Annotated in this window: 45 protein-coding genes, 1 other RNA gene and 3 pseudogenes (1 of these 49 running past the window's edge); 34 read left to right on the forward strand and 15 right to left on the reverse strand. The window is 58.6% G+C overall.

The window, feature by feature from the left end:
• Positions 1–363: 363 nt before the first annotated feature.
• The 8 genes from TRP66_RS19460 (at position 364) to TRP66_RS19495 (ending at position 9,328) form a co-directional block, all read left to right on the forward strand.
• Positions 364–1,317, forward strand: a complete 954-nt coding sequence (locus TRP66_RS19460; RefSeq protein WP_333406057.1) for an ABC transporter permease — start codon at positions 364–366, stop codon at positions 1,315–1,317.
• A 2-nt stretch (positions 1,318–1,319) separates the two neighbouring features.
• Entirely contained in the window at positions 1,320–2,213 is an 894-nt protein-coding gene (locus TRP66_RS19465) for an ABC transporter permease (RefSeq protein WP_333406059.1), read from the forward strand.
• A 2-nt stretch (positions 2,214–2,215) separates the two neighbouring features.
• Positions 2,216–3,259, forward strand: coding sequence for an ABC transporter ATP-binding protein (locus TRP66_RS19470; protein WP_333406061.1), 1,044 nt, complete (start codon positions 2,216–2,218; stop codon positions 3,257–3,259).
• A complete protein-coding gene (locus TRP66_RS19475) occupies positions 3,256–4,263 on the forward strand; it encodes an ABC transporter ATP-binding protein (RefSeq protein ID WP_333406063.1) in 1,008 nt (335 codons plus the stop codon). Before TRP66_RS19470 ends, TRP66_RS19475 begins: the two co-directional genes overlap by 4 nt.
• Entirely contained in the window at positions 4,260–5,441 is a 1,182-nt protein-coding gene (locus TRP66_RS19480; protein WP_333406065.1) for an amidase, read from the forward strand. The genes TRP66_RS19475 and TRP66_RS19480 overlap by 4 nt, the downstream gene beginning before the upstream one ends.
• A gap of 122 nt (positions 5,442–5,563) precedes the next feature.
• A complete protein-coding gene (locus TRP66_RS19485; RefSeq protein WP_333406067.1) occupies positions 5,564–6,856 on the forward strand; it encodes a Zn-dependent hydrolase in 1,293 nt (430 codons plus the stop codon).
• Between the two features lie 148 nt (positions 6,857–7,004).
• Positions 7,005–8,633: a methyl-accepting chemotaxis protein gene (locus TRP66_RS19490; protein WP_333406069.1), complete on the forward strand. Its 1,629-nt coding sequence runs from the start codon at positions 7,005–7,007 to the stop codon at positions 8,631–8,633.
• Between the two features lie 335 nt (positions 8,634–8,968).
• Positions 8,969–9,328, forward strand: coding sequence for a hypothetical protein (locus TRP66_RS19495; protein ID WP_333406071.1), 360 nt, complete (start codon positions 8,969–8,971; stop codon positions 9,326–9,328).
• A gap of 131 nt (positions 9,329–9,459) precedes the next feature.
• On the opposite strand, the gene TRP66_RS19500 is transcribed toward TRP66_RS19495, so the two are convergent.
• The gene (locus tag TRP66_RS19500; RefSeq protein ID WP_333406336.1) at positions 9,460–10,335 is read right to left on the reverse strand and encodes a WYL domain-containing protein; all 876 of its coding nucleotides are present in this window, start codon (positions 10,333–10,335) and stop codon (positions 9,460–9,462) included.
• Between the two features lie 409 nt (positions 10,336–10,744).
• Here TRP66_RS19500 and TRP66_RS19505 point away from each other — a divergent pair, with 409 nt between their 5' ends.
• The 14 genes from TRP66_RS19505 to TRP66_RS19570 all read left to right on the forward strand — a co-directional run bounded on the left by TRP66_RS19505 (position 10,745) and on the right by TRP66_RS19570 (position 30,007).
• The gene (locus TRP66_RS19505) at positions 10,745–11,002 is read left to right on the forward strand and encodes a hypothetical protein (protein ID WP_333406073.1); all 258 of its coding nucleotides are present in this window, start codon (positions 10,745–10,747) and stop codon (positions 11,000–11,002) included.
• Between the two features lie 10 nt (positions 11,003–11,012).
• Positions 11,013–12,065 carry an ADP-ribosylglycohydrolase family protein gene (locus TRP66_RS19510; protein WP_333406075.1) on the forward strand — a complete coding sequence of 351 codons (1,053 nt, stop codon included), beginning with the start codon at positions 11,013–11,015 and terminating at the stop codon, positions 12,063–12,065.
• Between the two features lie 145 nt (positions 12,066–12,210).
• Positions 12,211–14,328, forward strand: coding sequence for a hypothetical protein (locus TRP66_RS19515; protein WP_333406077.1), 2,118 nt, complete (start codon positions 12,211–12,213; stop codon positions 14,326–14,328).
• On the forward strand, positions 14,303–16,171 hold the full coding sequence (locus tag TRP66_RS19520) for a dynamin family protein (RefSeq protein WP_333406079.1): 1,869 nt from the start codon (positions 14,303–14,305) through the stop codon (positions 16,169–16,171). Before TRP66_RS19515 ends, TRP66_RS19520 begins: the two co-directional genes overlap by 26 nt.
• Entirely contained in the window at positions 16,171–16,806 is a 636-nt protein-coding gene (locus tag TRP66_RS19525) for a hypothetical protein (RefSeq protein WP_333406081.1), read from the forward strand. The genes TRP66_RS19520 and TRP66_RS19525 overlap by 1 nt, the downstream gene beginning before the upstream one ends.
• A 730-nt stretch (positions 16,807–17,536) precedes the next feature.
• A complete protein-coding gene (locus tag TRP66_RS19530) occupies positions 17,537–18,184 on the forward strand; it encodes a hypothetical protein (protein ID WP_333406083.1) in 648 nt (215 codons plus the stop codon).
• A 23-nt stretch (positions 18,185–18,207) separates the two neighbouring features.
• The gene (locus TRP66_RS19535) at positions 18,208–18,882 is read left to right on the forward strand and encodes a hypothetical protein (RefSeq protein ID WP_333406085.1); all 675 of its coding nucleotides are present in this window, start codon (positions 18,208–18,210) and stop codon (positions 18,880–18,882) included.
• Between the two features lie 322 nt (positions 18,883–19,204).
• Positions 19,205–20,686, forward strand: a complete 1,482-nt coding sequence (locus TRP66_RS19540; protein WP_333406087.1) for a sigma-54 interaction domain-containing protein — start codon at positions 19,205–19,207, stop codon at positions 20,684–20,686.
• A 49-nt stretch (positions 20,687–20,735) separates the two neighbouring features.
• A complete protein-coding gene (locus TRP66_RS19545; RefSeq protein WP_333406338.1) occupies positions 20,736–24,122 on the forward strand; it encodes a type I restriction endonuclease subunit R in 3,387 nt (1,128 codons plus the stop codon).
• Positions 24,123–24,277: 155 nt separating this feature from the next.
• On the forward strand, positions 24,278–25,882 hold the full coding sequence (locus TRP66_RS19550) for a type I restriction-modification system subunit M (protein WP_333406089.1): 1,605 nt from the start codon (positions 24,278–24,280) through the stop codon (positions 25,880–25,882).
• On the forward strand, positions 25,879–27,024 hold the full coding sequence (locus tag TRP66_RS19555; protein WP_333406092.1) for a restriction endonuclease subunit S: 1,146 nt from the start codon (positions 25,879–25,881) through the stop codon (positions 27,022–27,024). Before TRP66_RS19550 ends, TRP66_RS19555 begins: the two co-directional genes overlap by 4 nt.
• A 74-nt stretch (positions 27,025–27,098) precedes the next feature.
• Positions 27,099–28,718, forward strand: a complete 1,620-nt coding sequence (locus TRP66_RS19560; protein ID WP_333406094.1) for an AAA family ATPase — start codon at positions 27,099–27,101, stop codon at positions 28,716–28,718.
• Entirely contained in the window at positions 28,718–29,590 is an 873-nt protein-coding gene (locus TRP66_RS19565; protein ID WP_333406096.1) for a hypothetical protein, read from the forward strand. Before TRP66_RS19560 ends, TRP66_RS19565 begins: the two co-directional genes overlap by 1 nt.
• A gap of 51 nt (positions 29,591–29,641) precedes the next feature.
• Positions 29,642–30,007: a hypothetical protein gene (locus TRP66_RS19570; protein WP_333406099.1), complete on the forward strand. Its 366-nt coding sequence runs from the start codon at positions 29,642–29,644 to the stop codon at positions 30,005–30,007.
• Here the strand turns inward: TRP66_RS19570 and TRP66_RS19575 are convergent.
• The 10 genes and pseudogenes from TRP66_RS19575 to TRP66_RS19620 all read right to left on the reverse strand — a co-directional run.
• Positions 29,949–30,119: pseudogene (locus TRP66_RS19575) on the reverse strand (integrase domain-containing protein); the annotation flags it as partial. The gene TRP66_RS19570 and the pseudogene TRP66_RS19575 overlap by 59 nt on opposite strands.
• Positions 30,097–30,456, reverse strand: a complete 360-nt coding sequence (locus TRP66_RS19580) for a hypothetical protein (RefSeq protein ID WP_333406101.1) — start codon at positions 30,454–30,456, stop codon at positions 30,097–30,099. The pseudogene TRP66_RS19575 and the gene TRP66_RS19580, both read right to left, overlap by 23 nt.
• Positions 30,440–31,836: pseudogene (locus TRP66_RS19585) on the reverse strand (YfjI family protein). The gene TRP66_RS19580 and the pseudogene TRP66_RS19585 overlap by 17 nt, the downstream one beginning before the upstream one ends.
• A gap of 961 nt (positions 31,837–32,797) precedes the next feature.
• Positions 32,798–34,054 (reverse strand): annotated as a pseudogene (locus TRP66_RS19590) (integrase domain-containing protein).
• Positions 34,055–34,241: 187 nt separating this feature from the next.
• Positions 34,242–34,633, reverse strand: a transfer-messenger RNA (tmRNA) gene (gene ssrA / locus TRP66_RS19595).
• Positions 34,634–34,739: 106 nt separating this feature from the next.
• The gene (locus TRP66_RS19600; RefSeq protein ID WP_333406103.1) at positions 34,740–35,027 is read right to left on the reverse strand and encodes a hypothetical protein; all 288 of its coding nucleotides are present in this window, start codon (positions 35,025–35,027) and stop codon (positions 34,740–34,742) included.
• Positions 35,028–35,270: 243 nt separating this feature from the next.
• Entirely contained in the window at positions 35,271–35,942 is a 672-nt protein-coding gene (locus tag TRP66_RS19605) for a LutC/YkgG family protein (protein ID WP_333406105.1), read from the reverse strand.
• Positions 35,939–37,402, reverse strand: coding sequence for a LutB/LldF family L-lactate oxidation iron-sulfur protein (locus TRP66_RS19610; RefSeq protein WP_333406107.1), 1,464 nt, complete (start codon positions 37,400–37,402; stop codon positions 35,939–35,941). The genes TRP66_RS19605 and TRP66_RS19610 overlap by 4 nt, the downstream gene beginning before the upstream one ends.
• On the reverse strand, positions 37,399–38,223 hold the full coding sequence (locus TRP66_RS19615; protein ID WP_333406109.1) for a (Fe-S)-binding protein: 825 nt from the start codon (positions 38,221–38,223) through the stop codon (positions 37,399–37,401). The genes TRP66_RS19610 and TRP66_RS19615 overlap by 4 nt, the downstream gene beginning before the upstream one ends.
• 101 nt (positions 38,224–38,324) lie before the next feature.
• Positions 38,325–40,025 (reverse strand): lactate permease LctP family transporter, encoded by a 1,701-nt coding sequence (locus tag TRP66_RS19620; protein WP_333406111.1) that lies wholly within the window; start codon positions 40,023–40,025, stop codon positions 38,325–38,327.
• Positions 40,026–40,420: 395 nt separating this feature from the next.
• On the opposite strand from TRP66_RS19620, the gene TRP66_RS19625 reads away from it, so the two are divergent.
• Positions 40,421–41,188, forward strand: a complete 768-nt coding sequence (locus tag TRP66_RS19625) for an FCD domain-containing protein (protein WP_333406113.1) — start codon at positions 40,421–40,423, stop codon at positions 41,186–41,188.
• A 418-nt stretch (positions 41,189–41,606) separates the two neighbouring features.
• Here TRP66_RS19625 and smpB read toward each other — a convergent pair whose 3' ends face one another.
• The gene (gene smpB / locus TRP66_RS19630; RefSeq protein ID WP_333406115.1) at positions 41,607–42,089 is read right to left on the reverse strand and encodes an SsrA-binding protein SmpB; all 483 of its coding nucleotides are present in this window, start codon (positions 42,087–42,089) and stop codon (positions 41,607–41,609) included.
• A gap of 113 nt (positions 42,090–42,202) precedes the next feature.
• Here smpB and TRP66_RS19635 point away from each other — a divergent pair, with 113 nt between their 5' ends.
• The 3 genes from TRP66_RS19635 to TRP66_RS19645 are packed head-to-tail and all read left to right on the forward strand — an operon-like array spanning position 42,203 to position 44,349.
• Positions 42,203–43,606 carry a sodium-dependent transporter gene (locus TRP66_RS19635; protein WP_333406117.1) on the forward strand — a complete coding sequence of 468 codons (1,404 nt, stop codon included), beginning with the start codon at positions 42,203–42,205 and terminating at the stop codon, positions 43,604–43,606.
• 7 nt (positions 43,607–43,613) lie between these two features.
• Positions 43,614–44,048: a type II toxin-antitoxin system RatA family toxin gene (locus TRP66_RS19640; protein ID WP_333406119.1), complete on the forward strand. Its 435-nt coding sequence runs from the start codon at positions 43,614–43,616 to the stop codon at positions 44,046–44,048.
• Positions 44,041–44,349 (forward strand): RnfH family protein, encoded by a 309-nt coding sequence (locus TRP66_RS19645; RefSeq protein WP_333406121.1) that lies wholly within the window; start codon positions 44,041–44,043, stop codon positions 44,347–44,349. The genes TRP66_RS19640 and TRP66_RS19645 overlap by 8 nt, the downstream gene beginning before the upstream one ends.
• A 52-nt stretch (positions 44,350–44,401) precedes the next feature.
• Here the strand turns inward: TRP66_RS19645 and TRP66_RS19650 are convergent, their stop codons facing one another.
• Positions 44,402–44,917: an outer membrane protein assembly factor BamE gene (locus tag TRP66_RS19650; RefSeq protein WP_333406123.1), complete on the reverse strand. Its 516-nt coding sequence runs from the start codon at positions 44,915–44,917 to the stop codon at positions 44,402–44,404.
• 98 nt (positions 44,918–45,015) lie between these two features.
• Here TRP66_RS19650 and fur point away from each other — a divergent pair, with 98 nt between their 5' ends.
• A complete protein-coding gene (gene fur, locus TRP66_RS19655; protein WP_333406125.1) occupies positions 45,016–45,423 on the forward strand; it encodes a ferric iron uptake transcriptional regulator in 408 nt (135 codons plus the stop codon).
• 51 nt (positions 45,424–45,474) lie between these two features.
• Here the strand turns inward: fur and recN are convergent, their stop codons facing one another.
• On the reverse strand, positions 45,475–47,148 hold the full coding sequence (gene recN / locus TRP66_RS19660; protein ID WP_333406127.1) for a DNA repair protein RecN: 1,674 nt from the start codon (positions 47,146–47,148) through the stop codon (positions 45,475–45,477).
• A 268-nt stretch (positions 47,149–47,416) separates the two neighbouring features.
• Here recN and grpE point away from each other — a divergent pair, with 268 nt between their 5' ends.
• From grpE to greA, 7 genes are all read left to right on the forward strand, one after another.
• Positions 47,417–47,980: a nucleotide exchange factor GrpE gene (grpE, locus tag TRP66_RS19665; protein WP_333406129.1), complete on the forward strand. Its 564-nt coding sequence runs from the start codon at positions 47,417–47,419 to the stop codon at positions 47,978–47,980.
• 65 nt (positions 47,981–48,045) lie between these two features.
• The gene (gene dnaK / locus TRP66_RS19670) at positions 48,046–49,998 is read left to right on the forward strand and encodes a molecular chaperone DnaK (protein ID WP_333406131.1); all 1,953 of its coding nucleotides are present in this window, start codon (positions 48,046–48,048) and stop codon (positions 49,996–49,998) included.
• Between the two features lie 322 nt (positions 49,999–50,320).
• Entirely contained in the window at positions 50,321–51,460 is a 1,140-nt protein-coding gene (gene dnaJ, locus TRP66_RS19675) for a molecular chaperone DnaJ (RefSeq protein ID WP_333406133.1), read from the forward strand.
• A 21-nt stretch (positions 51,461–51,481) separates the two neighbouring features.
• The gene (gene dapB, locus TRP66_RS19680) at positions 51,482–52,285 is read left to right on the forward strand and encodes a 4-hydroxy-tetrahydrodipicolinate reductase (protein ID WP_333406135.1); all 804 of its coding nucleotides are present in this window, start codon (positions 51,482–51,484) and stop codon (positions 52,283–52,285) included.
• A 222-nt stretch (positions 52,286–52,507) separates the two neighbouring features.
• Entirely contained in the window at positions 52,508–53,644 is a 1,137-nt protein-coding gene (gene carA / locus TRP66_RS19685) for a glutamine-hydrolyzing carbamoyl-phosphate synthase small subunit (RefSeq protein WP_333406137.1), read from the forward strand.
• A 139-nt stretch (positions 53,645–53,783) separates the two neighbouring features.
• Complete coding sequence (carB, locus tag TRP66_RS19690) at positions 53,784–57,005, forward strand: carbamoyl-phosphate synthase large subunit (protein WP_333406140.1); 3,222 nt, start codon at positions 53,784–53,786, stop codon at positions 57,003–57,005.
• Positions 57,002–57,478, forward strand: coding sequence for a transcription elongation factor GreA (gene greA / locus TRP66_RS19695; protein WP_333406142.1), 477 nt, complete (start codon positions 57,002–57,004; stop codon positions 57,476–57,478). The genes carB and greA overlap by 4 nt, the downstream gene beginning before the upstream one ends.
• Before the next feature lie 100 nt (positions 57,479–57,578).
• Here the strand turns inward: greA and TRP66_RS19700 are convergent, their stop codons facing one another.
• Positions 57,579–57,671: the end of a YhbY family RNA-binding protein gene (locus TRP66_RS19700; protein WP_333406144.1), read on the reverse strand. Its footprint extends 219 nt past the window's final position; 93 of the gene's 312 nt are visible here — the last part of the coding sequence; the start codon falls outside the window, past its right edge; its stop codon occupies positions 57,579–57,581.

A 57,671-nucleotide genomic window follows, 5' to 3' on the forward strand; every position in this document is an offset into this window, starting at 1 on the left:
CCGGACGTAATAACTGTGGGAGCCAGCTTGCTGGCGATCGCCGCACCGCGGAGTCTCTGACGGACCGCGTTGCCTGCGTCGCGAGCTTCGCTCCCTCCCACATGGACGTGTTGCCGGACGTAATAACTGTGGGAGCCAGCTTGCTGGCGATCGCCGCACCGCGGAGTCTCTGACGGACCGCGTTGCCTGCGTCGCGAGCTTCGCTCCCTCCCACATGGACGTGTTGCCGGACGTAATAACCGTGGGAGCCAGCTTGCTGGCGAAGGGGCCGGTACATCCGGCACGGCTTTGGCGGTTGAACACTTGCTTTCGCCAGCAAGCTGGCTCCCACAGGCATGGCTAAGCCCCGTATGAGGAACCCTTATGCTCTCTTACATCCTGCGTCGCATTCTGCTGGCGACGCCCATTCTACTGGGCGTGGCGCTGGTGTGTTTCATGCTCGTGCAGATGGCGCCCGGCGACCCGCTGGTTTCGGTGATGCCCCCCGATGCATCCGAAGCGCTGCGCGAGCAACTGATCCAGGCCTACGGTTTCGATAAACCGCTGCCGGTGCAATTCGCGTTATGGCTCTGGCATGCCGTGCAGGGCGATCTGGGCATGTCCATCGCCAGCGGCCGGCCCGTCACGGTCGAGGTCATGGGCGCGGTGGGCTATTCGCTGCGTCTGGCGTTGCTGGCAACCCTGATCGGCTTCGTGCTCGGCAGCCTGTTCGGCTTCGTCGGCGGCTACTTCCAGGACAGCTGGCTGGACCGGGTGGCGTCGGCCATTTCCGCAATCGGCGTCAGCGTGCCGCATTACTGGCTCGGCATGCTGATGGTCATCATCTTCTCGTCGCAACTGGGCTGGCTGCCGGCCACCGGCGGCGGGCCGCTGGGGCAGGCGGCATGGGCGTGGGACTGGGCGCATCTGCAATTCATGATCCTGCCGGCGATCACCCTATCGGTGATTCCCACCGGCATCATCGCCCGCACCGTTCGCGCCCAGGTGGCCGAGACGCTTTCCCAGGAATTCATCATCGGCCTGCGCGCCAAGGGGTTGAGCGAGTGGGGACTGTTTCGCCACGTGGTGAAGAACGCCGCGCCCACCGCGATGGCGGTGATGGGCTTGCAGATCGGTTACCTGATGGGCGGCTCGATTCTGGTGGAAACCGTATTCGCCTGGCCCGGCACCGGACTGCTCCTGAACTCGGCGATCTTTCAGCGTGACCTGCCGCTGCTGCAAGGCACGATCTGGGTGCTGGCCCTGTTCTTCGTGACCTTGAATCTGCTGGTGGACATCCTGCAGACGCTGCTCGATCCACGAATCAAAAGGGGCTGAGCATGAACATGTCGATAACCCCACCGGCCGCACCGGTCGTCACCGCCATCGAAAGCTCGCCCGGCTACTGGAGCGAAGTGTTCGGTCGCTTCCGTCGCGACCCTGTGGCGCTGCTGGTGGGCAGCGTCATTTTCGTCCTGCTGTTGCTGGCGGTGCTCGGGCCATGGATCGTTCCGGGCGATGCCTTCACCACCTCCATGTTCAAACGCCTCAAACCGATCGGCACCGAAGGCTTTCCGCTGGGCACCGACGAACTGGGGCGCGATCTGTTGTCACGCCTGATGCTGGGCGCGCGGCTGTCGCTGTTCATGGGCATCACGCCGGTAATCTTTGCCTTCTTCATCGGCGGCGCCATCGGGATCGTCGCCGGCTATTTCGGCGGCTGGCTGAACAGCCTGATCATGCGCACCGTGGACGTGTTCTATGCCTTCCCGTCGGTGCTGCTGGCCATCGCCTTTTCCGGCGCGCTGGGGGCCGGAGTCAACAATGCCTTGCTATCGCTGACCCTGGTGTTCGTGCCGCAGGTGGCGCGGATCGCCGAGAGCGTCACCACCCAGGTGCGCAACCGCGACTACATCGAAGCGGCGCGTGCCTCGGGGGCGAGTTCCTTCACCATCATCCGCACTCAGGTGCTGGGCAATGTGCTGGGGCCGATCTTCGTGTTCACCACCGGACTGATTTCGGTGTCGATGATCCTCGCCTCCGGCCTGTCGTTCCTGGGACTGGGCGTCACGCCGCCGGAGCCGGAGTGGGGCCTGATGCTCAACACCCTGCGCACCGCGATCTACACCCAGCCGCTGGTGTCGGCGTTGCCCGGCGCAATGATCTTCATCACCTCGATCTCTTTCAACGTACTGGCCGATCGCTTGCGGGCGGCCATGGCTATCAGGAGCTGACCATGACCCAGCGCGATATCGGCGGTCCAGCGCAGCCACTGCTGAAAGTGGAAAAACTGGTCAAGCATTTCCCGGTCAAGGGCGCACTGGGCAAACGCAACGTGGTGCGGGCGGTGGACGGCATCGACTTCGTGGTGCGCAAGGGTGAGACCCTTGGCGTGGTCGGCGAGTCGGGTTGCGGCAAGTCCACCACCGCCAGACTGTTGATGCAATTGATGGATCACGACAGCGGCGAACTCATCTTCGATGCCATGACGGTAGGCGGCCATCAGTTGCCGTTGCGCGACTACCGGCGTCAGGTGCAGATGGTGTTTCAGGACAGCTACTCGTCTCTCAACCCGCGCATGACCATGGAGCAGTCGGTGGCCTTCGGCCCGTCGGTGCATGGGGTGAGTCGGCGTGACGCCTTGCAGCGCGCTCGGGATCTGCTCGGGCGGGTAGGGCTGGAGCCCTCGCGTTTCGCCGGCCGGTATGCCCATGAGCTGTCCGGCGGCCAGCGCCAGCGGGTGAATATCGCTCGCGCCCTGGCGGTCGAGCCACGCCTGGTGATCCTCGACGAAGCGGTATCGGCCCTGGACAAATCCGTGGAAGCCCAGGTCCTGAACCTGTTGCTGGACCTCAAGGACAGCCTGCGCCTGACCTACGTGTTCATCAGCCATGACCTGCATGTGGTGCGTTATCTGTCCGACCGGATCATGGTCATGTACCTGGGTGAAATCGTCGAAATCGGCCCGTCGGAAGCGCTGTTCTCCGACGCGCAACACCCTTACACCCAAGCGTTGCTCACCTCGATGCCGTCCATGGACCCGGCCCGCCGCACGCTGGATTCGCCACTCTCGGGCGACCCGCCCAGTCCGATCGATCCGCCCTCGGGCTGCCGTTTTCACACACGCTGTCCCCACGCCGAAGCCATTTGCGCACGCAGTGCGCCGGTGCTGACGGAAACCGGGGAAGGCCATCAGGCGGCCTGTCTGATGGTCCAGCCCGGCGCAGGGCACAGCCGCAGTCCACAGGCTGAACTGATTCACGGAGGAGCGCTGGCATGAGCGAACAACCCATGGTCGCGGTGCGCGACCTCAAGGTGCGGTTCAAGCGGGGCGGCCAGACGCTGTCGGCGGTCAACGGTGTCAGCCTGCAAGTGGCGCGGGGCGAAGTGCTGGCGCTGATCGGCGAGTCCGGTTCAGGCAAGAGCGTGACCTTGCGCGCGCTGATGCGCCTGCATCCGGAGCGTTCGACCCGCATCGAAGGGCAGATCCACATCGCCGGGCAGGACCTGATGACCCTGTCGCGCAGCCAGCTTCAGGCGGTGCGCGGGCCGGTCACCTCGATGATCTTTCAAGAGCCGCTGCTGGCGCTCGATCCGGTTTACACCATCGGCCAGCAGATCGTCGAAGCGCTTCGCCGGCATCGACCCATGTCCAAGGCCCAGGCACGCGCCGAAGCGCTGGAAGCCTTGCGCAGCGTACGAATCCCCAGCCCCGAACAACGTCTGGATGCCTACCCCCATGAAATGTCCGGCGGCATGCGCCAACGGGCAATGATCGCCTTGGCCCTGGCCTGCAAGCCGCAGATTCTGCTAGCCGACGAACCGACCACAGCGCTGGACGCCACGGTGCAGATTCAGATTCTGATTCTGCTGCGCGAACTCCAGCAGGCGCTCGGCCTGTCGATCATTTTCGTGACCCATGACATTGGCGCGGCGGTGGAAGTCGCCGACCGCGTGGCGGTCATGTACGGCGGGCGTATCGTGGAACAGGCCGCACTGGCCGAACTGCTCGCGAACCCTCGGCATCCCTATACCCAGGTGCTGCTGGGCACCCGTCCCAAGGACGGCCTGCGCAAGGGCGAACGGCTGACCAGCATTCCCGGTGCGCCACCGGACCTGGCCAACCTGCCCGCCGGCTGCGCGTTCGCGGCCCGTTGTCCGCGCGCCAGCGAAATCTGTCGCAGCGAAGTGCCCGCCGTCGACGAATTGCAGGGCAACCACAGCGTCAGTTGCCATCACTGGAAGCAAGTCCCCGTTCATTCCCACTGCGAGACTTTGTCATGACCGATTCTGCATTCGCGCTTATGCCGTACCCCCACATCGACGTGCCCCGTGCCGCCGAAGGACCTCTCGCCGGTTACACCTTCGCCGCCAAGGACCTGTTCGACGTCGCGGGTTATCCCACCGGTGGCGGCAGCCCCCATGTGCTGGCCATGTCCGGCATCAAGACAGTGACCGCGCCGGCCATTCAATGCTTGCTGGATGCGGGCGCCGAACTCATTGGCAAGGCCCACACCAACGAAATGGCCTTCTCCATGAGCGGCAAGAATGCCCACTTCGGCACCCCGCGCAACGGCGCGGCCCATGACCGGATTCCGGGCGGCTCGTCGTCGGGCTCGGCCTCGGCGGTTTCCAACGGGCTCTGCGATTTCTCCATGGGCAGCGATACCGGCGGCTCGGTGCGCACGCCCGCCAGTTATTGCGGATTGTTCGGCCTACGCCCCAGCCACGGGCGGGTGTCGCTGGCAAACACCCAGCCGCTGTGCGAAACCATGGACACCGCCGGCTACTTCGCTCGTGACGCCAAAGTGTTCGGCCTGGTGGGCGAATGCCTGCTCGGCGAGGATTCGGCACCCTTGCCCGACTCACCGCAACTGGTGAGCAGCGAAGCGCTGTTCGGGCTACTGCCGCCCGCGTCCCTCGACGCCCTGGCGCCCGCCATCGCCCGGATCACCGCCTGCTGCGGGCCGCTGGAAAAGCTCGAAGCCGAGCTGCCCTCCCTGACCGATGCCTATTGGGCGTTCCGCTATATCCAGGGCCGCGAAGCCTGGCAGGCTCAAGGCGATTTCATCGAGCGCCAAGGCCTGGTGCTGGGACCGGACGTGGCAGCCCGTTTCGCCTGGTGCAAAGCCGTCACCGACGAGCAATACAACGACGCCTGCGCCTTGCGCGAACGCTTCGCCGCCGCCTGGAAGGAAATCCTCGGCCATCGCGTACTGGTCCTGCCCACCGTGCCTGACATCGCACCGCTGCTCAGCGCCAGAGACGAAGAGATAGAAGAAACCCGACGCATCTCCCACCACCTGCTGGCCATCGCCGTGCTCTGCCGCACGCCGCAATTGACCATGCCGCTGGCCAGCAAAGACGGCGCCCCGTTGGGCATCTCCCTCATGGGCCCGGCCGGCAGCGATCTCAGCCTCGTAAAACTCGCCGTAAAAATCGCCGAGTCAAAACCCGCATAAACCCGGCTAACAACTCGTAGGAGCCAGCTTGCTGGCGATCCGCCTTACTGGCGATCCGTCTTGCTGACGATTGCCTCGCGAGCAAGCTCCCTCCCACAGAACACTTGCAGGAATCCACCACCATGAACACCGCCTTCACCCCGCAAACCGTGCTCAGCTCCAACGCCCCGCTCATCAACACCCAGCGCCTCTGGCAATCCCTAATGGACCTGGCGCAGATCGGCGCCACACCCAAGGGCGGTGTTTGCCGGCTGGCCCTGACCGACCTCGACAAACAGGCCCGCGACCTTTTCATCCAGTGGTGCGAAGCCGCCGGCTGCACAGTGTCCGTCGATGCCATCGGCAACATCTTCGCCCGCCGTCCCGGCCGCGACCCGCAGCGCACACCGGTCATGACCGGCAGCCACATCGACACCCAGCCCACGGGCGGCAAATTCGATGGCTGCTTCGGCGTAATGGCCGGCCTCGAAGTCATCCGCACCCTCAACGACCTGAAGCTGGAAACCGACGCGCCCATCGAAGTGGTGGTCTGGACCAACGAAGAAGGCTCACGCTTCCCGCCGTGCATGATGGGATCGGGCGTGTTCGCCGGCAAACTCGACCTCGCCGAAACCCTCGCCAAGCGGGACGAACAGGGCCTGATAGTCGGCGAAGAACTGCAACGCATCGGCTACGCCGGCAACAGGTCAGTGCTCGGGCATCCGGTCGGCGCCTATTTCGAAGCCCACATCGAACAAGGCCCGATTCTCGAAGACCAACAGAAAACCATCGGCGTGGTCATGGGCTGCCTCGGCCAGAAATGGTTCGACCTGACCCTGAGAGGCGTCGAAGCCCACGCCGGCCCGACGCCCATGCACCTGCGCAAGGACGCCCTGGTCGGCGCCGCCCAGGTCGTCAGCGCTGTCAACCGCATCGCCCGCGACAGCCAGCCCTACGCCTGCGGCACCGTAGGCTGCCTCAACGTTCACCCAGGCTCGCGCAACGTCATCCCCGGCGAAGTGAAACTGACCATCGACTTCCGCCATCTGCACGCCGACAAACTGCAGGCCATGGTCGATCAGCTGCAACAGGCCATCGACAACGCCTGCCAGCAACACGGCCTGACGTATCAACTGACGCCCACCGCCGACTTCCCGCCTCTGGACTTCGCCCCCGAATGCGTCGACGCCGTACGCCAAGGCGCGGCCCAGTTAGGGCTGAGCCACATGGACATCGTGAGCGGGGCAGGGCACGACGCGATCTTCATCGCCGAACTCGGCCCGGCGGGCATGATCTTCGTGCCGTGCGAAGGCGGGATCAGTCACAACGAAATCGAGAGCGCGACTCCGGAGGATCTGGGGGCAGGGTGTGCGGTGTTGTTGAAGGCGATGGTGAGTGCAGCGATGGCGCGCGGTGACGCTTTGGCCTTGAGCTGAAGATCGGTGAAGCGGCCTCGCTGCCGCTGGCTCGGAAATGAACTGGGCAAGCAAGCCGTCCCGACGAGCGGCTATGCGCGCGCCGATGGACGGAATCAAGAAAGGATCGGGAGCCGCGATACACGAGAACAATGTGAGGAACCCTGCAATGATTCTCCGAAAACTCAATCTCGCTGCTCGCTCCGTCGTTTGCTTCGGCTTCTTCTGTCTCGTCATTATCGTCACGGGCGGCCTGTCGCTGAGGCAGGCCAATGTCCTGAACGAGGCCGAAAAATTCGTCGAAACCAACGTTTTGCCCAGCCTGACCTTGCTCGGCCAACTGGACAAGGAATTCGTTTCCATTCGCGGCAACAATGCGCGTCTGCGCAACCCGCTCGAACCCCAGAACCGCAAGGACAAGGCACTCTCGGACGTCAGAGAGTCTCGGGGACTGATCGATAAGCACGCCCAGTCCCTCAGCGCACTTATCGTGACGCCCGCCGGACGCCAGGCGTTCGACGTTTTTACCCAGGCGCAGAATGCTTACGTTCAAGTGCAGGACGAGTATCTGGGCCTGATCGCGGCGGGGCAGCTTGAGGCCGCGGTGGAGTTTTCGAGCGGCAAGATGAAGGACGCTGCCGACCTGGTGGCGTCGTCATTGCAGAACCTCATCGAAGTAAACCAGGGCAAGGCGAAACGAGCGGGTGACAGTGCCGAAGCAGCGTTCGAGCAGACGCTGTACATCGTGATCAGCCTTGTGGCCGTTGGCATCATCGCGTCGCTGTTGCTCGCCTGGCTGTACACGCGCAGCCTGACCGTTCCGATCGGCGAGTCGCTGAAAATCGCGGAGCTGATTGCCGCGAATGACTTGAGCAAAGACATCAAGGTCGAAGGCACGGACGAAGCGGCGCGGCTGATCGCGGCGCTGGCGACCATGCGCACCAACCTGCGCGGCGCCCTGACGCTGATTGGCGACTCGTCGACTCAACTGGCGGCCACTTCGGAAGAAATGCATGCCGTGACGGAAGGCGCGTCCCGCACCATTCAGCGTCAGAGCCATGAGATCGAAATGGCCGCGACTGCTGTCACCGAAATGACCGCCGCGGTCGAAGAAGTCGCCAGCAACGCTGCCTCGACGTCCGAACTGACCTCTGACTCCAGCGCGGCGGCGATTGCCGGTCGCGCTCAGGTGGATGAGACGATTGCGGCCATCAACCTCATGGTGTCGAACGTGCAGACCAGCTCGACGGAAGTGCAGGACCTCGCCGTCATGGCCACCGACATCAGCAAGGTGCTGGACGTGATCCGCGCCATCGCCGAACAGACCAACCTGCTGGCGCTGAACGCCGCCATCGAAGCCGCGCGGGCGGGCGAAGCGGGTCGTGGGTTTGCCGTAGTGGCTGACGAAGTCCGGGCGCTGGCGCACCGCACGCAACAGTCCACCCAGGAAATTGAGCAGATGGTCGGCGCGATCCAGTCGGGCACGTCCAACGCAGTCCAGTCGATGAAGCAGACCAGCTCGCAAGCGCAAAACACCTTGCAGATGGCTCATGGCGCGGGCGATGTGCTTGAAAAGATCACCAGCTCGCTCGGCCAGATCAACGAGCGCAACCTGATGATCGCGACCGCAGCTGAAGAACAGGCACAAGTCGCGCGCGAGGTCGACCGTAACCTGATCAGCATTCGCGACCTGTCGAGCGAAACCTCGGAAGGCTCCAACCAGACCGCCATCGCGACGTCCGAACTGTCCAGCCTGGCAACCGACCTGAGCCGGCTGACCAAGCAGTTCAGGGTCTAAAAACCAGGCGTCTGATCTGAACGACCCATTGCCCATTCAGGCAGTGGGTCGTGACTCGGTCTGGGCGCAACAGGCTTAATCGACCTTCTTGTATTCCATGCCCGGGCCGGTCAGATGGCCGGTGGACCTGTCGATGACCAGATTGATGGTCAGTTGGCCGTTGACCTGCAACATGCAGAGTACGGTTTCGCGCTTGGTATCCTGCCATTGCCCAAGGTATTCACGGCCCCCAGCCAGGAAGAATGACGGTCTGAGGTAATAGCGAACGAACGGGGAATTCGCTTTGTGATGATGGCTAACTGATATACCATCGCGCTCTTTTTCCGGAGGGATACATGAAAAAAATCGCACTGGCTATCCTGTTGGGCGCCACGCTTGTCTCGGGCTGCACCGTTCGCGTCGCCGACATGACTGTCGCCAGCACCAAGAACTACAACATTAACGCTTCGAAATTCGTCAAAGGCAAGCGCGTCACCGGTGAAGACAACTACCCGGTCATCCTCTTCCCACTGGGCATTCCGAACATGAAAACCGCGATGGATCATGCCATCGAACAGGACAACTGCGCGGTGGGCCTGACCGACGTTGTCATGAGCCAGCTGAACCACTCCTTCATCGTCGGGATGATCGGCTTCCGGGTCGAGGGCGACCTGGTTATTGATACAAGCCGACAAGGCTGCGCTAACCGGGCCTGAGGCTACGGTGAAAGCTTGATCTGCAATCACACCAGCCCCGGCGCTCGCCGGGGCTTTTGTTTCCAGACCTCAAGCTATCTGCGACGAAGAAATCCGGGGAAGGCTGGAGCGATGACTTTGATGAAAGAGCCTCAATCGTGCATCAGCCAAGGACGCAGCTCTTTGAGATTAGTGACCACGATCTGTTGCGCCTCTGGGTTGGTGGCTTGATTTCTCGGGTCGATCTGATAGCGCTGCAATACATATTTCACCAGTGCCCTGCGACTGGGCACTACTAGCTGGCCGTCGACCATGCCGAAGTCCGTTTCGATGATCGATTTCTGCGCCGCATTCAATCGACCGTCGGCTGCGAAAACGACCGGTATCTCCGTGTTCCAGTCTTCATCCAACTCACGCGTATTCGGCGATTCGTCAAGCAAGTCTGGCTGACCTCGCAGGCGGCTAAGTACAAAGTCGCGGTATTGACCGTTCTTTTCGCAGTAAGCCCGCACATGCCAGCGCATTCCTGTGTAGACGAGCGTGTGAGGGGCGATGAGACGAATCTCCAGGCTCGGCGTGTTGAGCGATACATACTCGGTTTCCAGTCGCAGACCGTCACGACAGGCCTTGAGTAACGGGCGCAGCACTTCTGGCCGAATCGGGCGGTCCGGCACTTCCAGCACCTTGGTGTGAGTGTAAGCCAGAGCGAGACCATCGATATGAGGGGCGCGTTCGTTGTTCTGATACAGCAGATGCAGATAAGCGCTGGCGCTGTCGTCGATGAACAGCGGCATGAAGTGCTTGCCCGGCACATAGCCTTTCAACTGCTTGTCATAAACAAGATTCTTAGGCGCGTGTTCGGTGATGTAGGTATTGATGTCCTTGGACGCCTGCTGCCGGCTGATCCCGAAACTCTGGATCAAATGCCCGGTGGTCAGACGGCCTTCCCACCACACCACCGTCTCTATGAGCCGATAGCGCAGCGCCAGGTCCCAGCGGACCTGTTCGACGGATTGCTTGCGTTTCATGACCTGTCCCTGAATGCGATTGCCCGGATCGCGCCACTCTACAATAAAGACGTGTCGTTGCAGACGACATATCGGGAAAAAATCCTCGCCACGGCTCGCATCGCGGGCTCTACGTGTAAAGTTTCGAGACATACGCAGCTCTTGAAGGACCTTCCGGTCTTTGCTTCGCCCGATCCTATACGCAACGCCTGACTCGCCAGTCAGGCCGCTGCGTGCAGGACAAACCATCGTTTCGATCACGACAAAAGCTGTTTCGATGTTGGGATTCGTCGCCAGCCAACGCGGCATTTTGCGGCCTCCAACCTGCTTGATTTCTTTACCTGTATAAGTCTACATTCTAGACCTGTCGCTTATTGCTACATATCGTGTTGCTGTCTCTTATGAACAGACGTCACGAAAGGAAGTGGACATGGATATGGCGGAAGCGGTATCGACGGGCGCATTGGTGATAATGGCGGCAATCCTGCTGGTGCTTCTGCATCAGGGACTGAAACTGCGCGATCTGTGGCAGATGGCGCTTGCCTGTCGCAAAGACGCCCGCTGGGCGCGGATCTGGGAAGCGGAAAACCGGGAGTTGCGCTCCGCGCTGCGTGCTGAAAAAGCGCACATCGAACAGCTGCAGCGGAAAGTGGTGATTTTGCAGGGACTGATCCCGGTTGAAGGATAAGGAGAGGGACATGAACAGACTGGAACGAATCAAAGGCTGCCTGCTGGGCGGAGCCGTAGGCGATGCGCTCGGCGCCCCGGTGGAGTTTCTGGAGTGGCCGGCCATCGAAGCCAGATTCGGCGAGCGAGGCATCATCGACTTTGCCCCGGCTTACGGCGTCACCGGCGCCATCACCGACGACACGCAGATGATGCTGTTCACCGCCGAAGGCCTGTTGCGGGCCTACGTACGCGGCAGCTCCCGGGGAATCTGCCACGTCCCGAGCGTCATCCACCACGCCTTGCTGCGCTGGCTGACGACACAGGATTACCAGGCGGCAATCCCGGTCAGTCGAGACGGCTGGCTGATCCGCCAGGCACCGCTCTGGTCTCGCCGCGCGCCGGGCGCAACCTGCCTCGCCGCACTCAAGGCCAGCCCGCACCTCGGCGCGAATGCCGAAAACAACAGCAAAGGCTGCGGCGCCGTCATGCGCGTCGCGCCCTGCGCCTTCTTCGCCAACGCCTTCGACTACGCCGCGCAGTCCGGCCGCCTGACCCACGGACACCCCACCGGCTACCTGTCCGCCGGCCTGTTCGCCGACATCCTCCAACGCATGGTCGACCGGCAAGACAGCCTCGAACACGCAATCACCCAGAGCCTGGCCCAATACGGACAACTCCCAGGCATGGAAGAAACCCGCGCCCTGATCGAACGCGTCCTGTTCTTCTTCTACGAAGGCTACAAACCAACACCGCAACGCATCGAAGAATTCGGCGGCGGCTGGATCGCCGAAGAAGCCCTGGCGATCGGACTCTGGTGCGCCCTGGCCGCTCACTCCTATGAACAAGGCGTGATCATGGCCGTAAACCATAGCGGCGATAGCGACAGCACTGGATTGATTACTGGGCACTTGTTGGGTGTTAAGTACGGCGCGGCGGCGATTCCTGCGCGGTGGTATGAGCAGTTGGAGTTGCGGGAGGTGATTGTGAGGGTTGCTGAGGATATTGAGAGAGTGCCGCGGGATTATTGTGGGTATGGAGGGGAGTTTGATGATGGGATTGAAGGGGATTATCCGGGGGGGTGAGAGGCCGGATATGCCTAACCTATCTGGAGCTCAATACCAATTGAACTCGGGTCTTTTATATTGCGGCCTTTTATATCATCAAGATATTTCATCCGTAGCCGATTACCTCAGCTAGACATTGCGCAAGCTTCAACAGGAGTAGTTGATGAAAGCCCCTCTGATCAAAGACATGGAAAACGCTGTAGTCGGTGTGCTCAATATCTCAGCCGAGCTGAAGACCCGAAGCAACCCCAGGCCAGCCTTGGTCTCGATCCTTCGCAAACTTCGCATCGCTCGAGAGCTGACCTCGGTTTACTACATCTGCGTAGCCGGCAGCCAAAGCGCCGGCAAGACCCGCCTGGTCCGCGAACTGTATGACCTCGATGAAGGCTGGCTGGCAGACAATCAGGGTCGCGGCGAGCGCATCCCGGTGTTCATCCTTGAGAAGGAATGCGATGCTCCCTACGCTGTAGTCGTCAAATACGACGCCCAAGGCAACGAACAGGAGGAGGAGATCAGCCAGGACGTGTTCCGAGCATTGATCAGCGGCTACGACAACTCCGGCGATCTGGACTGCCTGTTCCCCAAACTCTATGTGCCACGCCGTTATTTCAATGGCCAGCGTTGCGGCTTTGTGTTGCTTCCAGGCTACGAAATGCTGAACCCGGACAACGTCGAATGGCAGGGCCTCATGCGCCATACGCTGGTGCATTCCTTAGGCAGCATCTTGGTTACGGACCGCACCCGCGTCGCCGACAACAGCCAGAAGCAAATCCTCAATGATCTGGTCGCGCGCTACTTCCCTGATCGGAAACCCGCCATCGCAGTCACTAAGACCGAAACGCTCACAGCAGCACAGATAGATGAACTCGCAGAAACCGTGGCCGAAGTTTTCCAGATCCGCTCCGATGAGCAGGACCGTGTGATCTTCACCGGCGTCGGTGACGAAGTTTATCGCTCCGCCTGGACCAGTCAACTTATCCAGATTATTAACAAATATGCACTGTCCGCTGGGGGCTCGGATGCGGGGCGTTTGCAAGAACTGGAAAAGCTGCTTGATACTGAACTGGCAACGATCAAGGCATCTCTGGAAAGTGAACTGGACGCACAAAGCATCAGCGAGCACCTGACCGAGCGCCAGGCCGAGCGGATGCGGGAAGTATTCGCCAAGGCATCGGAACGCTATCGGAACCGTTATGCCAAAAGACTGCGCGAGCACACCAATAATTATCTTGGCCAAGTCCGGGACGTAGCTGAGAAAAAATACAACGAAGAAGAAGAGGGTTTTACCAACAAGCTCCGGCATGCGGCGAATTTTCTCACGCTGCAGTCTGGCGAAAACGAGACACGCTTCAGGTCGCGAATCGTCGACTGCTGGTGCAACGGCACTGACACCCTGCAGTCTCCGCTGGAAAGTGATTATCTGGCCATTTCGGACATGTCCGCGAAAGAACTCGGCATTCAGGAGATCAAATCAACGGAGCTTACTGCGATCAAGCATCAGGGCCTCGATAAACTGTTGGGCTACGAGGGTGCATCTCTCGATGTTCCTGCGGTTGGTACCCAAGAGTTGCAGCATGACTTGCGTTTACTGCTTTCTAAAGGCGTTGCCAAAACACAGGACGCCCCGCGTTTCAAAGAGCCTCATGTAGAAAACGTGTTGAAAGCGCTACCCGCAATGACCATGGAGTATTTCCGCCTTAACCAGGCAGTTGCCATTCGCGCGCCTGAGTTGGCCCGCACTGAACCGGAGGCATTTGACTTCGGCAAGCTTGCCTCTTCTATTCAGCAAGATTTGCCCAAGGTCACCGACACAGCCAAGCCGCTGCTTAATACCTTGGCAGCAATCCTGGCTGTGGACGTAGTCATCGATGGCTCGATTGACACTATCCCGGCGATCGCTGGCACCTTGACTGGCGGCCAGACGGCTGCAGCGTCCCTAGGAGCATCGTTGTCCATGGCGGCTGCCGGCGCGATCACCTTGGGCTTCATCGCCTACCGCGGTGCCACTGAGGTGCAGCGCTACGACGCTGCGCGCAGGGGATTTATTGCTGAGAGTCTGAACCAGTTTGCTGAGGCCCATATTAAGAAAGGCCTCGAGCTCTACGACGACTTGATGGAAACACTTGAAGAGCGACTAGTGCGCAACCTGCGGGTGGCGTATGGCTTAGGCGCCGATCTTACGGTCAAGGACGCACTGGCGCGCGGGTTGACTCGCCTTGAGCATGCTCGGGTGAGTCTGGTCAAAGCCATTGACGATGCGCACAGCCGCCATGTGGTTTGAAAAGTACGCCAACCGCTATCGCTGGGCTTATGAAGCGTATCAGCGCTTCATCGACGAGGTGGACCCAAGCCTGGGCGGAGACTTCAACCGCTCCAGCCACGTGACTGTCGCCGTCTATGGTGCAACCCAGGTCGGCAAGACCACACTGATTCTTGACTTGTTGGGGGTGACCGGTGAGGCGTTAGAGCGCGCGTCTAATGTATTGCGGGGCGAGCAACGCATGGGCAAGTCCTCGACAGCCTGCGCTATCCGTTACGGCCGCTCGAAGGACGATCACTGGTACATTGGCGATGACGGTGAAGCGCTTAACGACGACGCTGCGAGGGTACGGTTCTCGGCGATACGGACAGAGCTGGAAGAAGGGCGGGCAGAGTCGGTGGATGTGTTGTCGGTCCGGTTTCCCTCGATGTTCTTCGAGGAAGGAAGGGCGGACGCGCTGAGCCTGGATCTGCGCATTCTCGATATCCCGGGCATCAACGCGGTTAACGAGGCGGAACAAGCGCAGGTTGCGCGCGTGGCTGAGAAATATGTGGCCACGGCTGATCTGATCCTGTTGGTCGGGCGTGCAGATGACTTGGGCTTCCTTCACCCTAATAAGCTGAAGTTAGCCGCGCTGGGAGACTGGATGCTACAGCCCAATCGATATCGGGTCGTGCTCTCGTATACCTTCTCGCCTGCCAGCTTCAAGACTTGGTTCGGTCAGGACAAGCGAACGCTGGAGCAGGTCAGGGCGAAGCTTTACCAAGAGCTGGGCACTCATGACTACAAGCCCCCGAAGTCAGTTGAGGCAATGTTGTATCCGCTGGAGTTCGGTGACTCGCTGCGTAGCCTCGGTGCAACGCCTGAGTATCATCAGGCGGCCATCACACTGATCCGGCAACTGCGAGGCGAGCTTTTGGCGAGCATTACCGAATCGGCCAGTCCATACGGCCGTCTCGCCTCCGCGTTCAAGATGAAAACTTTGATTGATGCCAGGCTTGAGCGAGAACAGGTGTATTACGAAGCGCACAAGAGGGCGCTGGAAAGCGATCTTCAGTTTGCGCAGGATGCAATGAACCAAGTCGATGACTTGCTTACCGATTGCCTGATAGAAGGCGGCCCGCTCAATCATCAAAAGCGCCGCTTGCTCCGTTACGCCAAGCTGTATCAGGGTAGCGATGTTCGTGGCTACTTCGCCGAGCCGCTGCCGAGCACCCCGGAATCTGTCAGCGCTCTGAAATCGGTTGCCGTGTGTTTCGAGCAGGGCATTCAGGCGAAGTGGAAAGAGATATGTGAACGCCACGCCCACCGACAGGGTAATTTTCGGCTGGCTGAGCTTGCGCCACCGGATACCCGCGAGCTGAACAGCTTCTATCAAAAAATGAATGGGTACATGACCGACGGCTACTGGTGGTCCAGCGAGAACTTCCGTTCTGACCGCAGCATGCTCCATCGGGCCGCTGAGAAGATCGTCGACGCATACAGCGAAGCTGCAAATGTTGAAATCCGGAAGTATCTGGACCAACAAGTGAGTGCCCTAAGGCGCAAGCGTTTGGACTTTGAACGGCGACTGACTGTTATGAGAGCGGCTGTAGCGGAGCGTCAACAGGCAGTTCTGGACGTGGAAGGCAAGCATAACAAGCTCGAGCAGGATCACGAGCATTTCAAAGCGCGGATGCAGTACAGCACCGAGCACTCGTCCAAATTCGAGCAATACATCCTTGAGGCTTTCCACGCTGAACTCAACCGCGTCAGGAATGCTATCCGCTGTCCGGCTAATGCAACAGAACAGGTCTACGATGTGTTCTATCTTCATGTGCTGCTGGGCGAACTCGACAAAATGCTAGAAGGAAAGAAGTTCTAATGGAACGATCCGATTTGGACGCCGAAATCGCCGCCGCTGATCAAGAATTGTCAGCGCTGCTGGAAAAGCACATCAATGTACCGATGAAACGAAGCATTGAGGAGGTGAGCGGTGGTCTGTCGCTCACTCTAAAAGGGGACTTCGAGTCCAGCGTACTTAACCTGCGCTCGGAATTGAAGAAGCTGAACAGCGCGTTCGAGGACTTGGGCGACGACCTTGGTAATATCCGCCAGGTATCCAAGCGAATCGAGACGATGGTTCAGCAAGCTGATAGTGCGCAGGACGGTCGGTTCGAGAAGGCAAGCGCGCAGATTACGGAAAGCGGTCGTCAGATTACCGAAGAGATTGGCGGCGTCGAGGAGCGACTGAGTAAACTTGGCGCTGCTCAGCTGCACCACCTGAATTCTGCGCTAAAAGTGTTAGCTACAGACGTCCAAGCTCACCGTGTTGAAAGCTGCGATGTTCAAGAGAGAGTTTTGGCGAAACTGGACGAGGTCGCGTCTGCGGTTGCAGAGCAGAAAGCCCAAGCACAGACGGCAGAACAGTTGACCAAGCGGCGCTTTATTTGGATGTGTACGGTACTTGGTGTGAACCTTGGTGCGCTTGTAGTTCTGCTAGTCAATACTTTCATCTAGGGTTTTGTCCGTGCCGGACAATGGAACGGATGCTGCGTTGTGAGCATGTGTGCGCAGCATACGGGATGATCGGGAGGTCGGTCGGTTACTGTTCTCCGTTTAAAGTCGACAATTGAGGTGCCCGAATTTTGCGTGAGAATTTGAGGCCTGGGAGTAGGTTGATTTTTCAATCCGCGCTAATAAGTAATAGGCTATTACATCGTTCAGGACATACTACGTGTTTCGAAGGTTGGCGGGTTTGAATTTTAGGTCCGAAAAGCGGCTGCCCTAGGAGCATATGGGATATCCCTCGAGCGGGTCTGACATTTAAAAATTTTCGGCGGATGGCTTGGGTTAGCATATTGCATGCCTGGTTTTTCAGATCTGCAGTGCTCTGCCGAATCTACTGGCTAAAAACACGTATATGCTGAATTTCAGCCATGGAAAATTACTCAAGGGCCGCGGTGAGCTAAAAATATGCCGTAGATAGCTGCTTTTTCAAGCTAATTACTAATCAGATTAAATGCTTGGAATACCATCTGAAATGGGATGCGTTCTGGCTTTCGACGGATGGCCTGGTTCAGTTATCCCCCAGTTCAGGACAGTTGTGTGAACCCTCCCGTTCGTTGGCGCAACGGCGTTGCTTAACATGCGTGGCAATCCTAACGCTAAAGGAGCTAGATATCTCGCCGATGCAGAGATTTCAGAGGGCTCCCCAGTATGTAGCCTTCCCTGCACAAAGGCTAAAACCATGGACGAGCGACAAGCGGAGCTACACGCGGCAATGGCACACGCGAACGAGATTGCCGAGCGGTACGAACAGGCCGTTCGAGTATTTGGTCAGCTATACAAGGTGCAGCGTTCTCTGCTCACCGGGACTACTCTGGGTCACTATCTGGGACGCTTGGACGATAGCGTAAGAGAGGCAGTTGGTCTAAACATCGATGCAGGATGGTTGCCTGAAGGCAAGGCATTTACCCAGCAGGAGTACTTGCATGCGCTTATACGCCGCGACAGCCTAGGTCGGCGTTTTCCAACCGTCGAGCACCTTCCTGTCCCGCTCTGGGGCGACGATGATGAGCCTGATGATGGAAGTGACTATCAAGCACTTGCTGACGAACTTCGTGAAGTGTGCCGTGATGCCTATTCTTCAATGCAAGAACTGCGCGAAATTATGGACGACGAGCCAACCGGTGAAGGTCTGCTCGATGCCCTGTATGCGTGGCCAACTGAAACCCACGAACCTGAAGGGCTGGTCGCAGAAGCATATGCGCTGCAAGACAATCTCTACCATGGCTGGCAGCGTTGCAAAGCTGCGGGTTTAGGCTTGCTCTGTATGGCGAACCAGTTGGGTGAGAAAGATTTGGATCATGATGCCGCCATTGCTTTGATGGAATGAAACAACACGTTAGGAAACGATGAATGAACGTAATGAACGTAATGCCCAGCTTGTCACTGTCCCCAGTTGGGCCGGTGAATGATGCTGGAGACGAAGTGCACTGCCGCCAAGGTGACCTTGACGGTGCCTGTGGCCCGTACAGCCTGATCATGGGCTTGATAGCAGCCGGAATTATTCGTAAAGAGGAAGTCGGTTACGGTTGTCTCAGCGATGGCCGTACCCGATTAGGGAAGTTTCAAAACCGGCTGCGCGAGTTTGGCGGTTTGATCACAGAGGGGACCGACGAGTTTGACTTGGACTGGTTGCACGAGTGCTTTACACGCCAGATCTCGGTGAGCACGGTAAAGGGAACCACGCGGCAGATTGTGGATAGCGTTGTCGAGGCTATAGATAGCAATCAGTCCGCGATAGTGGGGGTCGATTTCACAGGTGGTGGCGGCCACTGGGTATTGGTGGTGGGGTACCAGGGCCAGCAGGTGACAGACGAGCACGGAGAGGCGCGTGGAGCCACCACTCATCTGCTTTGTCTCGATCCGTTCCTGGAGGCTCCGCGCGTATCGCTGTGGAACGCGGTGCTTGAGGTTCAAACCGCAGACGGGGCAGTTGTGAATGCGGGGCGGTATCCAACCAATCACTGGGGGGGAATTGAACAGGTGAAGGTTCGGATGAGTGCGGGGATTTTGATTGGGCGACGGTGATGGGATATGAGTCGGCCAGCCGCTAGCTGACTGTACGTTGGTGGCTGAGATCAGTGTGCCGGGGTGATTTGAATAGGCATCCTATCTCTCGAAAAATGCTAAATAAAGTCTGGCGTGAGATTTTTGTGGAATACCATTTGGAATACCTCGTCCATCTGCCCGTCCTGGGATGGACTGTGTTTTAGTGATTGCGAATGCCGTTCACGCCCTCGAAAGCCCACCGTAAACCGGGCTCCTATTACAAGGGTGGGCATCCTGCATGTCAGCCGGTCTGGCTAAATGCTAGTATTCGCATCGAGATTTAGCCGGAGGAACAGGGATAGTGTCGAGTAAGCAGCGGGTCTTGATTTGCTGGGTTGGCGGCAACGATCTGAAAGCAGTAGGCGGTGGCGAGATTGGAGCGATCATGTCGACGTTATCGGCAGAAAAGTTTGATCGAGTTGATCTGCTTTGTTCGTATCCACCGGATCGTGTTGAGCCCTATCTTGCATGGCTCCGCAAGCGTGTTGATCTTCCCGTCCAGGCATACCATGAGACTTTGAGCTCTCCAGTTCATTTTGGAGATATCTATCAGTCCGCGAGCAAGCATTTGCAGCGTTTGTTTGCTGCTCGCATGAATCTGTCAATTTTGCTCAGCCCAGGCACACCTGCCATGCAGGCAGTGTGGATACTGCTGGGCAAAACCAGCTTTCCCGCAACCTTTTACCAATCCTCGCTTGAGCAAGGTGTGCAGCAGGTAGATGTGCCGTTTGAAATCGCGGCCGAGTACTTGCCTGCCGCCAGCGGCATGACGAGTAATAAGCTGCTGCGACTGGCAGACCACGATGCCCCAGGCAACGCGGCGTTCGATAGCATTGTCACGCAAAGTGCGCGAATGATGATGCTCAAAGCGCAAGCGAATGTGCTTGCGCAAAAGCAGGTCCCAGTCCTGATCTACGGTGAAACCGGAACAGGTAAGGAGTTGTTTGCCAGAGCCATCCACAATGCCGGCCCCCGTTCCGCTGCACCTTTCATCGCCGTTAACTGTGGAGCAATAGTCCCCGAACTCATCGACGCTACCTTGTTTGGTCATCGCAAAGGGGCGTTCACTGGCGCGGTTGAGAGCCGAGACGGCGTGTTCCAGCAGGCACACGGTGGCACATTGTTCTTGGACGAGTTCGGTGAGCTGAAACCAGATGTGCAAGTTCGGCTGTTACGGGTGCTGCAGAGCGGGACCTTTGTTCCGGTTGGCGCAAGCCAGGAGCAGAAGGTGGATGTGCGATTGATCACGGCTACTCATCGAAACCTCATGCAGGAAGTGGCGCATGGGCGATTCCGTGAGGATCTGTTCTACCGGACAGCCGTTGGGGTTATTCACTTGCCGCCGCTGAGAGAGCGGGAAGGAGATCTGTTCCTGTTGGCCGACTCGCTGCTTGCCAGCTTGGCCGAGCAAGACTTCTCGATGGCAGGTAAGAAAATTTCCGCTGAAGCAAAGAAACTTATCTTGAGCCACCCTTGGCGTGGCAACGTTCGCGAGCTTCAATCTGTGCTGCTTCGTGCCGCCTTGTGGAGTCAGGGCGATGTCATTGATGGGGCGGATATCGACCAGGCGCTGTTCCAGTTCCCTCAGAATCATGTGGACATTTGTTCCCGGGATGTTTCTCAAGGTATTGATTTGCAAGGGATAATTTCAGATCTTGCCAGTGGCTACCTGCGCAAGGCGCTGGCGCTGACGGGCCGTAACAAGACGCGAGCCGCCAGTTTGCTGGGCTTGAAAAGCCAGCAGACACTCAGTAATTGGATGGAAAAGTACGACGTCGAATAAACATTGGCATGGTCTTCGCTATAAGACCGACATGGATAAGATCGCTTATATGAAATCAGTCAATTTCGAATTCCTCCGGCCTGGCAACGAGTTGCTGGCAAATCTCGCTGGCTTGGCGGAGGCCGTACTTCACGTCGACCCGGGCAGTGCGCTCACGCGACTTCGTAGCTTTGCCGAAGAGATGACCAAGGTTATCTATAAGCATGAAACACTGCCCCGTGTGCCGCAGGCCACCTTTTACGAGCTGGTTAAGGATCCGGTCTTTGTCGACTGTGTAAGCAAGCCGCTGGTTTACCAGCTCAATTTTCTGCGTATTCAGGGGAACGACACCGCGCATGGAGGCGAAGGCGACCTGCGTAATGCGCAACAGGCCCTGAAGACGGCTTACCAACTGGCCATGTATATGGCCATGAAATATCAGGGCACCGCTCAAGCAGACATTCCTGAGTTTGCTGAGGTCCAGGACCCGACGGCGACTTTGGCCACGTTGCAAAAGACTGTTGCCACCTATCAAAAAGAGCTGAATCAGCAGCAGGAAGAGCTCCAGCGCGTGATGGACAAGCTGGAGCAAGAGCGGACCCGTAACATCGACAAGCTGGAGCGCCCAGCAGATGCCGAGCTGCACGTGCGACAGCAGCAGAGCCAGCAGGTTGCCGACAGCCTGCAATGGGACGAGGCGAAGACGCGGGCTTTGCTCATTGACGCCATGTTGCTTCAGGCTGGCTGGGACATCAGTAACCCTGAACAGGTCGGCCGCGAGGTGGAGGTCGACTTCCCAGGCAATACCTCCGGGAAGGGACGTGCCGATTACGTTCTTTGGGGTGACGACGGTCAGCCGTTGGCGGTTATTGAAGCCAAGCGGTCTGGCAACGTCAGCCTGCAGGCAGGGCGTGAGCAAGCACGCATGTATGCCGACGGATTCGTGAACATGGGCATGCGGCGCCCGGTAATCTTCTACAGCAACGGCTACGAGACTTTCGTCTGGGACGACAAGCAGTACAACACCTATCGCCCTGTGTATGGTCTCTACAGCAAGAGCAGCCTCGAATACTTGGCCTACCAGCGTCAGTACCGTATTGCCGAGCTTGAACAGCATAACCCTGAATTGAAAATTGCCGACCGCCCCTACCAGATTGAGGCGATCAAGACCGTTGCTGCGCATTTTCAGAAGCAACGTCGCAAGGCTCTGATCATTCAAGCTACCGGTACAGGCAAGACTCGTGTTGCCATTGCCCTGGCTGAACTGCTGCTACGTACCAGCTGGGCTAAGCGTGTGCTGTTTCTCTGTGACCGCAAGGAACTGCGAGTTCAGGCTGACGACGCGTTCAAGCAGAATTTGCCCAGTGAACCGCGCTGCGTCATTGGCGAAACCAACAAAGTGGATCAGACTGCGCGCATCTACATCGCTACCTATCCGGGGATGATGAACCGCTTTTCCCAACTCGATGTAGGTTTTTTCGACCTGATAATCGCCGACGAGAGTCACCGCAGTATTTACAACAAGTACCGCGATCTATTCGATTACTTTGATGCTCTCCAGGTTGGCCTCACCGCTACGCCAGTGAAGTTCATCAGCCGTAATACCTTCGACATCTTCGACTGCGAAACCACCGACCCTACCTTCGAGTTCGGGCTGGACGCAGCTATCAACAACGATCCACCTTATCTGGTGCCGTTCCGCGTCAAGGATCTAACCACCGATTTTCTACGTGATGGCATCCATTACAGGGATCTGAGTGAAGAGCAGAAGCACCAGCTGGAAGAAGACCTTGGCGAAGAGGAAGCCAAGCGCACTACCGTTGCCGGTAGAGATATTGGCCGCAAGATTTTCAGTGAAGATACAGATCGAATCATTCTGGAAAACCTGATCAACAACGGCATCAAGGATGAAACTGGCTCTCTGGTCGGTAAGACGATCGTCTTCGCCCAGCGCCAGGATCACGCCGAGCACTTGGAGAAGCTCTTCTGTAAGCTCTACCCGCAATATGGCGCTAAGGTCTGCAAGGTCATCCACAACGGCATTGCGCATGTGGACACTCTAATCAAGGAATTCAAGAAACCGGGCAACGATTTCCGAATTGCCATTTCGGTAGACATGCTGGACACAGGTATCGACGTGCCAGAAGTGGTCAATCTCGTTTTCGCCAAGCCAGTAAAGTCTTGGGTGAAATTTTGGCAGATGATTGGCCGAGGCACACGACTGCGACCCAACCTGTTCGGCCGTGGCAAGGACAAGGAAGAGTTCCTGATCTTCGATCACTACGGAAACTTCGACTTCTTCGAGCAGGAGTACCAGGAGCCGGAAGACACAGGCGGAAAGTCCCTTCTGCAGACCACCTTCGAGTCTCGCCTTGAATTGGCTCAGGTTGCGCTCAGGCTCAATCATGCTGCGGCTTTCGATACCGCTATTGAATTGCTGCGTGCGGATATCAACGATTTGCCAGAGACCAGTGTGGCGGTAAGGCGTGAGTTGCGCAACGTTCACCAATTGCAGCAGACCGATCTTCTGAAGCGTTTCGACGCTAAGACCCAGCACCTGCTCAGTGACACCATTGCGCCGCTGATGGCCGCTCGGGTTTTGAGTGACAAGCACGCCACTGCGCTGGACAAGCTTGTTGCCGGTATTCAGCGTTGTCTGGTGGAGCAGGCCAGTTGCTTCGAGGACGGAAAAGTTGTGCTGCTGGCTGAGCTGGATAAGCTGGCTGTGAACATCCAAGCCGTGCGCCAGAAAGATGCGATTCTTGCGGAGGTGCGCAGTGCCGATTTTTGGCAACAGCCGAGTATCGACAAGCTCGAGCGCGCCCGTAAGGAGCTGCGCGGCGTTATGAAATATCGGCAGACGGGAAGCTCTGCAAGCTACGGAACCGCGATTACCAAGGCTAAGGACGACAACGTACTGGCCGAAGAGCGTCGGGTTTACATCACTGGTGCCAACGAGGCCATGCTTTATCGTCGCCGACTCAAGGGTATTCTTGACGGCATGCTCGCAGCTAACCCTCTTTTGCAGAAAATTTATAAAGGTGAGCCGATTGCCGAGGCGGACCTGAAGACCCTGACCTCGACCATTCTGACCAGTCATCCGGGTGTAAGTCTGGATCTATTGAATGAGTTCTACGGCCGCACTGCAGCACAACTGCACGTGACTGTGCGCGAGATCATAGGTCTGGATTCTCAGGCTATTGAAGAGCACTTCAAAAGCTTCCTGCACGCCCATCCAACCCTCACAGCTCAGCAGGTGCGCTTCATGAACCTGTTGAAGAATTACATCGCCCAACACGGCAGCATTGTGATCGAAACACTGTACGACGCACCGTTCAACAGCATTTCCCATGACGGAATCGACGGCGTGTTTAAGCCGACAGATGTTGATCAATTGGTCGCGGTGCTTAAGCCATTTCTTCGCGAGACAAATTCTCCGCCTGGCAATCAGGAGTGACCATGCAAGCCAGCCATTGTACGAAGGATATGATTGCTATCACTGCAGTGCTCGCACTAGGCTCGGCGCTCCTGGGATACTCCGTTACGGCGTTGCGTCAGGGTAGGCAATTGCACAGCAACAACCCCGAATTATGACCAAGAGAAGTATTTGAAATGCTTACCGGCAAAATCCGCAACGATATCGACAAGCTCTGGGAAAAATTCTGGACTGGCGGTATCACCAACCCGCTGACCGTGATCGAACAGATCAGCTACCTGATGTTCGCTCGCATGCTCGACATGCAGGAAGACGTAGCCGAGCGTAAGGCCAATCGTACAGGCAAGTCTTTCGACCGCCTGTTCCCCAATACGCCGGAAGGCCAGCTGCTGCGTTGGAAGAATTTCCATCACCTGAGTGGCAAGGAGTTGCACAAGCATCTCAAACAGAACGTCTATCCGTACTTCACCAAACTGGGCAAGAAGTCCGATGCGGCGGATGGTCTGGGTGAGGAAGGCAGCACGCTGGAGGGCCTGGGCCATATCGGTGAATACATGCAGGACGCTGACCTGGAGATCAAGAACGAGTCAGTGCTGACGTCCGCCGTGGAGATGGTCAACGACTTGCCGCTGACCCAAAGCGACGTTAAAGGTGATATCTACGAATACCTGCTGAGCAAGCTCACCACCGCTGGCATCAATGGCCAGTTCCGTACACCACGCCACATCATCGATGCGATGATCGAGCTGATCGCCCCGCAGCCGACCGAGGTGATCTGCGACCCGGCCTGCGGTACCGCTGGCTTCCTCGCCCGCACCATGGAATACCTCAACCGCGTGTACTCCAGCCAGGAAGGCACCTTCACCGACGAAGATGGCAACCGGCACTACAGCGGCGATCTGCTCGAACCTTACCGCCAGCACATCAATACCCAGATGTTCTGGGGCTTCGACTTCGACACCACCATGCTGCGCGTCTCCAGCATGAACATGATGCTTCACGGCGTAAACGGCGCGAACATCCGCTACCAGGACTCCCTGAGCAAATCCATAAAGGAGCACTACCCGCGTCAGGAGCAGAACTTCTTCGACGTGGTGCTGGCCAACCCGCCGTTCAAAGGCAGCCTGGACGAAACCAATACCAACCCCGACGTGCTCGGCCTGGTGAAAACCAAAAAGACTGAGCTGCTGTTCGTCGCCCATATTCTGCGCTCGCTCAAGCTCGGTGGCCGCGCCGCTGTGATCGTGCCGGACGGTGTGCTGTTCGGCTCCAGCAAGGCCCACCAGCAACTGCGCCAGGAGCTGCTCGACAACAACCAGCTGGAAGGCATCGTCAGCCTGCCCAGCGGTGTGTTCAAACCCTACGCCGGCGTCAGCACCGCCATCCTGATTTTCACCAAGGGCGGTACCACCGAGCGCGTGTGGTTCTATGACCTGAAAGCCGACGGCTACTCGCTGGACGACAAGCGCACCGAGCTGAAAGGCGAGAGCAGCAACGACCTGCCCGACGCCATCGCCCAGTGGCACAAATACCGGCAGATGGTCGAGGGCACCATCAGCGCCAGCACCATCAATACCCTGTTCGGCGACAAGCGCAAAAAAGCCTTCGTTGTGCCGGCCGAAGATATCGCCGCCAACAAGTACGATCTCTCCATCAACCGCTACAAGGAAGTGGAGTACCAGCAGGAACAGTACGAAGACCCGAGGGTGATACTGCAACGCCTAAAAGTGCTGGAGCAGGAAATTCTGGCGGATCTGGATGAGCTGGAGGGGATGCTGTGAGTTGGTCTGCGCAAATGCTCGGTGAGCTTGTTGATGTAAAGGGTGGTGGCACGCCGAGTAAGTCCGTGCTTGAGTTCTGGGGCGGCACGATTCCTTGGGCATCGGTCAAGGATTTCAAGGGTGGAATTCTGGAAAGAACTGAAGACTACATAACTGAGCTGGCTGTTAGTGGCTCATCAACGAATGTTATTCCTGCAGGTAGTATCATCGTTCCCACCCGAATGGCTCTTGGGAAGGTTGCTATTAATGCAGTTGATATGGCGATAAATCAGGACTTGAAAGCTCTGCAGATTAGAGATCAGTCTAGGCTGTTGGCCCATTATCTGTTCCGCTTTCTAGAGTCTAAAGCCCAGTTCTTGGAAGAGCAGGGCAAGGGCGCTACTGTTAAGGGCATAACGTTAGATGTGCTCAAGGGCTTGGAAATCCCCCTCCCACCTCTGCCCGAACAAAAGCGCATCGCCGCCATCCTCGACAAGGCCGACGCCGTCCGTCGCAAACACCAGCAAGCCATCCAGCTCGCCGACGACTTCCTCCGCGCAATATTTCTCAACATGTTTGGTGATCCGGCGACAAATCCGAAAGGTTGGCCTGTATATAAAATGTCAGAAGTTATTGACTTCAAAGGAGGGAGCCAACCGCCAAAGGATACATTTGAGTACGAGGAAAAGGAAGGCTATGTCCGTCTTGTGCAAATTCGAGATTTTAGGACGGATAAGTTTAAAACCTATATTCCTGCGCACTTGGCAAGGCGTCGATTTGAAGTTGATGATGTGATGATTGGTCGATATGGTCCGCCAGTTTTTCAAATACTCAGGGGGCTTTCAGGGTCCTATAATGTTGCGCTGATGAAGGCTGTCCCTAAGAGCGGCGTCACGAAGGATTTTGTTTATAGGTTGCTTCAGCTTCCAACTTATCAGGATGCAGTAATTTCTAACTCTGAGCGCACGGCAGGGCAGTCAGGGGTCAATTTAGACTTACTTAATAGTTTAGATGTGCCTTTGCCTCCGATTGATGTGCAAATTTCTATGTCCCAAAAAATTAGAAAGATCGAGTGCTTTCTAAGAGAGCTAAAAATTCAGCTTGAAGATGCTGAGCGACTTTTTTCTTCGCTAAGCCAGAGTGCTTTCTCCGGTGATTTATAGGTGTTATAGCCAGAATAATTTTGAGTGGCAATTTTAGCCGTTTAGGGGCGGCTTCTTGAAAAAGGGAATTCGGAATGCGCATTACTAGTATCACGCTAGAGAATTTTCGCTCATTTAAACAGGCGCAGACGATTACGTTGGCCCCAGTTACTCTGCTGTTCGGTCCGAATAGTGTAGGCAAGAGCTCAATTCTTATGGCGCTTGCGTATATTCGGCAGATCCTGGGTTACGGGCATTGTGATCCCCAGCATCTTGACGCATTGGGTCGCAAAGCTATTGGTGGTTTTCGCTCTTTGGTTTACGGACAGGATACGGAGCGAAGTATTCGGATTCGGCTGGATTTTGAGTCAGGCAAAACGCCATTTAGCTATTACGACGCAGAAATCAGTGACATGCTTAATCATGTTCAAGCCAGCGTTGTGCTCATGGATGATTTTGGTGGAAATACAAGTCATGGCGCTGTTGAGCTTGAGATAGCATGGGCTGAGCGTTATCAGTGGGCCTATGTCCGTGAGTATCGTGTCTGGATAAATGATAGCTATATTGGGTGTGTTCACTCTAGTGAGGATAAAAATAATACGGCAATTGTTGAATTAAATACTAGGCATAAGCTATTACTGCCCTTGGACCATGAAGATCTCCGGGATTCTGGGCTGCCATTAAATGAGCAAGATGATATTTATACTGAGTTTGAGCGAATTGTATCGGATTTAAATCCGAATTCTAAGATGGAGCCTATGCCGGCTAATGTGGAAAGAGCAGGGCAAAGTTTTGTTAATCGAATTTCCCCAATCGCTCTTCATTGCAAATGGGGCGCGATACCTCCGTTAGGGCAGGAGGTTATTACAAATCTATATGGTCAAGAATTTGATGAGGCTGACGAGCACCTGAATTATCTGACTGTTCGCCAGGTGTTAAGTCAAGCATTTGTATTGCCGCTGGATAAGGTTCTGGCGTGTTTGGAAAATACTATTCAAATTGGGCCCCTGCGTTTGGTCCCGGATGCAGACTACATGCCGAACGCTCATCCAACCCAGTCGGATTGGGTTGATGGGGCGGCTGCATGGGATTTATTGCATCAGGACCCTATTCGGCAAACTGACATCGGCACTCTGATGAAAGAGGCAAATTTTTGGCTGGCCAACCCCGATAAGCTGAATACTGGTTACACACTCATTAATGAGTCGCTTCATCAGGTTCTGGATGGGGTGGCCACATCGGCGCCTGAAGTTAGTCGTCTTCTTCAGAAGCGGCATTTATGGTTCGTAGATCAGCGCGCTAATCTAAAGCTGAGTGCAAGTCAGCTGGGTACGGGTATTTCTCAGGTTTTGCCAATTATTGTTGCTAGTCACTATAGCCCTGCGGCAATGATTACTGTCGAACAGCCTGAGCTGCATATTCATCCGCGCTTTCAGGTTGAGCTGGCTGACCTATTTATTAGTACTTGTGATCGTCACTCTTATTTGATAGAGACACACAGCGAACATATAATCCTGCGGTTACTACGTCGTGTGCGTGAGTGTCACGAAAGCGGCGAAAGCTTGGGGCTGACTCCTGATCAGATTTCGATAACGTATCTTATTCCGTCGCCAGAAGGTGTTGTCGTGCAGCGGTTAGACGTTACATCAGACGGCGATTTTGAGCAGAGGTGGCCTGGAGGTTTTTTCGATGAGCGTGATGCGGAGTTGTTTTAATGTACAAGGAAGTAGCTCTTAATCCTTCTTGTCTTAGTGGCTTTGAATATTATTCATTGCTCAAGCAGCAGTTCGGTTTTGATAAGGGGAAATACCTCGCAGCTGATCGAAGAGCATGGGCGCAGGAAGCCATGGTAGCTGTAAAACAGGCTGGTCTCTCGGCTGTTCGCGAACAGTCGATAAAAAATTATTTGAATAAGTTGCCTCGCTCTAGAGAACGGGATGAGTTTTTGCTGGCACCAGATAGGCAGAATGTCCAAAGCCAGAGCTGGTCATCTTGGCTTGATAACCAGGCGCAGATACGCCCGTTCGATTTTACCGTTTCAGAGCCGGCCCATAATGGCGCCATTGATATAAATGCTATTAACAATGGATTTCCAGGATGGAGTGTGCCGGCTTCGCTTTCGGTCCCGCGCACGGCTGTCGCCATCGTTGATGCTGTGCGTGGGTTGTTGCGTCTCTCTACAGAAATAATATTAATTGATCCTTACTTTCGTCTTGCGGAAAATCAGACGCTTTTTGAGTTTTTTAGGGGGCTGCAAGAAACATCGGCCAGATCTATTTGCGTTGTAAGCACTATCAATACCGCCGACCCTCAGCGAGTGTATCAGCGCGAGTATCTTGCCACTAACGGGAGGGGTGTTGGTTTGGAGTGGGTCGTAGCTCCCGATCAATTTTTCCACGACCGATATTTGCTCACAGATGCCGGCGCAGTCCGTGCCGGGCATGGCTTCATGAGCGATGTAGTGAAAGGAGTACATGCAGATCTCCTCAACTTGAATCTAATTGGTGTTGAGGAGGCAGAGAGAACAAAGCAGTCTTTAAAATCTCTGCTCGAAGCGGGAAGAGCCACGAGAATTACTATCGTTTGATAGCACTCTGGAGGCTGGGCTATTTCTTAATAGTTACGAAGGGACTCACCGTTGAAACTGATCGCCAACCGAATAAATGGGGTACAACTACGGGGTCTGCTGCCTGCGCTGCCTGCAGGCGTTGAGGTGGATGGTGTATTGGCTGCTGTGGCTTATGGCAGCAGTGCATCCGATATCACACAGGACCTTGTCGGGCATTGCGTGGCCAACAAGCTTCGCCTGGATCTGTGGATGCGCTACGACCATACCGTGCCCGTCTCGGTGGAGCTGCTCAAGCGGTTGCTCAAGCATCAAAAGGATAACGTCTTCACGCGTTTCGTCCCGGATCGCTTTCATCCCAAGATCATTTGGTGGAAAGGCCATCCTCTGACCGGCACCAGCGCACGAATGCTTGCCAGCGATCGCCATGCGCTTTGACAGTGGCGAAGTGGCCGCCGGCAAACAGTTCCTCCAGTGCCTGTCGGCCGGCGTAGCTCAGTTGGCGGCCATAGCCAAAGTTACGGCCGTCACGCCGACCGACCAATGCCATCTTCTTCACCGTGTGCAGTCGTTTGTAGAAAGAGCAACAAGGCTTTCCAGTGGGGGCTGATACTGTCCAATTGCCTCCAGTGTGCTGGGCGGATGAGGAGGGCGTTTTCGTTGTGTTTCAGCAGAGCCCCTTCTTCTTGCAACTGCTCGATGAGCCGAGCGAGATCGATGGGCTCAGATGTTGGAGTGGCGACAACGGCGACACTGGCGACAACCTTCGCCGTGCCTGGTGTGGTACGTGGCGACAAAGTGGTGACAGTCGCGGCGAAACACGTCAACTCCTTCGGCGACCGGTGTTGTGCCAGGTAGCGGTGCACGGCGTCATTGAGGCGGAACATGGCGCACCTCGAATATGTCTCCGACGTTACTTAACCACTGATGAGTAATCAGCTCTATCAGCAACGCGGCGGTGTGTCGTGTGCTTTTGCGGGCAAAGCGAGGGCCATTACGGGTGAGATCGCGGATGCGGAATGGTGGCCAGTTCTTCTGTATCAGCCAGCGCAGCAGGCAATCGGCCTCTGCCCGGAGCTTATTCAGTGGTTCCTGTTCGGTCAGGCGCTGGATCTCGGCCAGGTAGTAGTCCATCAGCGAAGAGGCGCGCTGGATGTGCGGTTCCTCCAAAACAGTCGACTCCTCAACCATTGCCAACACGCCAGCCATGCGCAGAACATTCGCGGCGGCTTTGCCGCAGCAGCTTGCACGTTGACCAGCTCGCCGAATTCCCCGGACTCGCATTCAATGGTGTCGTGAATTGCAATCCAGGCCTCACGGGCACGAGGGCTCAACTCCAGGATTGCAGGGTTGAGACCGCCGTCGTTATGGCGTGACCAGGGCTTCTGCATCAGCGCGGCAACGCGTTGCTGGTACAGTCGCACCTTCGGATCTCGTGTTAGGTCGACCGCTTTGTATAGCCGCTCTCCAACCAGACGCTCGGGCCAGCTGATCAGGCAGCGCCCCAAGATGCCTTGGTCTTTGACATCAGCATCTTGAAGTAAGCGGTCGGCCAGGCGAGGTTGAAGCATCAAATGCATGCTGAGGCGGCGATCATAAGCACGCAGACTTTCCCCAGCCATCGCGCGCGATCGATCAATCGGGCTGCCGTCCCATAGCGTCGAAAAATGAGTGATCGCTTTGATCATATTGTCCTTGCTCATGGTGCTGCCGCCCAAAAACTGGCCGCCTTCATCACTGAACAGACCCATGCTGGGCAAACCGTGGCACAGGCTTTTGACCAGGCCCTCAATGGTCGGCTCACCACTGAGGAGTCTCGGTTAGACGGGTTCAGGTTGGGCGTCCAGCGCTAGCTGTGCTGACTTTTTCGAGGTCGGTGATTTTGCGGTGATGTTCATTGCAGCGCGGTGTGTCTTGAGCTGTTCGCCATAAGCGATCCACTGCTGTCTCTCCCAGTCGCGTACAGACTGCAGAGCTACGTGGTCCACTGCACTTTTGCGATCACCCGAGCAAGCTACTGTCAGCAAGTACAGCGACAACGGATAGATTCGGCCGTCGAGGTGGACATTGGCGTGCGCCTGGCTCGCCAGGGCCGCCGTGGCCAGAACGGACTGTGCGGCCATGGCGCAGGGTACGCCGATCACATCGGCCATGCGGTCCACGGCAGGTCCTAGTAAGTCGCCCAGCGCTGCGGCTGGGTAGGGCAGGGGCGTTATCTGCTGTTCCAGCAAGGGGCGTGGTGGGCCCTGGACTTCGCGCAACTGCATAGCAATCCTCCAGAAGTTACCGATCTCTCCCTCACGTCATCCCGCCAAGAATGCTGAGTGTTATCAGGGATCAAGGCCCCTGCGACCTGTGAGGGTGTCCACTGACGCGGGACTGACGGCTCCTTACGACCGGAAGCTAGGGCATCTCATGATCTGGCCTCCTGAGCACCGTTACCGGTGGGCGGGTGGAGGCTGCACTGGCTGACGAGACCAGTGCCGCAAGATCCTGAGCCGAGTGAACGCAGCAATGCGATGACCGGGGCATGCCTGACTGTCAGTCAGGTGCAGTCCATTCCTTGGTCTGCGGCACCATCATCTGCAGCGCTGTTGCTGGTGACAGCGGCGTTTGTCACGCCGATTGTCACGAGGAGGATTGCCGCAAAGCCTTGTGCGATGCGGGCTGCAGCAGTGTTAGAAGCGCCCGTCTCTTTTCTGGAAAAGAGACGGGCGAACGGTTGGCGCAAAACGTTAGCCGAGCAGGTTCATTGCTGCAGGACTTAAGGGTTAGCGGGTTGCCGCACTCGACGGATCGTTTAGAGGGCGTCCATCACTCTGGCGAATGACCGTACGAGCCTCCGGGCGCGAATCGCACTTGGGGTGAACCACCGTGTTAGCGGCATGACCTTGAAGGCTCTGGTCATCTGGGGTGCTGCCGAAGGCAGCGCTTTGAACCTTCGTTCTATCGGTCTCGGGGGCATGGGTCAATTGGGGGGGGCGTACGAAAATGCGCCAGACTTATGCTATGGCGTGCCTTGGATGTCGGCGGAAGTCAGTGGCAAAGTGGCCGTTCGTCGCTTTTCTAGTGTTAGCCCGTGAGCACGGGGATGCGAAGCCTCCCCGTGCTCACGGGCTTAGCCGGAGAGGCAGAAAGCGAGGCGAGTTGGCGACTGTCGCCATCAGCTCAGCCGGCGAGGGTGTGGGCGCCACGCAGGATGTCGCCAGTGTCGCCGTTGTCGCCACCCTATCGGATCGGTACTACGTTCCGATCCCTGGTCAAATTCATCGCGATGGCCGAGAGATTACCCGTCGACGCCTTTAGTATGTACTCGCTCCACCAAGCCATCATCGGCCGCCGGCGCTCGATGTAGTCGGCTCGGTTGTAGGCGCTGCGCACCTCATCCTTGTCGACGTGCGCCAGTGCGACCTCAATAAGCTCCGGGTCCCACCCATGTTCATTCAAGATGGTGCTGGCCATCGAGCGCATGCCGTGGCTGACCAAACGATCTTGGAAGCCCATGCGTTTCAACGCCATGTTAGCGGACTGGCTATTGGCATGAGTTCGTGGGTTTCGGTCTGCCGGGAAGACGTATTCGCGATGGCCGCTGTGAGTCTTCAGTGACTCCAGCAGTGCGACAGCGTGATCGCTCAACGGGATGCTGTGTGGGCGGCGCTTCTTCATCCGCTCCGGAGGGATAGTCCAGACACGCCTTTTAAAATCGATGTCTGCCCAGCGAGTAGTCGCCGCCTCGGCGGGGCGAGTCATCGTGTGCAACTGCCATTCGATCAGGCAGCGGGTGGTGCGTTTGATGCTGGCGTTCGCGATCTCCAGCATGAGCTCGGGGAGCTCTTCGGGTGGAAGCGCAGCCATGTTCTCTTTCTTGGGCTTTTTGAAAACCGCCCTGATCCCGCTGAGCGGGTTGGCGAAGATCAGGCCGGAATTTACACCGTAGGTCATGATCTCGTTTAGCCGCTGGCTAAGCCGTTTGACCGTCTCCAGGCTGCCTTTCGCTTCTATTGGTCGAAGCAATGCGATCACCATCGGCGCGGTGATTTTCGTCAGTGGTGTCGTCCTCAAGTCGGGGAATACATGCAGCGAGAGCGACCGCCAAATGTCCTCGGCGTAGGCCGGGGTGACCGAGTCTTTTTTGAGCTCGAACCAGGCGGTGGCCACGTTCTCGAAGGTGTGTTCCGTTTCTGCGCGCTTGGCTTCATTCAACGTATTGCGCTGCACCTTCGGATCGATGCCTTGGGCGAGCAGCTCGCGCGCTTCGACTGCCTTTTTTCGTGCGTTCGCCAGTGACAGTTCGGGATAGGTCCCGAAGCCGATGTTGATGCGCTTTTTGGTCACCGGTTCGCGGTAGTTGAAATTCCACAGCAACGAGCCGTTGCTGCGTATGCGGAGCTGCAAACCGTCGCAGTCAGTGAGGACGTAATCCTAGGACGCGGGTTTGACTCCCTTGAGCTGTCGATCGGAGAGGCGGAGGTTTTGAGCAGGCATGAGATTCTCCTCAGGCACTGATTCGGTATTCCAAAGATTAGCACCGAGTGAGGTGGAATACCGCCTGGAATACCCGAACGGTTGGAACTCAAAAACTCTCAAAAGACCGAAAAAGCACTGGAAGCCGCGTATTTACTGGGTTTCAGGCACAAAAAAAGACGCCCTAAGGCGTCTTCTCTTCATCATTTGGTGGAGCCGGGGGGATTTGAACCCCCGTCCGCCAGTACTCCGCTGTCGGTACTACATGCTTAGCCGTGTCTATTAAGTTAACCCTCAGCGACCCGACGGGCAGGGTGCTTTGGGCGAGTTGTGTAAGTTTTAGTCGCGTCGGCCACAACGTCCTAAGCGACGATCCTGTTCTGTATGACAATCATTTCGGGTTTACAGGCATCCCCTGATGATTGCTGGAGCCGAAGCTACCAGAAGGAAGGCTAGCGCCGCTTACGCAGCGAGAGCGGATTCCTCGTATTTTTCGTCATTGGCAACTATAGAAAGTTGCAACAGTGGATTTACGAGTTCTGTTACCAACTCGGCATGCACCTAAAGTTTCATCACCGGCGTCGAATCCTAATCGGCCCCGAGACCGCTTTCGCAGTCGCTGGGCGGAGTGTACGCCTTTTGTCATGGCGCGTCGACCCGTCCAGTCAATCGGTGAGGCCAGCCCGGCGGCTGGCCTGGCAAGTGGTTACTTGCTGGCACCTTCGCTGCCCGAACCGATGTTCTTCAGCTCGGTGATGCTTTTGGTGGTCAGTTCCACGCAAGTCTTGTCGTCGCCCTTGGCTTTGGCGGCGGTGGCGTCTTGCTCGGTCTTGGCCAGCGATTCCTTGAGCTCTGGGCTCAGGTTCGCGTTGGTGGAAACCTGGGCGTCCTTGATGGTCTGCAGGTTGCTGCCACACAGATCGTCGGCGGCGAATACTGGCGAAGCCAGCAGTGCGGCGCTCAGGAAAAGTCCGGAAAGGGCGGTACGCTTCATGTGTATCTCCTCATAGCCTGTGGACTCGGTAGGGCGCAGGGCCGGTTGCCGAGATGGTTGAAAGCCCTGTCTACACCCCGGGCCTATGAAGATGGACTGTCCGGCAACGCCGGGGTTCTATTTTATTTTCTGGATCATGTGAAATAGCCACTTTGCTAGCAATTTGCACCGAAACGGGGCGTTTTCGGTGCATGTTGCATGGATGTCGGCAATATCCCAAGTGCGCGGCATGCGCTTCTGAACTCAGGCGTCCTCGACGATAAGTACGAGAAGATCTTTCGGTCCATGGGCGCCGTATGCGAGCACTTGTTCGATGTCTGCGGTCTTCGAGGGGCCGGAGATCAGCAGTGCATTGGTCGGCATCCCTGCGGCCCAGTTCTGGGCCTGTTGGGCTTCATAAAGGTTGTCGTGGATTTCGCTGGCCTTGAGCAGGGCGAAGTGCACGGGCGGCACCAGGCTCATGAGACGCGGTTCTTCGCGGGTCGGCCAGACGATCAGGCTGCCGGTCGCGGCGATGGCGCCGCGGGTGGCGGTGAAGCTGGCCGGGGTGTCGTCGAACAGTTCGGTTTTCCATTCCTCGATGGGGCGGTCGTAGGCTTTGAGCAGGGCTAGTTGCGGATGCTGTGACCAGTGCTCGCTGACTCGCTGGCCATGGGGCGTGGTCGGCGCGATCAGCAGGCTGGGCAGTTGGCGCTCGGTGACCAGTTCGGCCAGGCGGCTGGGCCATGTCTGTTCAGTGCACAGGTGGATTTCGGTATGGACCGCTTCCATTAGGGTGCGCAGTCGGGCGATGCGGTCTTCGGCAGCGTAGCGCCACGGTTCGGTGACCAGCGCTTCGTCGAAGTTGTCGGCGATGGGCGTGGTGCCTTGCAGGCTGTGGCGCAGCTTGGCGAGGATGTTTTCTCTGGCGCTCATGGTTTTTCTTCCCGCTGGGTGGACAGGTGCTCGCGAGCCATTTCATGCAGGGAGCGGGCGGCGGGCTTGGGGGCGCTGTGGTTTTGCGTCCAGGGGCCGACATTGCCGGGTGTCAGGTTGCGCAGTCGGGTCGCCATGCTCAGGAATGCGCGGTACAGGGTTGGCGAGGTGTTGAGCCGCGCCCAGGCGTTCCAGATCAGCCGCTCCTTGCGCGAGTACTTGCTGCCTTGGTCGCGCATGACGCGATTGGGTGCGTCCGGTGCCTTGACGTTTTCTTCGCGCAGTCTGCGCAGCAGCGCGGGGATCGGAATCTTTACCGGGCAGACTTCGCCGCAGGCGCCGCATAGCGAGGACGCGCTCGGATGGTCCGGCACCTTCCTCAAGCCGGCCATGTGCGGGGTGATGATTTTGCCGATCGGGCCGGGGTAGACCTCGCCATAGGTATGGCCGCCGACCCGGGTGTAGACGGGGCAGTGGTTCATGCACGCGCCGCAGCGAATGCAGTTGAGGGTCTGGCGCAGTTCGCTGTCGGCGAAAGCCTGGCTGCGGCCATTGTCCAGCAGCACCAGGTGGACTTCTTCGGGGCCGTCCAGCTCATGGGGCTTGCGCGGGCTGGAGATCATGTTGACGTAGGTGGTGATGGGGATGCCCAGCGCCGAGCGGGTCAGCAGGGACAGCAGCGGCACGGTGTCTCGCAGGTTTTCCACAACTTTCTCGATGCCGGTCACGGCGATGTGCACCGGTGGCACGCCGGTGACCATGCGCCCGTTGCCTTCGTTTTCCACCAGCAGCAGGGTGCCGGTTTCGGCGACGGCGAAGTTGACCCCCGAGACGCCGATGTCGGCTTCGAAGAATTTCTGGCGCAGCACGCGGCGGCCGATCTGGATCAGTTGATCGACGTCGGTGGTGTGTTCGACGCCGAGTTTGTTGTGGAACAGGTCGGCCACTTGCCGGGCGTTCTTGTGGATGGCGGGCATGATGATGTGCGAGGGCTTTTCGTGGTCCATCTGCACGATGTATTCGCCCATGTCGGCTTCCAGGCACTCGACGCCGCGCTGGCCGAGGAAGTCGTTCATTTCCATCTCTTCGCTGACCATCGACTTGCCTTTGATGACCTGGCGAGCCTGGCGCGCTTCGACGATGGACAGCACGATGGCGTTGGCTTCGTCGACGGTTTCCGCCCAATGCACCTGGACGCCATTGCGGGTCAGGTTGCGCTCCAGCTTTTCCAGTAGTTCAGGAAGTTTCGACAGGGCGCGGGCGCGGATCGCGTTGCCCAGCGAGCGCAGGTCTTCGCGTTCTTCAGGGTCGCTGAAGGCGACGGCGCGCTTGGTCATCAACGAATCCATGGCGCGGCGGAAGTTGCCGCGAAGCTGCGCGTCTCCCAAGGCCTTGTGCGCTCGGGCGCGGAAGTCCGGCGCTTCGATTTCCAGGGTCGGAATGCGGGTTTGCATGTTCATCGCTCACCTCCGGTTCGTTGCCACAAAAAGCTCGCCAGGTGCTGACCGCGCAGCGACTCCCGCTGTTTTTCCAGCGCGCCATTGATGTTCATGAGGCAGCCGCAGTCGGCTGCGAGGATCTGGTCGGCGCCGGTTTCCTTCAGGGCGCGGGTCTTGTCGACGACCATCGCGCCGGAAATGTCCGGCATGCGTACGCTGAAGGTCCCACCGAAACCGCAGCATTCGCTTTCATGGTCATGATCGACCCGCTCGACGTTGCCCAACTGGGCGAGCAGTTCGCGGGCGTGCAGATGCGTGTTCATTTCGCGGCGTGCCGAGCATGAGGTGTGCAGGGCAATGCGGGTGGGCTGGCCTTGGTCGTTGAGTCGGGTCTTGCACACCAGCAGCAGGAACTCGGTGAGTTCGAAGGTGCGCTCGGCAAGCCGGCGGGCGCGTTCGAGGTTTTCCGGCTCGTCCTTGAACAGCTCCGGATAGTGTTCGCGAAACATCCCTGCGCAGGAGCCGGACGGCACGACCACCGGGTAGTCTTCGGCGAACAGCGCCAGTTGCGCGCGAGCCACGTCGCGGGCTTGTTCGGTGTAGCCGGAGGTGTAGGCCGGCTGGCCGCAGCAGCTCTGTCCTTGGGGGTAATTGACGCGGATGCCTTCGCGCTCCAGCAAGCGGATCGCATCCATGCCAGCTTCAGGGAAAAACAGGTCCACCACGCAGGTGCCGAACAGGTACACCTCGCGGGGTTTCTCGGCAGGATACTGACGCGGCGCCCGGCGCGGCGGCGCGACGCGGGTCGCATTGGGTACAGCGTTGTAGAAAAGCTCACTCATCAGGTCTTTCTCCGGGTTGGCCCGGTTATCCGCCCGGCAGGCCGAGCGGTGTGAATGGCTGACGCCGGCTGGACTGCGCCGGCGCCAGATGACACCTCGCGTCAGTGCACCAGCATGCCGGTGAACCAGTACGCCTGGGCGTAGGTCATGCAGCCGATAATGGTGGCGAAGAACAGGCTGTGTTTCAGGGTGAAGCGGAACAGGTCCGACTCCTTGCCGACCAGGCCGGTCGCTGCGCAGGCGACGGCGATGGACTGTGGCGAAATCATCTTGCCGGTGACGCCGCCTGTTGAGTTTGCGGCCACCATCAGCGTGTCACTGACGCCGACCTGATGCGCGGTGGTCGCCTGCAGCGAGCCAAACAGCGCGTTCGAGGAGGTATCCGAGCCGGTGAGGAACACGCCGAGCCATCCCAGGAACGGCGAGAAGAACGGGAACGCGGCGCCAGTACCGGCCAGCACCAGCGCCAGGGTCGAGGACATGCCCGAGTAATTCATGACGAAGGCGAAGGCCAGCACCATGCCGATGGACAGCACCGCCCAGCGCAGCTCGATGAACGTCTCCTTGAAAGTAGTCAGACCGGTTTTCGGCGTGATGCGCAGCACCAGCATCGCCAGGATCGCGGAAAACAGAATCGCGGTGCCCGAAGCGGCGATCAGGTCGAACTTGTACACCGCCGGCATGGCGGTGGCGTTGGCGACGATGGGCGCGGTCTTCATGACCAGTTGATCCAGATAAGGCACCGGAATGTTGAAGGTCCAGGCCTGCATGGCGCCGCCGGGCAGGAACATGGCCTTGAACGGCTTGAGCGTCCAGATCGTGACCATGACGGTGAGGATCAGAAAAGGCGACCAGGCCTTGATGATCTGTCCGATGCTGTACGGCGATTTGATCGCCGCGCGTGGCTGTTTGAAGCCGCCGGGTGCGCCGCCTATCATGGCTGCCGAGCCGCCGCTGACCACGACAGTGTCGGTGTCGGACGCGCGTTGTGGCTGCCAGACGCGCAGGAACAGCGTCAGCGACACGATGCTGACTAGCGCCGAGGTGATGTCCGGCAGTTCAGGGCCGATGAAGTTGGAGGTCAGGTACTGGGTGACCCCGAAGCTGGTCCCGGCAACCAGCGCTGCCGGCCAGGTTTCCTTTACGCCGCGTACGCCGTCCATCATGAACACCAGCCAGAACGGCACGAATACCGAAAGGAATGGCAGCTGTCGCCCGGCCATGGCGCCAATCTTGAAGGCGTCGATACCCGAGACCTGGCCGGCGACGATGACCGGAATCCCCAGTGCGCCGAAGGCCACGGGCGCGGTGTTGGCGATCAGACACAGGCCTGCCGCGTACAGCGGATTGAGGCCCAGGCCGACCAACAGGGCGGCGGTGATCGCCACCGGTGCGCCGAACCCGGCCGCGCCTTCCAGGAAAGCGCCGAAGCAGAAGGCAATCAACAACACCTGAAGGCGCTGGTCGTCGGTGATGGAGGTCACCGAGCTGCGGATGATTTCGAACTGCCCGCTCTTCACCGTCAGCTTATAGAGAAACACCGCGGCGACGATGATCCAGGCGATGGGCCACAGACCGTAGGCAAACCCATAGACAGCGGATGCCAGCGCTTTGTCGACAGGCATCCCGAAGGCGAAGATCGCCACCAGCACCGACAGCGCCAGAGTGATACTGCCCGCGATATGTCCCTTCAGCCTGAACACCGCCAGTGCCAGGAAGAAGAAAATGATGGGGATGAGCGCAGCGGCGGCGGATAAGCCCAGGCTGCCCAGAGGTGTATAGAGTTGTTGCCAAGTCTGCATGTATGTGGCCCCTAATTGTTGTTGGTTAGGCCCGGTGTCTGTGTCAGCGCGACTTCGATCTGGCATGCCGGTCAGGGATGTCCTATCGAAACTGACGTCGAAATCGCACAGCTCACCAGCTCAAGCCGCCCTTTGGCGAACGGTCTTGCAGCGTGGGCGGAAGACGGTCGCCGACGCTGGCATTGGCTAATTGGTAATACCAATTTACAATGTCTGTCGGCTAGGTTAGAGGCCCTGCCGACAGTGTGTCAATTTGTCGAGCCGCGACTTTCGTCGGGCGTGCGTTGAACGGGTGTGTCCGGGAGGGGTTTTGCCTTCGGATCGGACCTGCGCGATTCGCCGCAATGCGCCGGAATACGCGGCCTGCAACAGGTCAGGGCGGTGGAGTGTGAGCAATGGGTTTTGATCAGGTTCGTCAGCGCCGTTTGTCTGACGATATCGTCGAACAGCTGGAACGCATGATTCTGGAGGGCACGCTCAAGTCTGGCGGTCGCTTGCCTGCCGAGCGGGCGCTTGCCGAGCAGTTCGGTGTGTCGCGCCCGTCGCTGCGTGAGGCAATCCAGAAGTTGACCGCGAAGGGGCTGCTGGTCAGTCGGCAGGGCGGTGGCAATTATGTGGTGGAAAACATCGGCTCGACCTTCAGCGATCCGCTGTTGCATCTGCTGGAGAGCAGTCCGGATTCCCAGCGCGACCTGCTTGAGTTTCGTCACACCCTGGAGGCGTCATGCGCATATTACGCGGCGGTTCGGGCGACCGAGGCGGATCGTCGACGGTTGCGGGCAGCCTTCGAAACCCTGCAGGACTGTTACGACCGGGCCGACGAAGTGAGCCGTGCGGAAGAGGGCGCGGCGGATGCCGGGTTTCATCTGGCGATTGCCGAGGCCAGTCACAACGCCGTGTTGTTGCATACGATTCGTGGGCTGTTCGACCTGCTCAAGCGTGCCGTGGTGATCAATATCGGCGGCATGTACCGACAGCGCACGGAGACGCGCGACATGTTGATCCAGCAGCATCGAGAGTTGTACCTGGCCATTATCGAAGGGCGAGGAGAAGACGCACGGGAAATATCCAGCCGCCATATCAATTATGTGCAGGAGGTGCTGGAAGAGGTGCGGCAGCAGGATCAAAGGGCGGCGAGGGCGGAGCGGCGTAATCAGATGTAGCGGTTATGGCCGGTAAGACGAATCGCCAGCAAGCTGGCTCCCACGGGGTTTTGGCGTACACGGACCTTGTGGGAGCGAGCTTGCTCTGGGCGGCATTCCGACGATCTGCCGCAACGCGGCAGCAGAACCGGACCACGCGGAGTGTCAGGCAAACCACGTCATCGTTCTTCGCCAGCAAGCTGGCTCCCACGGGTTGTGCCGTCGTAGGAGCCAGCTTGCTGGCGATAGGGACAATGCAAATCGCCTGACACATCGCGTTGCCCGCGTCGCGAGCTTCGCTCCCTACCACAGATATTCCGTTGGGATTGAGTTGCGGGGATGGCCGGTAAGACGGATCGCCAGCAAGCTGGCTCCTACGAACACGCGGCCCGTAGGAGCCAGCTTGCTGGCGATTCGTTGCTGGCGATAGGGACTAGAATCAGTCTTCCTTGCCCTTGGTCCGCACGGCGCGCTGGAGCTCGCGGTCCGAATCGCGTTCGCGTTCGGTGTGGCGCTTGTCGTATTCCTTTTTGCCTTTGCCCAGAGCAATTTCGCACTTGATCAAGTGCTGCTTCCAGTACAGGGAAAGGGCAACGCAGGCGTAGCCTTTCTGTTGAACCGAGGACGTGAGCCTTTCGAGCTCGCGCTGGTTGAGCAGGAGTTTGCGGGTGCGTGTCGGGTCAGCGATGACGTGTGTGCTGGCCGTCTTGAGTGGCGTGATATGACTGCCCATCAGCCATGCCTCGCCATCCTTGAGCAGCACATAACTGTCAACCAGCTGCACCTTGTTGGCACGCAGGCTTTTTACTTCCCATCCGGCCAGGACCAGACCGGCCTCGAACTTGTGTTCGATGAAGTAATCGTGACGCGCCTTCTTGTTCTGCGCGATGGTCCCTGTGGGGTGCTTTTTGAGTTTGGCCATAGGGGGCGCATTATAGGCAGTTGCCTCATTGTCGGCTACGGAAAACCGTGCGCTTGAGCACGATGAGTGAATCCCGGACAATGCGCGCTCTTTTTTTGGCAGGCGTTCCTACAATGTCGACGGACAAAGTCTCGGTCCACGGTGGCTGGGCAAGTCGCTGGGTATTCATTCTGGCGGCCACCGGCTCGGCCGTTGGCCTGGGCAGTATCTGGAAGTTTCCCTACATGGTCGGCGTGTACGGCGGCGGTGCCTTCGTGCTGGTATTCCTGGCCTGTATCGCGCTGATCGGTATCCCGGTGATGATCGCCGAGACCCTGATCGGCCGCCGCTCCCGGTTGAGTCCCGCCAACGCCTTGAGCTCACTGGCGGTCGAGGCCGGGCATTCGCCGCGCTGGTCGTGGGGCGCCTTCGCCGGGATGATCACCGCGCTACTGATTCTTTCTTTCTATAGTGTTGTCGGCGGCTGGTCGCTGGACTACATCATCGACATGGGCCGCGGCGATTTCCAGGGCGTGTCGGCGGATCAGGTAGGCGCATACTTCGGCGGCGTGATCGCCAACCCGTGGCGCCTGACGCTCTGGCACACCATCTTTATGCTGCTGTCGGCCGTCGTGATCGCCAAGGGTGTAGAGGCCGGCCTCGAGCGCAGCTTGCGAATCATGATGCCGTTACTGTTCCTGCTCATGGTTATTCTGCTGGGCTACAGCCTGACCACCGGGCATTTCATGGAAGGCGTGCATTTCATGTTCGACTTCAGCACCGACAAGCTGCTCGAAGGACTGCTGCCCGCCATGGGTCATGCGTTCTTCTCGCTCAGCGTCGGCGTCGGCTCGATCATGATCTACGGCGCGTACATGACCAAGGGCTCGTCGATCAGCACCACCGTGGTCGGTATCGCACTGCTCGATACCTTCGTGTCGCTGCTGGCCGGGCTGGCATTGTTTCCGATCGTGTTCGCGGCCGGCCTGAACCCCAGCGAAGGGCCGGGCCTGATGTTCGTCACGCTGCCGTTCGCGTTCGGCAACGTAGCGTTCGGCCAGTTGATGGGCGTAGTGTTCTTCGTGCTGGTCGCAGTGGCGGCGTGGAGCTCGGCCATTTCGCTGCTCGAACCCATGGTCGCCTATCTGGTCGAGAAGACCGGTATACGCCGCGCCTGGGTGACGTTCTGGCTCGCGTTTACCTGCTGGTTCGTCGGTCTGGGCACTGTGTTCTCGTTCAATATCTGGCAAAAGGCCAAGTTTTTCGTGAACGATGCAGCCGGATTCCACCTCTATCAATGGGGCGCGGCAAATGGCCTCGACTTCTTCGGAGTCGTAGATTTCTTCACCTCGCGCATCATGTTGCCGCTGGGTGGACTGTGTTTTGTGGTATTCGCCGGTTGGGTGATGGGGCGTGAAGCGGTGCGAGACGAGTTGTCCATTCGCAGCCCGCTGCTCTTCAATCTGACGTTCTTCTTGATGCGCTATGTGGCGCCGTTCGGCATTCTTGTGGTGTTTGCCGCTCAGCTTTGGAAATAACGCTCAAATGACTACGCATATTCAACGCTCGGCACTTTTGCCTTACCCGGCCCGGTTTCTCTATGACCTGGTCAACGATGTGGCCCGCTATCCGGAGTTTCTGCCGTGGTGCTCGTCGGCGACCGTGCTGGAAGCCAACGAAACGCATATGCGGGCGGGTCTGGAAATCGCCAAGGGCGGTCTTAGCCAGAAGTTCGTGACCAGCAATGCGCTGGTGCCGGGCGAGTCCATCATCATGGACCTGGTGGAGGGGCCGTTCGAACAGCTTCACGGCGTCTGGACGTTCAAGCCGCTAGGCGAAAAGGCCTGCAAGATCAGCCTGGACCTGTCCTTCGATTACGCCGGTCAGCTGGTTCGCGCGACCTTGGGACCGCTGTTCAATCAGGCGGCCAATACCCTGGTCGACGCTTTCTGCCAGCGCGCCAAGGAACTGCATGTCTGACGCGGTCGTCCGGATTGAAATCGCCTACGCGGCAGTCGAGCGGCAGGCGCTGCTCGCATTGGAGGTTCCCGCCGGCACTACTGTTCGGCAGGCTCTGACGCTGAGCGATATTGGCACTCGGTTTCCGGAGCTGGATCTGGCTCAATGCCCGGTCGGTATTTTTGGAAAGGCTGTGCGCGATCCGGAAACGCGGGTGGTAGAGGCGGGCGAGCGGATCGAAATCTATCGACCGTTGCTGGCCGACCCCAAGGAAGCCAGGCGTCTGCGGGCAGCCAAGGCTCGGTCGAATCGAGCAGGCTGAACGTTTTGCAATAAAAAAGCCCGGCATGCCGGGCTTTTTGTTGCAGCGCTGATTACTGCGGATCGACTTCCAGGGGTTCCTGAGTCGGGACAGGAGTGGTTTCCACGCTGTCGACGTCCTTCTGGATGCGTTCCAGCAGGGAGCCTGGTTTTGCGGGTTCTTCAGGCTGCTGCTGAGTGTCGGCCGGAGTAGTGGTGTCCGAACCGCGACCCAGGATCGCTTCGTCTCGGCTCACGCCGGGCATGAAGTCGCCGGACAGGCTGACGAGCTGGTCGCTTTCGTTGAAGATCAGGCTGACGCGTTCCTGCTGGCGCTCGCCGCCACCCGGCTGCAGGCTGTACAGGTAGTCCCACCGATTGGTGTGGAAAGTGTCGGTGAGCAGTGGGTTGCCCATGATAAACCGTACTTGCCGCCGGGTCATTCCAGGGCGCAACTGGTCTATCATGTCTTGTGTGACGACATTTCCCTGCTGGATGTCGATTTTGTAAACCCCGGGGAATGAACAACCGGCGAGTGCGAGCAGTCCCACGAAGGTGAAACTGGTTAGCAAGAGCTTGGTGTTTTGCATCGGTGGGCGACTTCCACTATCTTGGCTGGGACAACATAAGCCCCGATCATACCTGCATTAAGAGAAGCTGCGAAGCAGCGTCTGCGAGAAAGCTGACCATGGTTGAAAATAGCGAACTACGTAAAGCAGGACTCAAAGTGACCCTTCCAAGGGTCAAGATTCTTCAAATGCTCGATTCTGCCGAGCAGCGCCACATGAGTGCCGAAGACGTTTACAAGGCACTGATGGAGGCTAGCGAAGATGTCGGCCTGGCTACGGTCTACCGCGTTCTGACCCAGTTTGAAGCCGCCGGATTGGTGGTACGCCACAACTTCGACGGTGGCCATGCTGTGTTCGAACTGGCTGATGGCGGCCACCACGATCACATGGTCAATGTTGAGACCGGCGACGTCATCGAGTTCTTTGACGAAGAGATCGAAACGCTGCAAAAGGCTATCGTTGAAAGACACGGTTTTGACCTGGTGGATCACAACCTGGTGCTCTACGTCCGCAACAAGAAGGCGTGAGCAGAAACGACAAAGGCGACCCGAGAGGTCGCCTTTGTGCATTTATAGCCATCAATTTTTGGCAGTGACGACCATCTTCTTCGCGTGGGCAATCGATTCCTTGGTCAGGTCGATGCCGCCCAGCATCCGCGCCACTTCCTCCACGCGCTCGGTCTTGCCCAGTTTCGACACTGCGGTGCGGGTAGCGTCGCTGCCCCGGACCTTGTGGGCGAACAGATGCTGGTGGCCCTGAGCTGCGACCTGCGGCAGGTGAGTCACCGTCATCACCTGGCCACGCTCGCCGAGGCGACGCAGCAACTGGCCGACGATTTCCGCGGTCGGACCGCCGATACCTACGTCCACTTCGTCGAAGACCAGTGTCGGAACGCGAGAGGTCTGCGCGGTGATGACCTGAATCGCCAGACTGATCCGTGACAATTCGCCACCGGATGCGACCTTCGCCAATCCCTTCAGCGGCTGGCCCGGGTTCGCGCTGACCAGCAGCTCGACCTGCTCCAGACCGTGGGGTGCCAGATCGGTGCCGGTATTGGGCTTGAGTTCGATGGTGAAACGCCCGCCGGGCATGCCCAGGCGATGAATCTCCTGCTCGACGGCCTTCGCCAGCTCGATGGACGAGGTCTGGCGCAGCTCGCTCAGCTCCCGTGCCTTCTCCTGATAATGCCGTGCATAAGCGTTAACCTCATGTTCGAGGCGCTCGATGGACTCGTCATTGGCGTTGAGCGTTTCGATCTCGTCCAGGATCTTCTGTTGCAGGGTGGCGACTTCGGTTGGCTGGATCCGGTGTTTGCGCGCCAGGGTATAGATGGTGTCCAGACGCTCTTCCAGTTGCTGCAGGCGCGCCGGGTCGGCATCGAAATGATCCAGGAAGCGGTTCAGTTCGCCGACGGCTTCTTCTACCTGAATCTGGGCGCTGGCCAGAAGGTTGGTTGCCTCGCTGAGCGCGGTCGGCGAGTTGTTCAGGCTGCCGAGGCGGTTCAGGCTGGCGGTCAGCGCGTTGAGTACGTTGCCCGAATCGCTTTCGCTGCACTGTTCGACGACCTGACGGCAGATGCCCAGCAGGGTCTCCGCGTTGGTCAGGGTCTTGTGCTCCTGCTCCAGCTGTTCGAGTTCGTTTTCGCCCAGGCTCAGGCTTTCCAGTTCTTCAAGCTGGTAGCTGAGCAGTTGATGGCGCGCGCGTTGCTCATCGCCGGAATTGGAAAGCCGCTCCAGCTCCTGGCGGGTCTGGCGCCAGCGCTGGGCCGCCAGCTGTACTTGCCGGGCCAGTTCGGTCGCGCCGGCGTATTCATCCAGCAGGCGACGATGGGTATCGGTTTTCAGCAGCGACTGATGCTCGTGCTGGCTATGGATATCGATGAGCAGTTCGCCAATCGCCTTGAGGTCACCCTGGGGGCAGGGCGTACCGTTTATATAGGCACGGGAGCGACCTTCGGCGGTGATGACGCGGCGCAGAATGCACGGGCCGTCCTTGTCGAGGTCGCGCTCCTTGAGCCAGGTCTGCGCTTCGGGGATGTCCGTCAGGTCGAAAGTCGCCAGGATGTCTGCCTTGTCCGCGCCGGGGCGTACCACGCCGCTGTCCGCGCGATCGCCCAGGGTCAGGCCGAGCGCATCGAGCATGATCGACTTGCCGGCACCGGTCTCGCCGGTGATCACGGTCATGCCTCGGTCCAGTTCCAGATCGAGGTGTTCGACGATGGCGTAGTTGTGTACGGAAAGGTGCACCAGCATGAGCGGCTCCCGGGCGAATGGTCTGGTTATTTATACAGTGTTTCGTTCGCTTCTGACAATGCCCTCGCTTAGCTCGATTCGATTGGATCTGACTCATTTTTAGCACCGCATCGGCGAATACGTGGCGTCTGGTCCGGTTGGCGCCGCAACAAAATGTGTAGGAATGCGCGAATCGACGAATCCGACCCTTGAAGCTCCGAAATCCGGTCCCATATAGGGGGGCAGAAGCGCGAGTTGGGTTCGCGGACGTTTTTAGAGGAGAGGATTTATGGCTGACGAACAGAATCTGGATGCGCAGACCCAGGACCAGGCTGCCGAAGCGGCGACTGGCGAAGATCTGGCTGCTCGTGTGCAAGCGCTCGAAGAGCAGCTGGCCGCAAGCCAGGATCAGTCCCTGCGGGTTGCCGCGGATTTGCAGAACGTCCGCCGCCGCGCAGAACAGGATGTCGAGAAGGCCCACAAATTCGCATTGGAAAAGTTTGCCGGCGATCTGCTGCCGATCATCGACAGTCTGGAGCGCGGTCTGGAGCTGTCCAGCCCGGATGATGAAAGCATTCGCCCGATGCGTGAAGGCATCGAGCTGACGTTGAAGATGTTCCAGGACACGCTCAAGCGTTATCAGCTTGAAGCGATCGATCCGCATGGTCAGCCGTTCAGTGCCGAACAGCACCAGGCGATGGCGATGCAGGAAAGCAAGGATGTCGAGCCCAACACAGTGCTCAAGGTGTTCCAGAAGGGCTACCAGCTCAACGGTCGTCTGCTGCGCCCGGCCATGGTCGTGGTCAGCAAGGCACCGTCGCCTGCAACGCCATCAATTGACGAGCAGGCTTGAAATCAGCTGAGGCGGCCCCATTTAAAGGCCAAGCGTTTAAGAGCTACCGCAATTTGTAAACGCAGTTGCGGCAACCAAATCAAAGTTTCGGGAGATTCAAGATGGGCAGAATTATCGGTATCGACCTGGGGACCACCAACTCCTGCGTCTCCATTCTGGAAAACGGCAACGTCAAAGTGCTGGAGAATGCCGAAGGCGCTCGCACTACCCCTTCGATCATTGCCTATGCCAATGACGGCGAAACCCTGGTAGGTCAGTCGGCCAAGCGTCAGGCTGTTACCAACCCGCACAACACCCTGTACGCGGTGAAGCGTCTGATCGGTCGTCGTTTCGAAGAAGACGTCGTGCAGAAAGACATTCAGATGGTCCCTTACAAGATCGTCAAGGCTGACAATGGCGACGCATGGGTCGAAGTCAACGGCCAGAAAATGGCCCCGCCTCAGATTTCCGCTGAAATCCTGAAGAAGATGAAGAAGACCGCCGAAGACTACCTCGGCGAGTCCGTCACCGAAGCGGTCATTACCGTTCCGGCCTACTTCAACGACAGCCAGCGTCAGGCGACCAAGGACGCCGGTCGTATCGCCGGTCTGGACGTCAAGCGCATCATCAACGAACCGACCGCGGCCGCTCTGGCTTACGGTATGGACAAGGCCAAGGGCGACCACACTGTCATCGTCTACGACCTGGGTGGCGGTACCTTCGACGTCTCGGTCATCGAGATCGCTGAAGTCGATGGCGAGCACCAGTTCGAAGTACTGGCGACCAACGGCGACACCTTCCTGGGTGGTGAGGACTTCGACATTCGTCTGATCGACTACCTCGTCGACGAATTCAAGAAAGAAAGCGGCATGAACCTCAAGGGTGACCCGCTGGCGATGCAGCGTCTGAAAGAAGCCGCTGAGAAAGCCAAGATCGAGCTGTCCTCGAGCATGCAGACCGACGTGAACCTGCCGTACATCACCGCAGATGCCACCGGTCCGAAGCACCTGAACGTGAAGATCTCCCGTTCCAAGCTGGAATCGCTGGTCGAAGACCTGGTTCAGCGCACCATCGAGCCTTGCCGCATTGCACTGAAAGACGCCGGTATCGAAATCAGTTCGATCAACGACGTGATCCTGGTCGGTGGTCAGACCCGTATGCCGCTGGTTCAGAAGCTGGTCACCGAGTTCTTCGGCAAGGAAGCTCGCAAGGACGTCAACCCTGACGAAGCCGTTGCCATGGGTGCTGCGATCCAGGGCGCCGTTCTGGCTGGTGACGTGAAGGACGTTCTGCTGCTGGACGTCAGCCCGCTGACCCTGGGTATCGAAACCATGGGTGGCGTGATGACCGCGCTGATCGAGAAGAACACCACGATTCCTACCAAGAAATCCCAGGTGTTCTCGACTGCCGACGACAACCAGAGCGCTGTGACCATTCACGTGCTGCAGGGCGAGCGCAAGCAAGCCGGTCAGAACAAGTCCCTGGGCAAGTTCGACCTGGCCGAGATTCCACCAGCTCCACGTGGCGTTCCACAGATCGAAGTGACCTTCGACATCGACGCCAACGGCATCCTGCACGTAGGTGCGAAGGACAAGGCCACCGGCAAGCAGCAGTCCATCGTGATCAAGGCCAACTCCGGTCTGTCCGAGGAAGAAATCCAGCAGATGGTTCGCGATGCTGAAGTCAACGCGGAAGAAGATCGCAAGTTCGAAGAGCTGGCCACCGCCCGTAACCAGGGCGATGCGCTGGTCCACTCGACTCGCAAGATGATCGCTGACGCGGGCGACAAGGTCACCGCCGAAGAGAAAGCCGCTGTCGAAGCTGCTGTGGTCGCGCTGGAAGCAGCCGTCAAGGGCGACGACAAGGCCGCCATCGAAGCCAAGGTCGAGGAGCTGTCGAAGGTTTCCGCGCCGATCGCTCAGAAGATGTACGCCGAGCAGGCCGAAAACCCTGAAGCCGCCGCCAAGCCGGCTGAAGGTTCGACCAAGGCTGACGACGTCGTCGACGCCGAGTTCGAAGAAGTGAAAGAAAACAAGTAAGCGCAGGCTTGCCTGTTGGCCGGTTGACCTCTTTCGAGCGGTGGCTGGTAGGATGTCGCCGCGCGGGAGCTTGCTCCCGCGTTGGCGTGTCTGGAATACCCAAAATTTCGGCGTGCGGGTATGGCCCGCAAGCCCTGTGGCAAGGTCGTCATGCTCCTGCGCGACGACCCGTTCTGCCGCTTTCTCGGTCAGGCAGCTGGCCCTTGAACAAAGTCCAGGATCGTTGAAATGACGTGAGTTGGGTCCGGGCCTGTATGGGGCTCAACGAGTTCGGCACGCTCAGGAGGGCAGCGCCGGACATCCTCAAGAGTGCGGAAGAATTATGGCAAAGCGTGACTATTACGAAGTGTTGGGGGTGGAACGCGGCTCCAGCGAAGCGGAGCTAAAGAAGGCTTATCGTCGCCTGGCGATGAAGCATCACCCAGACCGTAACCCTGATGACAAGGCTTCGGAAGAGCTGTTCAAGGAAGCCAACGAGGCCTACGAAGTTCTGTCCGACGCCAGCAAGCGCGCTGCGTACGATCAATACGGCCATGCCGGTGTCGACCCAAGCATGGGTGGCGGTGGTTTCGGCGGCGGTGCCGGCGGCGCGAACTTCTCCGATATCTTCGGCGATGTGTTCAGCGACTTCTTTGGCGGCGGTCGTGGCGGTGCCGGTGGCGGCCGTGGCGGCGCCCAGCGCGGCAGCGACTTGCGCTACACCCTGGAGCTGAACCTCGAAGAAGCGGTTCGCGGCACCACGGTCAACATCCGCGTTCCGACGCTGGTCAATTGCAAGCCCTGCGACGGTACCGGCGCCAAGAAAGGTTCGTCACCTGTCACCTGTACGACTTGCGGCGGCATTGGTCAGGTGCGCATGCAGCAAGGCTTCTTCTCGGTGCAGCAGACCTGCCCGCGTTGCCATGGCCAGGGCAAGATCATCTCCGACCCGTGCGATTCGTGCCACGGCGAAGGTCGTGTCGAAGAGTACAAGACCCTGTCGGTCAAGGTGCCGCCAGGGGTGGACACCGGCGACCGTATCCGCCTGTCCGGCGAAGGCGAGGCGGGTGTGCAAGGCGGCCCGACCGGCGACCTGTACGTGGTGATCAACGTGCGCGAGCACGCGATCTTCCAGCGTGACGGCAAGCATCTGTACTGCGAAGTTCCGATCAGCTTCACCGATGCAGCCCTGGGCGGTGAGCTTGAAGTACCGACCCTCGACGGTCGTGTGAAGCTCAAGATTCCGGAAGGTACCCAGACCGGCAAGCAGTTCCGTCTGCGCGGCAAGGGCGTCGCGCCTGTGCGTGGCGGCGGTCCCGGCGATTTGATGTGCCGGGTTGCGGTCGAGACGCCGGTCAATCTGAGCAAGCGTCAGCGTGAACTGCTCGAAGAATTCCGCACGTCGCTCGAAAGTGACGAGTCGCATTCCCCCAAAGCCAGTGGCTGGTTCGAGGGTGTGAAGCGTTTCTTCGGTGATTTGTAAGATTCTTTTGGGGAGCAGGGCATGCGACGTATAGCTGTAGTGGGCGCCGCCGGGCGTATGGGCAAAACCTTGATCGAAGCGGTTCAGCAGGCGCCGGGCGCCGGGCTGACCGCGGCGATCGATCGGCCTGACAGCACGCTGGTGGGTGCCGATGCGGGTGAACTGGCGGCGCTGGGTCGTATCGGCGTGCCGCTGTCGGGTGATCTGGCTCGCGTGGCTGAAGAATTCGACGTGCTGATCGACTTCACTCATCCGTCGGTAACGCTGAAAAACCTCGCGTTCTGCCGCAAGGCGGGCAAGGCGATGATCATCGGCACTACCGGTTTCAGCGCAGAAGAAAAGCAGCGGCTGGCCGATGCGGCCAAGGACATTCCGATCGTCTTCGCAGCGAACTTCAGCGTAGGTGTCAACCTGTGCCTCAAGTTGCTGGACACTGCATCGCGCGTGCTGGGTGATGACGTTGACATCGAAATCATCGAAGCCCACCACCGTCACAAGGTCGATGCGCCGTCCGGCACGGCGCTGCGCATGGGTGAAGTGGTCGCCAACGCGTTGGGTCGCAATCTGGACGAGGTGGCCGTGTACGGCCGCGAAGGCCAGACCGGCGCACGTGATCGTCAGACCATCGGTTTCGCCACTGTTCGCGCCGGCGATGTAGTGGGCGATCACACAGTGCTGTTCGCCGCGGACGGTGAGCGCGTGGAGATCACTCACAAGGCGTCCAGTCGCATGACTTTTGCCAAGGGTGCGGTTCGCGCCGCCCTGTGGATCGAAGGCAAGGCGCCAGGACTTTACGACATGCAAGACGTGCTGGAGCTGCGCTGAACAGGGGTTTCGGTCGCCATTGCTCTGAAGGTTGTCGCATTTGACGGTCTTTGAGGCTCATGGGTGGTAGACCGAAACGCAGCGTTTCTGTAAGCTACAGCTTTAGTGTGTCCACTAAAAGCGCGCAGATGAATCTATAAGAAAGCGGAGTGACGTATCTACGTCATTCCGCTTTTTTGCAACCTGCGATCGCCCTTTCAGGCTTTATTACGGGAGGTCTTCTTGACTAAGCCAGCCATACTCGCCCTTGCTGATGGCAGCATTTTTCGCGGCGAAGCCATTGGAGCCGACGGTCAGACCGTTGGTGAGGTGGTGTTCAACACCGCAATGACCGGCTATCAGGAAATTCTTACCGATCCTTCCTATGCCCAACAGATCGTTACCCTAACCTATCCGCACATTGGCAACACCGGTACGACCCCTGAAGACTCCGAGTCCAACCAGGTGTGGTCCGCTGGCCTGGTCATTCGTGACCTGCCACTGGTCGCGAGCAACTGGCGTAACAAGCAGCCCCTCGACGAATACCTGAAAGCCAACAACGTCGTCGCCATCGCCGGCATCGACACCCGTCGCCTGACCCGCATCCTGCGTGAGAAAGGCGCACAGAACGGCTGCATCATGGCCGGCGACAACATCTCCGAAGAAGCGGCTCTGGCCGCCGCGCGCGGATTCCCTGGCCTCAAGGGCATGGACCTCGCCAAGGTGGTGAGCACCAAGGACAGCTACGAGTGGCGCTCCGGCGTCTGGGGTCTGAAGACCGACAGCCATCCTGAAATCGCTGCCGCCGAGCTGCCTTACCATGTCGTGGCCTACGACTACGGCGTCAAGGTCAACATCCTGCGCATGCTGGTCGACCGTGGCTGCCGCGTGACCGTGGTTCCGGCGCAGACGCCAGCCAGCGAAGTGCTGGCCAAGAACCCGGATGGCGTGTTCCTGTCCAACGGCCCTGGCGATCCGGAGCCTTGCGACTACGCCATCACCGCGATTCAGGAAGTCCTGAAAACCGAGACCCCGGTGTTTGGTATCTGCCTGGGCCACCAGCTGCTGGCGCTGGCCGCCGGCGCCAAGACCGTGAAGATGGGTCATGGACACCACGGTGCCAACCATCCCGTGCAGGACATGGACAGCGGCGTGGTCATGATCACCAGCCAGAACCACGGTTTTGCGGTGGATGAGGCGACTCTGCCGGGCAACGTGCGTCCGATCCACAAGTCGCTGTTCGATGGCACCCTGCAGGGTATCGAGTTGACCGACAAGGACGCGTTCAGCTTCCAGGGTCACCCTGAAGCAAGCCCGGGTCCTAACGACGTGGCACCTCTGTTCGACCGCTTCATCGATGCCATGGCCAAGCGCCGCTGATCGCGCGCCTTGAAAATGTAGTAAGCAGGCGCGCCGCGGGTGGCCCCGGATCATGCGGATCCGGCGCTCGCCACCCCGGCGGCCTCAAAGTAATGTTCAAGACGGCTTGCCGCTTGACCTGCGGATTTGAGTGACCACCATGCCAAAACGTACAGACATAAAAAGCATCCTGATTCTCGGTGCCGGCCCGATCGTGATCGGCCAGGCCTGCGAATTCGACTACTCCGGCGCCCAGGCCTGCAAGGCGCTGCGCGAAGAGGGTTATCGCGTCATCCTGGTCAACTCCAACCCGGCGACCATCATGACCGACCCGGCGATGGCCGACGCGACCTACATCGAGCCGATCAAATGGCAGACCGTTGCCAAGATCATTGAGAAAGAGCGTCCGGATGCGCTGCTGCCGACCATGGGTGGCCAGACCGCGCTGAACTGCGCGCTGGATCTGGAGCGCGAAGGCGTTCTGGAGAAGTTCGGCGTCGAAATGATCGGTGCCAACGCCGACACCATCGACAAGGCCGAAGACCGCTCGCGCTTTGACACAGCCATGAAGGCCATCGGCCTGGAATGCCCGCGTTCCGGCATCGCCCACAGCATGGAAGAAGCCAACGCCGTTCTTGAGCGTCTGGGCTTCCCGTGCATCATTCGTCCTTCGTTCACGATGGGCGGCACCGGCGGCGGTATCGCCTACAATCGTGAAGAGTTCGAAGAAATCTGCGCCCGCGGTCTGGACCTGTCTCCGACCAAGGAACTGCTGATCGACGAATCGCTGATCGGCTGGAAAGAGTACGAAATGGAAGTTGTCCGCGACAAAAAGGACAACTGCATCATCGTCTGCTCCATCGAAAACTTCGACCCGATGGGCGTGCACACCGGTGACTCCATCACCGTAGCGCCGGCCCAGACCCTGACCGACAAGGAATACCAGATCCTGCGTAACGCCTCCCTGGCGGTACTGCGCGAGATCGGCGTCGAGACCGGCGGTTCCAACGTTCAGTTCGGTATCTGCCCGGACACCGGCCGCATGGTCGTGATCGAGATGAACCCGCGTGTATCGCGTTCTTCGGCACTGGCCTCCAAGGCCACCGGCTTCCCGATCGCCAAGGTCGCGGCCAAGCTGGCCGTTGGTTACACCCTGGATGAGCTGTCCAACGACATCACCGGCGGCAAGACCCCGGCGTCGTTTGAGCCGTCCATCGACTACGTGGTCACCAAGCTGCCACGTTTCGCCTTCGAGAAGTTCTCCAAGGCCGATGCCCGTCTGACCACTCAGATGAAATCGGTGGGCGAGGTGATGGCCATCGGTCGTACCTTCCAGGAGTCGCTGCAGAAAGCACTGCGCGGTCTGGAAGTCGGCGTCAGCGGTCTCGATCCAAAGCTGGATCTGAGCCACCCCGAGAGCATGAGCACCCTCAAGCGCGAGCTGACCGTGCCGGGCGCCGAGCGCATCTGGTACGTCGCCGACGCTTTCCGTGCCGGCATGACCGTCGAAGACATCTTCGGCATGAACATGATCGACCCATGGTTCCTGGTCCAGATCGAAGACCTGATCAAGGAAGAAGAGAAAGTCAAGACTCTGGGTCTGTCGGCGATCGACCGTAACCTGATGTTCCGCCTCAAGCGCAAGGGCTTCTCCGACGCGCGTCTCGCCAAGCTGCTGGGCGTGACCGAAAAGAACCTGCGTACCCATCGCCAGAAGCTGGACATCTTCCCGGTCTATAAGCGGGTCGACACCTGCGCGGCCGAGTTCGCAACCGACACCGCTTACCTGTACTCCACCTACGAGGAAGAGTGCGAAGCCAATCCGTCGAACCGCGACAAGATCATGATCCTGGGCGGCGGTCCGAACCGTATCGGCCAGGGCATCGAGTTCGACTACTGCTGCGTGCACGCAGCCCTGGCGTTGCGTGACGATGGCTATGAAACCATCATGGTCAACTGCAACCCGGAAACCGTGTCGACCGACTACGACACCTCCGACCGCCTGTACTTCGAGCCGGTCACGCTGGAAGACGTACTGGAAATCGTCCGCGTCGAGAAGCCTAAGGGCGTGATCGTCCAGTACGGCGGCCAGACCCCTCTGAAACTGGCTCGCGCTCTGGAAGCCGCTGGTGTACCGATCATCGGCACCAGCCCCGACGCCATCGACCGTGCCGAAGACCGCGAGCGCTTCCAGCAGATGGTCGAGCGCCTGAACCTGCGTCAGCCGCCGAACGCTACTGTTCGCAGCGAAGACGAAGCCATTCGTGCCGCCGCGAAGATCGGTTATCCGCTGGTGGTGCGTCCGTCCTACGTACTGGGCGGTCGCGCGATGGAAATCGTCTACCAGGAAGAAGAACTCAAGCGCTACCTGCGCGAAGCGGTTCAGGTCTCCAACGACAGCCCGGTGCTGCTCGACCACTTCCTCAACTGCGCCATCGAGATGGACGTGGATGCGGTATGCGACGGCACCGACGTGGTGATCGGCGCGATCATGCAGCACATCGAGCAGGCCGGCGTTCACTCCGGTGACTCCGCATGTTCGCTGCCGCCGTACTCGCTGCCTGCCCATCTTCAGGATGAAATGCGCGAGCAGGTCAAGAAGATGGCGCTGGAACTGGGCGTCGTCGGCCTGATGAACGTTCAGCTGGCTCTGCAGGGCGAAGATATCTACGTCATCGAGGTCAACCCGCGCGCATCCCGGACCGTACCGTTCGTGTCCAAGTGCATCGGCGTTTCCCTGGCGATGATCGCCGCGCGCGTCATGGCGGGCAAAACCCTTAAGGAACTGGGTTTCACCAAGGAAATCATTCCGAACTTCTACAGCGTCAAGGAAGCGGTGTTCCCGTTCGCCAAGTTCCCTGGCGTCGACCCGATTCTTGGCCCTGAAATGAAGTCCACCGGTGAAGTGATGGGCGTGGGCGACACCTTCGGCGAAGCCTTCGCCAAGGCGCAGATGGGCGCGAGCGAAGTGCTGCCGACCGGCGGCACCGCTTTTATCAGTGTGCGTGACGATGACAAGCCTCTGGTGGCCGGCGTCGCTCGCGACCTGATCGGCCTGGGCTTCGAAATCGTGGCGACCGCCGGTACTGCCAAGCTGATCGAGGCGGCGGGCCTGAAAGTGCGTCGCGTGAACAAGGTGACCGAGGGTCGTCCGCACGTGGTCGACATGATCAAGAATGACGAAGTCACCCTGATCATCAACACCACCGAAGGTCGCCAGTCGATCGCCGATTCCTATTCCATCCGTCGCAATGCCCTGCAGCACAAGATTTACTGCACCACTACCATTGCGGCAGGCGAAGCCATCTGCGAGGCGCTCAAGTTCGGTCCGGAAAAGACTGTGCGTCGCTTGCAGGATCTCCATGCAGGATTGAAGGCATGAATAAATACCCAATGACCGTCCAGGGCGCTCGCGCCCTGGAAGAAGAACTGACGCATCTGACCAAGGTGGTTCGTCCCAAGCTGAGCCAAGACATCGGTACGGCGCGCGAGCTGGGCGACCTCAAGGAAAACGCTGAATACCATGCCGCCCGCGAACAGCAGGGCATGGTCGAGGCGCGGATTCGCGACATCGAAGGCCGTCTGCAGAATGCGGTGGTCATCGATGTCACGACCATTCCTCACACCGGCAAGGTGATCTTTGGCACGACGGTGGAGATCGCCAACGTCGAGACCGACGAATCGGTGAGCTATCAGATCGTGGGTGAGGACGAGGCGGACATCAAGCAGGGCAAGATTTCGGTAGGCTCGCCTATCGCGCGTGCCCTGATTGCCAAGGAAGAAGGCGATGTCGTAGCGGTGCAGACCCCTGGCGGGCTGATCGAATATGAGATCGTCGAGGTTCGTCACGTCTGACGAAGGCGCCCGGTTGATCCGGGCGCATCATCAGGCTGTCCGCTCTCGTTGCGAGAAGCGGTCAGCCTGACCTGCCGCAACGATGCGGCGCTGTCAGGTTTTACCCGTGTGCGCGGTGCACGTTGGACAGTTGCTTGTTGACTTTCGGGTTCTTGCGATAGATCAGCGCCATCTTGCCAATGATCTGTACCAG

Origin of the sequence: Pseudomonas sp. JDS28PS106 (assembly GCF_036706555.1) — a bacterium.
Classification (GTDB): domain Bacteria; phylum Pseudomonadota; class Gammaproteobacteria; order Pseudomonadales; family Pseudomonadaceae; genus Aquipseudomonas.

Bases quoted from the DNA above. Each gene is read 5' to 3' on its own strand.
- TRP66_RS19460 (WP_333406057.1), top strand. From the start codon at position 364: ATGCTCTCTTACATCCTGCGTCGCATTCTGCTGGCGACGCCCATTCTA.
- TRP66_RS19465 (WP_333406059.1), top strand. From the start codon at position 1,320: ATGAACATGTCGATAACCCCACCGGCCGCACCGGTCGTCACCGCCATC.
- TRP66_RS19470 (WP_333406061.1), top strand. From the start codon at position 2,216: ATGACCCAGCGCGATATCGGCGGTCCAGCGCAGCCACTGCTGAAAGTG.
- TRP66_RS19475 (WP_333406063.1), top strand. From the start codon at position 3,256: ATGAGCGAACAACCCATGGTCGCGGTGCGCGACCTCAAGGTGCGGTTC.
- TRP66_RS19480 (WP_333406065.1), top strand. From the start codon at position 4,260: ATGACCGATTCTGCATTCGCGCTTATGCCGTACCCCCACATCGACGTG.
- TRP66_RS19485 (WP_333406067.1), top strand. From the start codon at position 5,564: ATGAACACCGCCTTCACCCCGCAAACCGTGCTCAGCTCCAACGCCCCG.
- TRP66_RS19490 (WP_333406069.1), top strand. From the start codon at position 7,005: ATGATTCTCCGAAAACTCAATCTCGCTGCTCGCTCCGTCGTTTGCTTC.
- TRP66_RS19495 (WP_333406071.1), top strand. From the start codon at position 8,969: ATGAAAAAAATCGCACTGGCTATCCTGTTGGGCGCCACGCTTGTCTCG.
- TRP66_RS19500 (WP_333406336.1), bottom strand. From the start codon at position 10,335: ATGAAACGCAAGCAATCCGTCGAACAGGTCCGCTGGGACCTGGCGCTG.
- TRP66_RS19505 (WP_333406073.1), top strand. From the start codon at position 10,745: ATGGATATGGCGGAAGCGGTATCGACGGGCGCATTGGTGATAATGGCG.
- TRP66_RS19510 (WP_333406075.1), top strand. From the start codon at position 11,013: ATGAACAGACTGGAACGAATCAAAGGCTGCCTGCTGGGCGGAGCCGTA.
- TRP66_RS19515 (WP_333406077.1), top strand. From the start codon at position 12,211: ATGAAAGCCCCTCTGATCAAAGACATGGAAAACGCTGTAGTCGGTGTG.
- TRP66_RS19520 (WP_333406079.1), top strand. From the start codon at position 14,303: ATGCGCACAGCCGCCATGTGGTTTGAAAAGTACGCCAACCGCTATCGC.
- TRP66_RS19525 (WP_333406081.1), top strand. From the start codon at position 16,171: ATGGAACGATCCGATTTGGACGCCGAAATCGCCGCCGCTGATCAAGAA.
- TRP66_RS19530 (WP_333406083.1), top strand. From the start codon at position 17,537: ATGGACGAGCGACAAGCGGAGCTACACGCGGCAATGGCACACGCGAAC.
- TRP66_RS19535 (WP_333406085.1), top strand. From the start codon at position 18,208: ATGAACGTAATGAACGTAATGCCCAGCTTGTCACTGTCCCCAGTTGGG.
- TRP66_RS19545 (WP_333406338.1), top strand. From the start codon at position 20,736: ATGAAATCAGTCAATTTCGAATTCCTCCGGCCTGGCAACGAGTTGCTG.
- TRP66_RS19550 (WP_333406089.1), top strand. From the start codon at position 24,278: ATGCTTACCGGCAAAATCCGCAACGATATCGACAAGCTCTGGGAAAAA.
- TRP66_RS19560 (WP_333406094.1), top strand. From the start codon at position 27,099: ATGCGCATTACTAGTATCACGCTAGAGAATTTTCGCTCATTTAAACAG.
- TRP66_RS19565 (WP_333406096.1), top strand. From the start codon at position 28,718: ATGTACAAGGAAGTAGCTCTTAATCCTTCTTGTCTTAGTGGCTTTGAA.
- TRP66_RS19580 (WP_333406101.1), bottom strand. From the start codon at position 30,456: ATGTTCCGCCTCAATGACGCCGTGCACCGCTACCTGGCACAACACCGG.
- TRP66_RS19600 (WP_333406103.1), bottom strand. From the start codon at position 35,027: ATGAAGCGTACCGCCCTTTCCGGACTTTTCCTGAGCGCCGCACTGCTG.
- TRP66_RS19605 (WP_333406105.1), bottom strand. From the start codon at position 35,942: ATGAGCGCCAGAGAAAACATCCTCGCCAAGCTGCGCCACAGCCTGCAA.
- TRP66_RS19610 (WP_333406107.1), bottom strand. From the start codon at position 37,402: ATGAACATGCAAACCCGCATTCCGACCCTGGAAATCGAAGCGCCGGAC.
- TRP66_RS19615 (WP_333406109.1), bottom strand. From the start codon at position 38,223: ATGAGTGAGCTTTTCTACAACGCTGTACCCAATGCGACCCGCGTCGCG.
- TRP66_RS19620 (WP_333406111.1), bottom strand. From the start codon at position 40,025: ATGCAGACTTGGCAACAACTCTATACACCTCTGGGCAGCCTGGGCTTA.
- TRP66_RS19625 (WP_333406113.1), top strand. From the start codon at position 40,421: ATGGGTTTTGATCAGGTTCGTCAGCGCCGTTTGTCTGACGATATCGTC.
- smpB (WP_333406115.1), bottom strand. From the start codon at position 42,089: ATGGCCAAACTCAAAAAGCACCCCACAGGGACCATCGCGCAGAACAAG.
- TRP66_RS19635 (WP_333406117.1), top strand. From the start codon at position 42,203: ATGTCGACGGACAAAGTCTCGGTCCACGGTGGCTGGGCAAGTCGCTGG.
- TRP66_RS19640 (WP_333406119.1), top strand. From the start codon at position 43,614: ATGACTACGCATATTCAACGCTCGGCACTTTTGCCTTACCCGGCCCGG.
- TRP66_RS19645 (WP_333406121.1), top strand. From the start codon at position 44,041: ATGTCTGACGCGGTCGTCCGGATTGAAATCGCCTACGCGGCAGTCGAG.
- TRP66_RS19650 (WP_333406123.1), bottom strand. From the start codon at position 44,917: ATGCAAAACACCAAGCTCTTGCTAACCAGTTTCACCTTCGTGGGACTG.
- fur (WP_333406125.1), top strand. From the start codon at position 45,016: ATGGTTGAAAATAGCGAACTACGTAAAGCAGGACTCAAAGTGACCCTT.
- recN (WP_333406127.1), bottom strand. From the start codon at position 47,148: ATGCTGGTGCACCTTTCCGTACACAACTACGCCATCGTCGAACACCTC.
- grpE (WP_333406129.1), top strand. From the start codon at position 47,417: ATGGCTGACGAACAGAATCTGGATGCGCAGACCCAGGACCAGGCTGCC.
- dnaJ (WP_333406133.1), top strand. From the start codon at position 50,321: ATGGCAAAGCGTGACTATTACGAAGTGTTGGGGGTGGAACGCGGCTCC.
- dapB (WP_333406135.1), top strand. From the start codon at position 51,482: ATGCGACGTATAGCTGTAGTGGGCGCCGCCGGGCGTATGGGCAAAACC.
- carB (WP_333406140.1), top strand. From the start codon at position 53,784: ATGCCAAAACGTACAGACATAAAAAGCATCCTGATTCTCGGTGCCGGC.
- greA (WP_333406142.1), top strand. From the start codon at position 57,002: ATGAATAAATACCCAATGACCGTCCAGGGCGCTCGCGCCCTGGAAGAA.